Raw genomic sequence first — 57,671 nt, 5'->3', positions numbered from 1 at the left:
TCATGCTTGGGCTATATGGGTTTCCCGAAGTCTTTGTGCACGTCGATCAACGAGGTCATCTGCCACGGCATTCCCGACGATCATCCGTTGGAAGAAGGCGACATCGTGAACGTTGATATCACCGCCTATGTTGATGGTGTTCACGGTGATACTTGCGCGATGTTCGAGGTTGGCAAGGTCGACGAGGAATCGCATCTTCTGATTGAACGCACGCATGAAGCGATGATGCGTGGCATTAAGGCTGTTGGTCCGGGTCGTGAAATCAACGTGATCGGTCGTGTCATTGAACGTTATGCGAAGCGTTTCGACTACGGCGTGATCCGCGATTACACGGGGCACGGTGTGGGCGAGGCTTTCCACTCAGGTCTGATTGTTCCTCACTACGATGCTGCACCCGCGTATTCGACGATGATGGAGCCCGGTATGGTCTTCACGATTGAGCCGATGTTGACCCTTGGTGGCATTGATTGGGAGCAGTGGGACGATGACTGGACCATTGTGACCGCTGACCGTTCACGTACTGCTCAGTTTGAGCACACCATCGTTGTCACCGAAGACGGTGCGGAGATTTTGACGCTTCCGTAAGTCTGAGGCTGGCACATTTTTGCTGATCGACGAGGCCGCGCGGACGTAACTGTTCGCGTAGCCTTGTTGCTCGGCGCTACGATACGATATCGACTGAGTCGAACAATGATGTTTCGGAAGGGATCATTCGCACAATGACGACCGTTGGATGTGGAATCGATATTGGTGGATCTGGCGTGAAAGCAGCGCTGGTCGACCTAGAAACTGGTGAGTTCATCGGCGAACGTATTCGCATTGAAACGCCCAAGCCTGCAACCCCTGATGCAGTTGCTGATGTTTGCCGTCAGCTTCTTGAAGGTCTTGAGGTTGCCTCCGATATTCCTGTCGGAATTACCTTCCCAGCTCCAGTGATTCACGGCGTTATTCCTTTTATGGCGAATCTGGATGAGTCGTGGGTTGGTGTGAATGTCATTGAGCTGATGGAAAAGCACCTTGGTCGCACGGTTGTTCCACTCAACGACGCTGATGCTGCTGGTCTGGCAGAGGTCGTATACGGTGCTGCGAAGAATGTCCCGGGTCTGGTCATTGTAACGACGCTCGGTACAGGCATCGGTTCGGCTCTGATTATGGACGGCAAGCTCGTCCCCAACTCTGAGCTCGGCCACCTTGAGATCGACGGCCACGACGCCGAGACCCGCGCCTCGTCCGGTCAGAAGACGCTTCAGGATCTGTCGTGGAAGAAGTGGGCGAAGCGCCTTCAGAAGTACTACAGTCACGTTGAAATGTTGTTCAGCCCCGACCTGTTCGTGGTCGGCGGTGGCGTGTCGAAGAACCACGCGAAGTTCATGCCGCTGCTTGATCTGAAGACAAAGATGGTCCCGGCTGAGCTTCGTAATACCGCCGGCATCGTCGGTGCAGCGTGGTATGCGGCCTCCAGGCCTCGTGAATAATTCACTCGCACAACCTTGAAGGCAACTACCAACTCGGTAGCGCACAGTAACGTAGGGTGGCGTGCCATCAATCAGGCATTCTTTATCCGCAGTATTAGCCGTTGAAAGAAAACGAAGTAGTAAGCGCTTCCGGCGCGGAATGTATAGCGGGGGCGTCACTTATCGTCCTCGCCACGAGCAGGCTGGACACGCACTCCATAGCTCCACGCACGATTCATTCGTCAGTGCAATGGAATTCTTCCTTCTGCCTCCCCACCCGTCTTACCGCGCGTGTTCTTTATTAGTCACGCTGAGCGAGGCCCCGCAGAACGTACTGCAGGATGCCACCATGTCGATAGTAGTCAGCCTCACCGGGCGTATCGATACGTAGGCGCGCATCGAAGGTAACGGAGGTACCGTCTTCGCGCAGGGCTTCGACCGTCAGAACCTGCGGGGTTATGCCCTGATTCAATGCGGTGACACCGTGGATTGAGAAGACCTCATCACCGGTCAATCCCAAAGAGTCACGCGTCTGCCCTTCGAGGAACTGCAAGGGCAAGACGCCCATGCCGATCAGGTTCGAGCGGTGAATACGTTCAAAGGATTCAGCGATCACGGCCTTCACGCCGAGCAACGAGGTTCCCTTTGCTGCCCAGTCACGCGACGAGCCAGAACCGTATTCCTTGCCACCGAGGACAACGAGGGGTGTGCCCATGGCGCGATAGTCGACGCTGGCGTCATACACGGTTGAAACCGGTGCACCCGGGCGAGCAAAGTTCTTCGTGAAACCGCCTTCAACACCGGGAAGCATCTCGTTACGAATACGGATATTTGCGAACGTACCGCGGATCATGACCTCATGGTTGCCTCGGCGAGAACCGTAGGAGTTGAAGTCCTTGCGCTCGACTCCGTGACTCATCAGGTACTGCCCTGCGGGGGTTTCCGGCTTGAAAGCGCCAGCCGGCGAAATGTGATCGGTTGTCACCGAGTCGCCGAGCTTCAGCAGAACGCGAGCACCTTCGATATCCGAGACTGGAGCAGGCTCCAAGCCCATGCCCTCGAAATACGGGGGCTTACGCACGTAGGTGGATTCTTCCTCCCATGCGAAAACATCGCCTTCGGGGGTGTTCAGAGAGCGCCAGCGTTCATCGCCAGCGAAGACATCCGCGTAGTCGTTTTCGAACATGGAGCGGTTGATCGACGCGTCAATTGTCTTCTGCACTTCGTCGGCGTCCGGCCAGATATCACGCAGATACACTTCTAAACCATCTGCGGGGTCGATTCCCAGCGGATCATTCTCGAAGTCGAAGTCCATCGTGCCAGCTAACGCGTAGGCGATGACAAGTGGCGGGGACGCCAGGTAATTCATCTTCACGTCGGGGTTGATGCGACCTTCGAAGTTACGGTTGCCCGACAGAACCGACACGACAGCGAGGTCGTTGTCGTTCACCGCAGCAGAAACCTCGGGAGCTAGCGGGCCAGAGTTACCGATACAGGTAGCGCACCCATAGCCAACCAGGTTGAAGCCCAGAGCATTGAGGTCGTCCCAGAGGCCTGCCTTCTCATAGTAGTCGGTGACAACCTTGGAACCGGGTGCCAGAGAAGTCTTCACCCACGGCTTCGACGTCAGACCACGCTTCACAGCGTTACGTGCCAGCAGACCGGCAGCCAACATGACCGATGGGTTCGACGTATTCGTGCACGAAGTGATCGACGCGATCGCCACATCACCGTGGTTCAGGCGAGTCTTCGTCCCATCGGCTAGCATCAACTCAACATCCTCACGCGGACCATCCGGCGCGTAGGTGCCGATTGTCTTGCCGAACATATCTTTCGAGTCCGACAGCTCGATACGGTCCTGCGGGCGCTTCGGGCCTGCAATCGAAGGAACAACCGTCGACAGATCGAGTTCAAGGTATTCGGAATAGCGGGCTTCGCGTGAAGGATCGTGCCAGAGACCCTGCTTCTTCGCGTATGTCTCAACTAGGGCAATCGATTCTTCGCTCCGACCCGTCAGGCGCAGATAGTCAAGCGTGACCTCGTCGATTGGGAAGATGGCGGCAGTGGAGCCAAACTCCGGCGACATATTGCCAATCGTTGCGCGGTTCGCGAGCGGAACTGCGCCCACGCCGCCGCCGTAGAACTCGATGAACTTGCCGACGACTCCGTGTGCGCGCAGCATCTGCGTAATCGTGAGCACGACATCGGTGGCGGTTGCGCCAGCGGGGATTTCACCCTTCAGCTTGAAGCCAACAACACGCGGGATCAGCATCGAAACAGGCTGGCCAAGCATGGCTGCTTCGGCTTCAATACCACCGACGCCCCAGCCAAGCACGCCGAGACCGTTGACCATTGTGGTGTGCGAGTCAGTGCCGACGCAGGTGTCGGGGTAGGCCATCTTCGAGCCGTCGGCTTCATCCTTGACGAAAACCGTGCGGGCGAGGTGCTCAATGTTGACCTGGTGAACGATGCCGGTTGACGGCGGGACAACGCGGAAGTTGTCGAATGCGCCCTGCCCCCAGCGGAGGAACTGGTAGCGTTCCTGGTTGCGTTCGTATTCGCGTTCAACATTGCGTTCGAATGCGATTGAGGTGCCGGCAACGTCAATCTGAACGGAGTGGTCGATGACCATTTCAGCGGGGGCCAGTGGGTTAATCAGAGTCGGGTCGCCACCGAGGTCAGCTACTGCTTCACGCATCGTTGCGAGGTCCACGATGCAGGGAACGCCGGTGAAATCCTGCATGATGACGCGCGCAGGGGTGAACTGGATTTCGGTGTCAGGCTCACCGTCCGGATCCCACGATGCGAGCGCTTTGATGTGCTCGGCGGTGATGTTTGTTCCGTCTTCGGTGCGCAACAGGTTTTCCGCAAGAACCTTCAGTGAGTACGGAAGCTTGTCGAGGCCATCGACCGCGTCAAGCGAGTAAATCGTGTAGTCCTGAGAATCAACGCTCAGGGTGGTTTGTGCTCCGAATGAGTTCACGGATGTCATGACCCCTCCTCCACTGTTGCGCACATACTTAATTATCTTGATATCAAGATTACTTGCTGACGCGGTGTCCGCAAGTAGAAATGGGACAGATTCGTTGAATTCAGACTTTTCGGCGAATTCTCGGCTTCCCTCAGGTGGCGCACGAGGCCCGCACACAACACCCGCCTCAGAAATCAACAACATCGGTGTACTGAAAAACCCGCGGATGTTGATTCAGAGTTAACGAAAGGCACAAAAGATGCCAGCAATTCATGCGAGCCAATCATATTGTCCATCCACACCATGTCTACCACCGGCCAAACGTGAAACCGCATTGATGGGAGGGTGAGACCAACTCATAGTCCATGCGCTCATGGAAACGAATCGATGACTCGTTCAGATGGGAATCAGCGCTAAGCAGTGCCCTCGTCCGTATTCGTAGCGCTGATCCGCAATAGCAGGCGGTGGCTGGCGGCCATCGCGAACAGCAAAAGCATGAGATAGTACGGGAATAGCGCGACAGAAACACGGTTCGCAATCAACCCAAAAAACGGTGGCATGGCGAGGGTGCCCACATAGGCGGTTGCCATCTGGACGCCGATAATCGCCTGCGATTTGTCCGCTCCGAAGCGCTCAGGTATTGCGTGGATGATGCTCGGATACACCGGAGCACACCCCAAACCAATCACCACAAGCCCCATCAACGCGATGACGTTATGGCCTGGGATCACCATGGTGGCGATACCGATGACAATCAAGGCTTCACCACCAATAATCATCTGATCGTCGCTAAATCGAATGGTCAGGAAACCACTGAGCGCCCGCCCCACCGTAATACCAACGAAGAACAGCGCTGCGTACGAAGCGGCGTCTTCAGCCGATACTCCGCGGTGGAGGTTCAGGTAGCTGGCAGCCCAGAGTCCAGCTGTAGCTTCGATCGCGCAGTAGCAGAAGAAAGCGAGCATCACTGCTTTTGCGCCACGGATGCGAAGAATCTGCGCCGGGGTCACAGGGGTACGAGGCCGCGCTTGACGATCATCAGCATTCGCCTGGTGTGTGGGCGCGGAGTTGGCGTCACCCGCACCGATATTGACAGGTGTTTTCTTCCATAGGGGAAGACTGATGAAGAGCAACGCCGCCAAGGCGATCTGCAACAGGCCAATGATTCGATACCCACCAGCCCAACCAGCATGCCCGGTAAGCGCGTACCCCATGATGTACGGGCCAAGGCTGGCGCCTACGCCCCACATGCAGTGCAACCAGCTCATATGTCGCGACTTGTAATGAAGAGCGACGAAGTTGTTCAGCGACGCATCAACGCTACCCGCGCCCAAACCGTAAGGAATCGCCCAAAGACAAAGCTCAAGGAATGACGTTGAGAAGGAGAAACCGAGAAGGGCAACAGCGGTCATCACGACGCTCGTTGCTGTCACCTTGCCGGTGCCAAAACGCAGGGTCAGGCGATCGGAGTTCAGGGAGGAGGCGATGGTGCCCGCTGCAATCAGCATCGAAATGATGCCCGCGTACGAAACAGGGACTTCAATCTGCGGATAGATCGACGGCCACGCCGCACCTAACAGCGAGTCTGGCAGGCCCAAGCTGATGAAGGCGACGTAAATGACGGCAAGCAAGAGTTGCATGAAGCTCCATATCGATTGACAGGCGCGTGAAGCTCTAGTGTATGCTCCCGACGCCTAGACGAGTGACTGGTTGCAGTTCAAAAACTGGGGTTCGTCAGCGACATGCAGAAGATAACTCTTCATTCAACGAGCCCTCACAATGAGTTCCATCTGCTCCACACTTTCACGGGTATTTCTCCCCCATTCCCACACCGCTACAGTAGCGCCAAAACGCGAAGTGAGCCGATTCAGCTACCAGAAGAGACAAGGCCAAACCGCGACAAGGATCAGCGAAACGATGCCAACGCCTAAGAAACGAAAGTCAATCTGAGGGGGAGAGAACCGACAGAGTCAATTCACGCGTTGAAGCAAAGCAACTGTCTCTAGGTGATGCGTATGCGGGAATAAATCCCACGCATTGAGGCTAACCAATTCATACCCCGATTCGGTGAGCAGGCGCATGTCACGGGCACCGGCAGCAGGATCACATGACACCAGGACAATCTTCGATGCACCACACTGAGCAATAACCTCAGTCACCTCACGACCTGCACCCGCGCGCGGAGGATCAAGAACAATGACGTCCGGGCGTCCTTCTAGCTCCGCTGCAAGTTCACGGACACCTTCAGTGTCGACATTCCCAACATAGGGTTCAACCCAGTCAAAGGGCGCGCAGTTCTCCCCTGCGTCCTCGACCGCGCCCGCAGAACCTTCCAAGGTGACAACGTGACCGCGTGCACCAACAGCCTTTGCCATCGGAACACTGAACAGGCCAGCACCCGAATACAGCTCCATCACCCGGTCGCCTTCAGACAGACAAGCAACACCCATGACTGCGTTTGCAAGAACTTCAGCGCCCATGACATGCGTCTGCCAGAAGCCCCCAGCACGAACGCGGTATTCCAGTTGCTCACCGTTCACCCAGACATGCCAAGGCAATCGCGTTTCCGTGATCTTTTCACCCAGTGAGTTGAATGTTCCGCGAGGAGTCACGACGACTGGAGAGTGACCGTCAGGCGCGACGACGCGCACACGGTCAGCAGGCTCAAAGAAGGGAGCCCATTCAGAGTTCGCACCCCACAGGCCCAATCGTTCAATCGACTCTGAAGCCAATGGCATCGAATCTAGAGCAATGACATCTTTACCACGATAGGTGTACATACCGGCCAAGCCAGCGCGATCAATGACGACCTCGATGCGCGTTCGACGGTGCAATAAAGTCTGGTCGGCCTCGTCCCCAGGAGCTGGGCGCACTGTAACACCGCCGAGATCCTCAACGCGGGCAGACAGAGCCTCGCCACCAACGCGACGAAGCTGGCCACGCAGAACCGTCTCTTTCCACGCGCGCTGACCCGCGGGCACCACATGAGCGAGCTCACCACCGCCAACACCACCAGGGCCAGCCTGTGGCCACACGGACGGCACACGATCAGCAGATGCCTCAAGAACCTCTACAGCGTCAGCCCACGCAAGGTTCTTCTGCACCGACGTCACGCGTGTCTTCACCTTTTCGCCGGGCAATGTGTGACGGACAAAGACCACGCGCCCGGAAGCATCGCGGGCAACACACGCGCCACCGTGAGCCGGCTCGCCAACACGCAACTCAATAATCTCTTCGTTGCGTGGAGTGGCAGTGCGGTGATGATAACGGCGCTTGTTCATATGAAGCCTTTTCTAATCCCCGATGGCCGCAAAGCCTCACAGGAGAGTTGGATGTGAAGAAACGATTCTATTTCGTCGCCAACGAAGGCGGTCGCCTGTTTTCGTGGGCACTCGAATAGTGCTCATCGGACTTGAAGGGGTCGTTAATCAACTGACGACCTTCCACTTCGTCATCTTCGCCTAGCTTCCAGGGCACGGTCGTAATCACTACGCCGGGGACAGACAGGAGGGCACGACGAAGACGCACCGCAGTCTGATTGTGCATTGCATTTTCCCACCAATGACGGACAAGGAACTGGGGCATATACACGACCAGCATTTCGCCCGGAGTGCGACGGCGACGCCCGCGCACGTACTGCAACACAACCTGGTTGAGGTCGCGGTACGGACTCGACAGCAGGGTCAACGGGATCGGTAGACCAGATTCTTCCCATTCCTTGCGGATGTGGGCTTCCTCGTCATCGTCGGCAACGACGCTCACCAGTTCCAGAGCGGAGGGTTGCGAGGCGCGGGCCGCAGCAATAGCTCGCATAGACGGGCGAGAAAGGTTAGAGACCAGTACCAGGGCACGAACGCGGGTCGGAAGCGCACGCTTCGCCGACCAATCGTCGACGCGCAACTGAGAACGAATCTGCGTGTAGTGATGCTGAATGCCGAGCTGGACGCAGAAGACGACCGCAATCATGATCAGCGTAATCCACGCACCGTGCGTGAACTTCGTGGCCAAGACGATCAGCAGAACCAAGCCGGTCATCATAAAGCCGATGATGTTCACCGCACGCGAGCGCAACACGGCGCCTCGTTCTGAACCGGTCTGGCGCATACGCAGAGCACGGTTCCAGTGACGAATCATGCCCAGCTGCGAAAGAGTGAAGGAGATAAACACACCGACCACGTACAGCTGGATCAGGCGCGTCGTCTGGGCTTCGAATCCAACGATCAAGGTGATCGCTGCAAGAGCCAGAACAACGATGCCGTTCGAGTATGAAAGGCGATCGCCACGCTTGTAGAGCTGTCGCGGAAGGAAGGAATCACGAGAGAGAACCGACGCAAGAGTCGGGAAACCGTTAAACGCAGTGTTTGCTGCCAAAACCAGAATCAAACCGGTCACGGTCGTCACCAAGAGGAACAGGATTGATCCCTGGCCGAAAACAGCCGAAGCAATCTGACCAATTGCGGGAGACACAACCGTCTCTTCACCCACGGGCTGGCCGTTAAGTGTCAGTTGTTCGACGGCGTCATCGACAATCTTCACACCGGTTGCACGCGCCAAGATCAGGATCGACAGCATCATTGTTGCGGCAATCGAGCCGAGCAGTGCAAGCGTCGAAGCAGCATTCTTTGACTTGGGACGCTTAAACATGGGCACGCCGTTCGAGATTGCTTCAACGCCCGTCAACGCAGCGCAGCCGGAAGAGAACGCGCGCATCAGCAGGAACGCTCCCGCGAGGCTCGCCAGACCAGAGGAGAATTGATCGGAAGCAACCAGTTCGTATTGCGCTGTCGGCGCGTTCCCCAGGTGTCCTGTCGCCATCTGCACGAAGCCGACGATCACCATCAGCGCGATCGCACCCATGTAAATGTATGTCGGGATCGCAAATGCTCCACCTGCTTCTTTCGTGCCACGCAGGTTCAACAGGGACAAGATGATGACAAGCGAAACTGCGATCAGAACCTCGTGCCCAGCAAGCGACGGCAGAGCAGTCGTGATGTAGGCAGCACCCGACGAAATCGATACGGCGACCGTCAGGATGTAGTCGACCAGCAGAGCTGATGCGACAACCAGACCCCACGTGCGACCAAGGTTCGTTGTGACAACCTCGTAGTCACCGCCACCCGACGGGTAAGCATGCACGGTCTGGCGGTATGACAACACAACAACTGCAAGAACCGCAGCGACGACGACACCAACCCAAATCGACTGCATGGCAGCCAAACCGCCCGCCAATGCTAAGGTCAGCAGGATTTCATCGGGGGCATAGGCGACCGATGACAGCGCGTCTGAGGCGAAGATCGGTAGCGCAATGCGCTTAGGCAGAAGCTGGTGTCCCATCGCGTCCGAACGCATCGGACGACCGATCAAAACACGTTTTGCTCTGGCGAAAACGTTATACAGCACGGGCTAAAGCGTAGCCCTATTAGCGTCAAAACAGCACTCCTTGGGGCAAATCTTCAGGTGATATCGAGAACATACGCTCTAGGCCACCTCTTCAGACGTGACGAAAGCACGCTGATACGGGTATTTTAGGAGCGTGCATTTCGTCATTATGGGATGCGGTCGCGTTGGTTCTTTCCTCGCCACCGCTTTGGATGCTGATGGGCATTCAGTTGCAGTCATCGACGTTGATCCGAAAGCTTTCTCGCGTCTGCCGTCAGATTTTTCCGGCAAGCGCGTCACCGGCGTGGGTATGGATCGCGAAGCCCTGAAGAAAGCTGACATTAAAGACGCCTATGCTTTCGCAGCTGTCTCCAGTGGTGATAACTCGAACATCATTTCGACGCGTATCGCCCAAGAGACCTTCCACGTGCCACACGTTGTCGCACGAATTTATGATCCTGAACGCGCCTACGTGTACGAGCGTCTCGGCATCCCAACGGTTGCGACCGTGAAGCGCACGGCAGAATCAGTTCTGCGCCGTATGCTTCCCCCGGATGCGGCCGTCACATGGACGCACCCCACGGGCGAGGTTTCCTTGGTTACGGCGACGCCCGAGACATCATGGTACGGCGTTTCTTTCCCGACAGTTGAAGAACTTACCGGCGAGCGCATTGCCTTCGTATCCCGTTTGGGGACTATCGTGCCAGCACGCCAAGACTTCGTGGTGCAAGAACACGACCAGCTGTACTTTGCGATCGGTGGAGCAGAGTCGACGCGCTTGCGTTCTATTCTGACGGCCACCCCGAACTTTGAGGACTGATACGCATGAAGATCGTTATCGCAGGTGCAGGCTCGGTTGGTCGCTCCGTCGCCCTTGAACTTCTCGAACACGGTCACGAGTGCACTCTGATCGATAACCAGCCCGATAAGTTACGCGTTGCATCGGTTGCTGACGCAGACTGGGTTCTCGCTGACGCCTGTTCTCCCGACGCTTTGCGTGAAGCAGGTCTTGCGGAAGCTGACGTGATGGTTGCCGCGACGGGCGATGACAAGGCTAATCTGGTTATTTCTTTGCTAGCGAAGACCGAGTTCGCGGTGTCGCGAGTGGTTGCTCGTCTGAACAATCCTCACAATGAGTGGCTGTTCAATGGCTCGTGGGGCGTTGATGTTTCGGTGTCGACCCCGCGCATTATGACGGCTCTCGTGGAAGAAGCCGTGTCCGAGGGTATTCCGGTTCGTTTGTTCTCGTTCAACTCTGCTGAGGTATCGATGTACGCGATCGTTTTGCCCGAGGGCTCCCCGATCGTTGGCAAGCGCATTTCTGACACGGATCTGCCTCCACGCACCGTATTGACATCGTTGCTCCGTGATGGTCGCCCGCTCACGCCATCGAATGACGATCTTTTTGAGTCCGGTGACGAGTTGTTGCTGTTGATTTCCGATACGGAGAAGAATGCTCTGTCGACTCTCCAAGCGTTGGTGGAAGTTCCGCCAGCGGCCGACGAAGAGGAAGCCGAGTCGGAAGAATAATTCCGCCTTCACCCGATTCGCGATTCGTCGCTACGAGGCCTGGGCTGGGTGCTCATCCGCCTTTGTTGGGGAGAACGGTTTTAAGCCCATCCAGGTGAGCCAGGTGACGAGGGCAAACAGTGGCAGCCCTAGGACAAGCTTCGCGATGCCTAATGGGCCAACCATGTGAGCAAGCCATAGGGGAAGCTCAATGCCAAGACGTAGTGCGAAGAGCCCTGTCCAAAGCCAAGTAAGAAGAAGACCTCGGCGGTTAAGGCCGGCCCACTCTTCTTTGCGATACCAGCCAGCTTCCAGTTCCCAGAACATCCCAGCGCCCCGGGAGATAAGTGGCTTTCTTACGACGATCGACGCAAGGAAGCCAACAAGGAAAGCTGCCGAGGTAATCAGACCCCACGTGTAGAAGTTCTCTCCTCTGCCCGATGCAAGAGCCCAAACCACGCCGATTCCTACACCGATAACGCCTGAAAGCGATTGTGTCAGTGGCTGACGCTGAACACAACGGATGCCAACGGCGAGTAGTGCAACGACACCCGCGACGACCGATGCGCCGACGACCGAGTGGAAAATGATGAAAACGACAACGAAGAGAAGGGCTGGCAATACGGATTCAGTGAGTCCGCGCCACCCTCCGACCGCCTGGCTGAAAGAAAACGATTCTTCGTTGAGTTGACGCATCCAGGTCGGACCAGACTCGGTCACGCCAGCAGATTCATCGTGTTCGACTAAGGCGCTCACATACTCTCCGAAGCGATGATGCGGTAGAGCGGATTGATGATTGTCAGCGCGTCTCCTTGTATTCCTGCGGTGCCTTCAACCTCAATGTGTTCGCCGACTTTCAGCCCCGGAATTGACATGCGTCCCGGCCATCTCAGTTCAATGGAGGCCGTCCCGTCATACAGGGTTCCAACCAGCATGAAATGTGATCCTTCAGGCGGGTAGGTCATTGACATGAGCGTGCCAAAAAGCGTGACGTGTTGACGATTGTGAACGTCACGAATTGGAGTGGTTCCACGGCGCGCTCGCGTCCGTTCCTCATCCAGAGCCTCGTCTTTTTGACGACTGTCCGTCGAGAAATGTTGTGCGAGTGCGCTCCAGAAGCCTGACGCACGCGAACTGTGTTTAGACACGAGGAATCTCGACTTCTTCGTTCGGAAGGTGAAGAGGAAGCAACCCAAGGCGAGCGCGTGGCTGATCGTCGCGAACGACAACGATTCGGTCAATGATCGACTCGAAGTTTTTGCCTGCCTCATCGCTCAGAGCCGCAGGGCCAAGAATGTCAATGCGCGCAAACCAACGGTCGCCTTCACGCCCGATGATCCTCATCCGCGAGGTCCCCTGCCGGCCATCCGGAAGGGAGACTGGAATATCAGCTTGGAGCTCAGTCCCGTAACGCGTATCGCGATCAATGACTGTTGCAGAATCCTTCAGCAATCCGGCACGGATCTCTTCGCGGATTTCATCCCACACGCCACCGCTTCGAGGTGCTGCAGCAACAGAAATCTGCAGACCGGAGTCTCCGATAACGATCAAAACCTTGAGAACGGAGTGACCGTCATCGCCGACCTGGGTACGCAACTGGGCGCCGGGGACGGTTGGAAGAAGCAAGGAGCCCATATCGATGTAGCCGTTGGACGTATCGCACTCGCCAACCGAGCGAGGACCCGGCAAATCAAGCGGGTCAACGGTTTCTTCAGGTGCTACCTGCGCTCCAAGCTCGGGAGTGTCGGTTGCTTCAGCCTTTTTCTTTCGAGAGAAAAACAAGATAGCGCCTCAGCCCGCACACTCGGTGCACACCGGCAGACCAGCGTCGTCAGCGTAGGCGAGCTGAGAAGCGTGGTGGACGAGGAAGCAAGACGAGCAGGTGAATTCGTCATCCTGACGGGGAATAACGTGAACGGTCAGTTCTTCCTTCGACAGGTCAGCACCGGGGAGCTCAAAATTCTCAGCTGCTTCGGTCTCGTCTTCTTCGATTTCAGCGGAACCAGCGTCACCTCGACGCGACTTCAGTTCCTCGATTGAATCTTCGGCAACATCATCGTCATTCTTACGAGGTGCGTCGTAATCGGTAGCCATGAGTTTCGTCCCTTCGGGCGGGTTATTTCATGATTATTACAGCCTGATCATGAACTGTATCGGCGGAGGGAATATAACACTGTTGGGAGACGAATGCCACCACTTAGGACTTTGCGGCGCGTTCAATCACGATTAGTGCCTACAGTTTGAGAACATTTCGCTGATGAACTGTAGGAGGTGCTCATGATCGAGCTCGATTTTCTCGGTATCGGCGCAGACGGCGAAACGCTGGTCTTTACCGATCCAAACGGGGAACGCTACCAAGTCCCTATTACTGACGAGCTTCGCGGGTCAATCCGTCGTCATCGTATGCACCTCGAGCCAGCACCCAGCCCGGCGCGTCAGCAAATCTCTCCCCGCGAGATTCAGAGCCTGCTCCGCGCTGGCGCTACTCCTGAAGAAATCGCCACATCCCACGCATGCGATATCGAGATGGTGCGTTCCTTCGAAAGCCCCATCCAGGCTGAAAAAGAATACGCACTCCAGCGCGCGCAGAATAAGCGCATTGGCTCGGTAGCGGACGGCCCGAAGATGGGTGAGCTTGTCATTGATCGATTGGCCGCACGCGGTGTCGATCCCTCGACTTTGGAATGGAGTGCAAGTCGCGAAGGTATTGGCCCCTGGCAGATTTGCTTGACGTTCATACAGTCGGCGTCAGAACACGCCGCCAATTGGCTGTTGCCGAAGACCGGTCCTCTTGAAGCTATCGACCAGGAAGCCCAGTGGCTGACTGAAACCCAGTCGTCGACTCCTGCGGCTTCAATCTTCACTCCCCTGCAGCCAAACGCCCCCGAGGCGTTGGATCCTGCAGACCTTGAAGAAGTTCGCGCACGTGAAGCGATCATTGATCAGTTGAATGCGAGTCGCGGAAAGCCTCAGGACATCGAGTATGACCTCGATGACGAGGATTTTGACCCCGAAGAGTTCGAACAGGCCACGCTGACCGATTCTTCAATTTCGGCTCGCATCTACTCCTTGGCACATGCTCGCACGAAGGAAGAGGAAGAGAAAGAGGACCTTTCACAGAGCTTAGAATTCCCTGTTCTCGATACACTGTCCGCATCGACGCCGATTCCGAGCGCGCGTACTTCTTCACCAAACGACAAGGAAACTCCCAACTCGAAGACCCAGGAGACGAAGGTTCCTTCTGCAAAGAAGACCGCGCCCACAACGAAGGCATCCACCGATTCGGATGCTGATTATGATGATCAGTCGTTGCCAGGTCTTGAAAACCTTGTTGAAGAGCCTCACTCTTCAGCGCCAGCTAGCGCGAAGAAGTCGAAGTCTCGTCGTCGTTCTGTTCCCAGTTGGGACGAGATCGTATTCGGTTCAAAGTCGAAGTAGTCGTTTTCAAACGAGAAACCCACGACGCATGATGCTCGTGGGTTTTCGTTTTTTTTGCTGACGTCTCGGACTCAGGAAAGCCTGATCAGCGGAATTCGCATTTCAGCTTCGGTCAGGGAACCGTGGACTCCGGGCATCGCGATCATTTCCGGCTTTTGTGATCTGGAATCAACGAGGCCTGCGCGTCCATTAAAGAACGCGATACCCGCGCCAATTTCGCGATTACCTGGGCCTTCACCCAAGAGGGGCGCAGATTCATCGCAACCGAGTACCCACGCGACATCACTCAGTTCATTCTTCCAACGGTCAATCACTTCGGATTCACGGCCAGCTTCGGTATGAATGTGAACAGCGCGCGTTTCTCCGGCAAGGATCCGTACACCGTCGGCAAGATCTGGACGATCCGCAAGATCAATCAACGCACTATGGTCAATATCGATCATGCCGTGATCAGCAGTCAGTACCGTACGCACATTGCGGGGCAAGCGTAGAAGCAGGCGCCCCAATCCGGCGTCGAAGGCTTCAAGAGCATCGGACCATTCCCAGGAGCTCACTGCATGCCCATGGCCCGTATGGTCGATTTCTGACCAGTAGAGGTAGACGACCTGCGTACCTTTCTTGAGCTCTCGCAGAGCCGCACCGGCACGCTCATCCCAGGTTTTGCCAGCCACGTGGCGCGCACCCCTTAAGGCAGCCTTCGTCAGGCCAGAACCAGCGAACGTCGGCGGAGAAATAACTGCGGACTTCACCCCCTGCTGATTGAGGCGCTCAAAGTAAGTCGGGCATTCTTGCCACGCCAGAGGATCTGGACCATTCTCAAACGCCAGAAGATTCATCACCGAAACCCCCCGGGCAACCGCATAGCCCACCATCCGCGTCTTCCCAGGCTTTTCCCCCGTTCCAAAAGAGGTAATCGCAGCGGCTGTCGTCGACGGCACGATCGTGTGAAGGCTCACAATGTCATCGCGCACCGACCGCAAGGTCGACGCGTGCCCAAGGTGAGACATCAAGGGAACATAGCCCAAGCCATCGACCAAGATGATCAGGAGCTGCCCCTCTTCACGGTCAAGCGATAAACGAGCCCGGGCGGTCTCGTCCCCCAGTGGCAGACCGGCACACGCCAAAGCGGCACCAAAAACATCAGCCAAACACGGGTCAGCCTGCGAAGGCACATCTGCCCATGCGGGAGGCAAAACGGGTGAAGTGGCCATGGCGATCAGTGGTGAGCTCGAGTAGCAGATGAAAGCAGGTCCACGAACTGCCTGGCTTCAGTCATTGCATCCACGCCATCAGCGTCGACGCTGATACGAAAATTCAAATCATCGGGGAAAGATGCGACTGTGTAACCGTGATCCGCTGTGCACGAGGGATCGCCACATTGAGCGGGCTCAACTTCGCTACGACGCATTGCCCCCAGATCAACCGAGATGGTCAGCTCCGCAGGAAACATCGATGTCATCGCCTCACGATAGACCTCAATCGACGACACCGTCCCCAAACGCGAAAGAGGGAAGATCCCCGTGCCAACGGAGGCTCCGCCATCTTCGAGTTCATCAACATGCATATGAATCAGCACGCTGTCAGTCAGAGTCGCCAATGACAGGTGGCGGAAAACCGACCCCTGATCAAAAGCAGCATCCACCTGGCAAAGAGTGGCGCGTGGCGTCTGACCACCCAACGCGCGCTTCAAAGATGCGGTAACAAGCTGGGGGAAAAAGCCCGTTCGATTGATTCGATCCCATGTGTTCACCCTCTAATTGTGCCCGCGTTCGGCGTGGGAGTCGAACAGAGGTTCTTTCGCCCGTGATAATCGCGAATATGGCTAAGAAGGACCTCGTAGAACCACTGCCCGTTGCGGACGAAGACATCAGTGAAATCAATGTCTCCGAAGAGATGCGAACCTCCTTCTTGGAATACGCCGTCTCTGTCATCTACGCTCGCGCACTCCCAGACGCACGCGATGGCCTCAAGCCCGTGCAACGACGCATCCTGTTCCAGATGGATCAGATGGGACTTCGCCCCGACAAGGGCCACGTGAAATCCCAGCGTGTTGTCGGCGAGGTTATGGGTAAGCTTCACCCGCACGGTGACTCAGCAATTTACGAGGCTCTCGTGCGCCTCGCTCAGCCGTTCAACCTGCGTCTTCCCCTAGTCGACGGACACGGCAACTTTGGCTCTCTTGATGACGGCCCCGCAGCCGCGCGTTACACCGAAGCCCGTATGGCTCCCTCCGCGTTGGATCTTGTCACCGGTTTGGATGAAGACACGGTTGAATTCGTGCCGAACTACGACAACCAGTTCATGCAACCCGAGGTACTCCCAGCGGCATTCCCCCAGCTTCTGGTCAACGGCGCTTCCGGTATTGCTGTTGGTATGGCAACGAATATTGCCCCGCACAATCTTGCTGAAACAATCGCAGCGTCCATTCATCTGATTGAGCATCCGGATGCCACCGTCGCCGACCTGATGCGTTTCGTGCCCGGGCCTGACCTGCCTGAAGGTGGCGTCATCGTCGGACTCGATGGAATCAAAGATGCCTACGAAACTGGTCGCGGTGCTTTCAAGACTCGCGCAAAGGTCGGAGTCGAACGCGTCAGCGCACGCAAGATGGGTTTGATCGTCACCGAACTGCCCTACATGGTCGGCCCCGAAAAGGTCATCGAAAAGATTAAGGAAAACGTTAATGCCGGGCGTCTGAAGGGTATTTCGTCGGTTCAGAACCTGACCGACCGTATCCACGGCCTGCGTTTGGTCATCGAAATCAAGAACGGTTTCAACCCCGAAGCGGTCCTGCAACAGCTGTACAAGCGCACGCCTCTTGAGGATTCCTTCTCGATCAACGCCGTTGCCCTAGTCAATGGTCAGCCTCGTACCCTCGGTTTGAAAGACATGCTGAGCGTATTCGTCGACCACCGTCTTGACGTGACAACGCGACGCACGAAGTTCCGTCTGGGTAAGGCTCAGGATCGCCTTCACCTGGTTGAAGGTTTGTTGATCGCAGTCCTCGATATTGATGACGTCATTGCGATTATTCGTTCATCTTTCGACGTGGAAACCGCTCGCGAGCGACTGAAGATTGCCTTCGACCTGACCGATATTCAGGCGAACTACATTCTGGAGCTCCGCCTGCGTCGCTTGACCAAGTTCTCGCGCATCGAGCTAGAGAACGAACGCGATGAACTCCAAGCAACGATCGCACACCTTGAAGAGATTCTTTCCGATCCGATGATGTTGCGAGGCCTGGTCATCTCTGAGTTGCGCGATGTTGCTCAGCGTCTGGCTACTCCCCGACGGACTCTGTTGCTGTCGTCTGCCGGAGCCGAATCGGGGAACGAGGCGATAAGGGGCGCCGCCTTGGCTGCTACGTTGCCGGCAACATCGAAATCCGGCAAGGGAATGGACCTGCAGATCCCTGATGACCCGTGCGTCGTTGTACTGTCATCGAACGGTGGTCTGGCGCGGGTTGAAGGCTCAGACCCGCTAGAACCGGGGCCTCGTGCCAGCCACGACGGGTGGATAGCACAATTGTCGTCGACCGCACGTTCTCAGATCGCGGTTGTTACAGCAGACGGTGTTGCTCACCGCATGGAGGTCGTGGACCTACCCGCACTCCCCCGCTTCGATACAGGATTGTCGCTGGCCGCAGCCACGCCCGCATCTCTGCTCTTGCACACGGATTCTCCCGCGATCGGTTTGCTTGATCCCGCATCAGACCAGGTATATGCGATGGGTACTGCTCACGGCACCGTGAAGCGCTTGAAGCCGGATGTACTTGCCCGTGACGAATGGGAAGTCATCGCACTGGATGACGGTGATCGTCTGGTTGGTTTCGGACCGTGTGCCGACGACTACGATCTTGTCTTTATTTCAACCGACGCGCAGCTTCTTCGTACGCCGGCGTCGAAGGTACGACCGCAGGGTCGCACCGCCGGTGGTATGGCTGGTATGAAGCTTAACGATGATGCCCACGCACTCGGATTCTGGGCTCTGCCAGTATCATCAGACTCCTTCGTCGTCACCGTCGCTGCGGCTGAAGGAGCACTGCCGGGAACGGGTCAGACGACCGCTAAGGTAACTCCGCTGGAGCTCTACCCGGTCAAGGGTCGCGGTGGTCAAGGCGTCCGCGCCCAGCGTTTCCTGCGCGGTGAGGATCGCATTGACTTGGCGTGGGTGGGTGACCGTCAACCTCGAGGCGCCTCAGCTGATGGCTCCCCCGTTGATTTGCCCGACGTTGACGAACGTCGCGATGGGTCAGGTACTCCCGTCGTTCTTCCGATCACCCTCATCGGCTAAGGCGCTACAACGGTTCGCGCCGGTGCGAAAGTGCCGGCGTGGCCTCGTCACACATCGATCGCGTACAAGCGCGTCTGGCCCACCGTCGCAAAACCCAAATAATCGTAGACGGCAAGCGCTCTGGAATGATTCGCGCTTCCGAGCCCAGCGCCTATACGATCCATCCCATCGGCTGCCATCGCGCGCATCGACGAAGTAATCAGGGCATCGACGGCGTGATCCGAACGCGCCTCTTCCAAGACACCCATCTGGTCGATATAGCCTTCGCGCCAACCAAGAGCAGCCCAGTCCTGGACGTACTTCGAGGCAAGAAGGAAACCAACCACGCACGGACGGTCACCCCTGCGGTCCACGGCAACGAACGACCACTGCGGGACGAAAGAAGTACGTCCCTTCAGCCACTGTTCGCGAGTGAGGGCAGGACTACCCCACTCAATCTCGGAGAGCCGATTCGCGGCGTGACGCGCCGGCTCATCCCACTCATCCGACCAAGGTTCAATCGTCAAATAGCGGCCAAGATCCGGAGTCGAAGGAATCTGGGACAGATCAGCGCGAAGTTCATAGTACGAACGGGTCCAGTGGAAGCCACGCAACTGAAGTTGCTCTTCCAGCTCATTTTCACCCGCCTCGACAAGCATGGTGATCTGAGCCGGCGCATCCGTATCCGCTGTAGCAAGCATCTGACGCGAAACTGCTTCCTGCCATTCAACCAGCGAACTGCCCAAGCCAATGCGACGGAACGACGGGTCAACGCCTCCTTCGCACAGGCACTCCACACGACCACTCTGGCGCATTGCAACGCGACCGTAAGCGACCATGCGTCCCTTCGCGATACCACGAGTCGTCATACCGGCCAGCCCACGCCAGCCTTCAGCCGACAGCATCTCTTCGACTTCGTCGACACTGGTGCGATACGGAGGATTATCCTGCGCTTCCATGCGCGCAATCAGCGTCGCCAATTCATGCAGACGATTCATGCTGAGTTCTTCCCAGACAATCCCATGATGGGACGGCGGGAATGGCACGTCGTCGGGCGCGCCTGCACGACGAGCCAGCGGGATTTCACCCGTCAACGCATTGTCAGACATGCGCGTCCTTTCTTGTCAACACCAGATTGTGGGACATTCACGTCCCCGTATTTCCCCACGAGCACGCTTAGACGCAGGACAACTTATTGGTCAATCGTATAGAAAACCTGCGCGGGCCCGTCAAGGAAACCGAGGTGCTCGTAGATGGAATGCGCGTTCGACGCATTCTTCGTATCCACATCCAATCCGATCCTGGACATTCCCGATTCAGCGGCCGCCGCCACCGCTGCACCAATCAACGCGGTTGAAAGCCCGTGCCCACGATGCGAGTGATCGACGGCCAGAAGTTCTGCGTATGCCTCTGTCTTACCGGTCGCGGCCCACCGTTCAACGGGGCGTCCCACGACGAAACAGCCAGCCAGTTCACCCTGCTCAGATACTGCTCCGAACGACCAGCGAGGATCCAAATGCGAGGTAGATTCTTCCCACCAGGCCTCGTGCAAGTAGGGCAGGGTGTGCTCAGTGAAAGAACGCAGGTACAGTGCCTTCGCGCTACCCATATCAACATCGGACCACGGAATGATCGAATAGCCGTGGCGAGGCTTCCGAGCCTTTTCAGACCCCAGAAGCTCGCGGTACATTACTTGGAACGTAGCCTTCGCGTAGAAGCCCGCCGCAATATACAAACGACGACGATCCGTCATGTGGGCGTCAACGAAGTTGAAAATTGATGCGGGGACCTTCGAGTCCGCTCCGAATGTTTCGACCAGCATTTGACGGGCACGACCATCTTGCCAATAGAGGAGAGCTCGGCCCAATCCACGTCCGCGCCAATGCGGATGAATGTAGGCGTTGACCTCGGCGGCAGCATGATCTGAGAGCGAAGTGAGGACTCGAACGGCTGCGACTGCGCAAATACGATTGTCTGAATCGATACCGACAAGCGCATCGATCCAGAAATCTTTCGTGCGACCTTCCACCATGTCGGCGACGTCGGATGCACTCATACGATGATGCATCTCATCAGCAGCCTCAACCTGGCGAATCACGTCATAAACACCCGGAGCGTCGGAGGCGATCATCGAACGCCACCTCAATCCAATGTGGGTGCCCGGATACGAAACTGAGGCTGGTGGCTTCAAACGTTGCGCAAGTCCAGTCATGGATCCTAGTGTACGTGCGCATCGGGCCTTTGGTCACATACGCGGGAAGGTTCCGTGCTAGGTCTCAGCGGCCAGGTGCTCAATACACACGGTGCGAAAAGACGAGGCCCGACGCGTCGGTGCGACAGGGAGTTTTCAGGCGTCGATGCGCATGCGGTCGATGCCAGAGGATCCTTCAACAATGAAATCCTTACGCGGTCCCACCGTGGAACCCATCAGCAGTTCGAACACATCTTCTGCTTCGCGCAAAGCGTCTTCATCATCAAGGGTGATGCGTCGCAAGGAACGATGCGCGCGATCCATGGTGGTTTCAGCCAACTGGTCCGCGTCCATCTCACCCAGGCCCTTGTAGCGCTGGATCGGTTCTTTCCATGTCCGCCCCGCCTTACGCAGTTGAGCAAGCTTCTTGTGGAGTTCATCTTCGGAATACGTGTAAATCAGTTCGCGAGGCTTGCGTCCCTTAGCGCTCACTTCGATGCGGTGCAACGGTGGAACAGCAGCGTAAATTCGGCCAGCTTCGACCATGGGGCGCATATAGCGGAAGAACAGGGTGAGCAACAACGTGCGAATATGCGCGCCATCGACGTCAGCATCGGTCATCAAAATAACCTTGCCGTAGCGGGCGGAATCAAGATCGAAAGTTCGACCTGATCCTGCACCAATGACCTGGATAATGTTCGCGCATTCCGCGTTCGCCAGCATATCCGCTGTCGATGCCTTTTGGACGTTCAGGATCTTGCCTCGAATCGGGAAGAGCGCCTGATACTGGCTGTTGCGTGCCGCCTTTGCCGTGCCCAGTGCCGAGTCACCCTCGACGATGAACAGTTCGGTTTCTAAGACATCTTCCATTCGGCAGTCTGCGAGCTTCGCGGGCAGAGAGGATGTTTCAAGCGCATTCTTCTTACGCGAAATTTCCTTGTGAATACGCGCTGAAACACGCGCTTTCATTTCACCGACAACCTTTTCCATCAGCGAAGACGTCTGCTGTTTGTCGTCGCGCTTTGAGGAATTAAACTTCGCATTCAGCCAGTCGGTGACAACACGAGACACGACCGTACGGACTTGTGGTGTACCCAGGATTTCCTTGGTCTGCCCCTCAAACTGCGGTTCGGGGAAACGGACGGTGACAACGGCAGTCAGACCCGCTTGGACATCATCCTTTTCGGGACGCCCATCTTTGGTACCCACCTTCAACTTGCGCGCGTTCTTATCAATCTGCGCGCGCAACACCTTCAAGACAGCCTGCTCGAAACCGGCAACGTGTGTGCCACCCTTCGGGGTCGCAATAATGTTGACGAATGACTGCAGTGAAGTATCGTAGCCAATCCCCCATCGCAAGGCGCAATCCACCTGGCACGTGCGTTCCACTTCGGTCGCAGCGAGGTGTCCCGTTGACGGATCGAGTGCCTGAACGGTTTCGGTGAAGGTTCCTTCACCTTGAATATGCCACGTGTCAGTCACAGGACCATCGCTGGCCAGCCAGTTCGTAAAGTCAACGACGCCACCGTCGTAGCGGAATGACTCGTGAAGCTCTTCTTCTGCGCGCTCATCCCAGCAGTTGATGGTCAGGCCGGGAACAAGGAATGCGGTCTGGCGTGCACGCGCACACAAAGCTTCCCATGAGAATCCTTCGGTTGACGGGAAGATCTGAAAGTCAGCCCAGAAACGCACGCGTGTACCGGTGACATTCTTCTTTACCTTGCCAACGGTTTTCAGCTGTGAGGATTCTTCAAACGGAGTGAACGGTGAATTCGGGGTGCGTTGCTTCGAATCGTCGAATTCGCCCGGCTCACCGCGACGGAAACACATTTCCCATGTCTTTGAGCCACGGTCAACCTGCACGTCAAGACGCGCGGACAGCGCGTTCACAACGGACGCACCCACGCCGTGCAGACCACCCGATGACGCATAGGAACCGCCACCGAACTTACCGCCAGCGTGAAGCTTCGTGTACACGACCTCGACGCCTGACAAACCGACACCGGGGACCTCGTCAACCGGAATACCTCGACCGTTGTCAGCCACCGACGCAGAATAATCAGGGTGCAAGCGCACATTGATCGTGTCGCAGTGACCTTCAAGAGCCTCGTCAACGGCATTGTCGATAATTTCCCAGAGACAGTGCATCAAACCGCGGTGGTCCGTGGAACCGATGTACATGCCGGGGCGCTTACGAACAGCTTCCAGTCCTTCAAGGACGCTGAGGTGCCGTGCCGAATAGTCAGATGAAGAAGTCACCCGCTTATCTTAAAGAATCATCGAATGAGCGCCATTTCACCTCGCCGTATTCTTCCAGATGACGCGTGTTCCACTGGCTCACATGATGAGTACACTCGCGTACGGATTGCGCCGAGGGTGAACAATCGCTTGTGAACGCGACATTACCGACTCTTTAGTGTGTGATTGAAACATGACAACGCTTTCACTTCAGCCAGAAACCTCAACGGCCCCGGTTCTCAACGCCGCCGATCGTTGCGACAAGTGTGGCGCGAAGGCGTGGCTGCGTGCCACGATGCCATCCGGCTTCCAACTGTTCTTCTGCGCCCACCACGCGACGCAAAACCTTGACGCCCTTATGCTGTCGGGCGCCTCGATCCTCGACGAACGTCACTTCCTGAACAAGGACAACTGATCATCTGCTGTCTCGGTTCCATTTGACCAGGCCGCGGCTACTGAATAGACAATGGGTACGCCATCTGGCGTACCCATTGTCTTTGTTATCGCGCGGGCAGAAAACATAAAGATGCGGACACGGCTCTCTCAAACTAACAAGGCATTATGAGCGCGCAAGACGTTGGGAAACAACTCCTGTCACACCATCACGCATCGAGACGCCATAGAGCGCATCAGCGATCTCCATAGTGCGTTTCTGGTGCGTGATCACGATCAGCTGAGATTCTTCACGTAGCTCTTTAAAGATTGCCAGAAGACGCGACAAGTTCACGTCGTCGAGTGCGGCTTCAACTTCGTCCATCACGTAGAACGGAGATGGGCGAGCTTTAAAGATCGCGACGAGGAAAGCGATAGCTGCGAGTGAGCGTTCACCACCCGACAGCAAACTCATTCGCTTAACCTTCTTGCCTGCGGGGCGAGCTTCAATTTCAATGCCCGTGGTCAGAGGCGAATCTGGGTCGGTCAAAATCAGGTCACCTGTACCGCCGGGGAACAAAACGTCAAAGGTGTGCGCGAACTGTTTCTTCGTGTCTTCAAATGCGGAAACGAATGCTTCTTCAACCAGTCGATCCACATCGGTAATGATACTCATCAGATCGGCTTTCGATTCTTTGAGGTCTTTTACCTGTTCCATCAAGAATGCATGACGAGCAGCCAGAGCATCGTGTTCTTCCAAAGCCAAGGGGTTCACGCGCCCCAGGCGCACCAGCTCGTTTGAAGCTTTCTCAAAAGCCTTTTCTTGTTCGCTTCGAACAAAAGGCTGGCCTTCTTCGTTGACTTCTTCATCCGGGTCCGATGGGAAAACGGGTACCAGGGTATGGGGTCCGTATTCTTCAATCAAAGTGTCAGCATCGAGCGCAAGGGCTTCCATTGCTCGACGCTCAACATCACTCGCTTGCAATTCCAGTTGAGTGCGCGCAATTTCGTCACGTTGAACCTCGCCAGTAACGTCGGCTAGGCGCTTCATTTCTTCATCCAAGGCCAAGCGCAGGGCGCCAACGCGCTCATTTGCCTGCCGAGTTTCTTCACCAACCGCCGTCTGGCGGGCCGAGGCGATAGCAAGCAGCTGGGCAGCCTCATTCACCGCCCGACGCGCGTCGGCCTCAATCTCCGTTGCAGCACGCAACGCAACCTGGCGTTGAGCTTCGCGCTTCGCATAACGGCCCCGCTCTTCGCGCTCTTTTGCTGCTGCCTGGCGAAGGTTTCGGGCACGCGCAGCAACTTGCCTGGATTGTTCTTCCAATGCTCGCAATGCCAGCCGCGCTGAGGTTTCCGCTTCACGGGCTTCTTTCGCCGTTCTGGCAGCAACCTCAGCTTTATCACGCGCTGCGTCGACGTCTTCAGAGGGACTCTCCGACACCGTTTCGACTTTCGATCGCGCTTCTTCAACACGTTCTTTAGCCCATTCGACATGATCCTCGGCGCGTTTGAGCGCTTCACGACCACGGCCTACCTCAGCTTCACTGGCCGCGAGCGCGGACTGGAGTCGTGCAGTCTTTTGAGCGCGTTCAGCCTGCAGGGCGTCGTGGGCACGCAGAGCTTTCAGGGCTTCGTTCGCTGCGCGTATTGCCACGTCCAGCGCAGTATTCGCTGCCGTGAGTTCATCAGAGAGAACTTCGCACGTGTGTTGTGCTGCCTCGGCCTTCGTAGCGGCTGCTTCGTGTTGGGCTTTGATGGCAAGCAATGAGTCGGCTGTCTGTCCGGCTGCTATAACACCTGAACGAGTCACCATTGTTCCGCTCAATGTAACGGCAACGTCCACTGTGTCGACCGCAATGCCACGTTGAGCAGCATCAAGATCGTTGGCAACTACTGCGCCACAAAGCAAGGCTGAAACGCTCGCTGCAACTTTCGGGTCTGGTGTCACGCACTCTCGCGCCCACGTCAGGCCCTCGGGTAGTTTCTGCTTGGTAGGCCAGGCCTCGTCCCCATTCGCGATCATCATCCGTAACTGGCCGCTATTGGACTCCTGGGCGTCGCGCGCTTGAGTGAGCGCAGAATCCAGGGAATCCATGACGACGGCGTCCGCAAATGGGCCAAGTAGCGTCGCGATTGCGTTCTCGGTTCCTTGGCGGGCGTTCACGAAATCCTGGACGGCACCCAGCACGTGTTCATGATCGAGCAGGTGAGCTGTGTCATCGTCACGCGCAAGAAGCTGGGTCAGGGCATCACGGCGCGCTTCCCAGTGAGCACGATCGGCGCGAGCTTCGCGTTCAGAGGCAAGGAGGGCATCAACTTTTGCTCGTGCCTGATCTCGATGGATGCCCGCCTGCGTATGCGCGCGACTCACATCGAAATCGCCACCCGATTCTTCGGGCGCGTCCTCAACGGCTTTCTTCGCTTCTTCAGCTCGCGCGAGTGCAGCTTCGAGCGCGCTACGAGCACGACCGGCTTCTGCTTCACCGGCTTCCAATCGGGCGTGAGCACTCCCAACATCACCCGTCAGGCGCGCCACTTTCTCACGATGGTCAGCGACGAGCGCGTTGACCCTGGCGAGTTCTTTGGCTGCGCGTTGATCTTCGTCTTCCGCTTGTTCCTTGGCGCGTACGAGGCTACTCAATTCACGTTGGGCTTGCTGAACACGCTGGAGAAGGTCCCCGTCCTCATTCGAAGCAGCTAATGCCTTCTGGTCCAAGACATCCGGGTCTTCACCCGTCGGGTTAGCTTCGGGGCGCGAATACTGTTTGACGCGCTCGGCAGAGATTGCGAGCGTTGTCTTCGCACGCTCATGGACGCTGGTCGCTTCCTGCCAGACTCGCGTCACATCATTCGCATTGCGAGCGCGAGCTTCTTGATTGCATTCGCTTTCCTCAATCGATGCCCGCAGATCCGCAATCTTGGTTTCATGCACATGCTTCAGCTCTTCGAGACGGGTATCCATATGCGACTGACGTTCAAGCTTCTCGCGCACGTTCACAAGATCGTCGGCGAGCAAGCGAGCTTTCGCGTCTCGCACTCGTGCTTGGATCAACGAGGCCTTGCGCGCCTGCTTCGCTTGGCGCGCAAGAGGACCCAGCTGGCGTCGGATCTCTTCAGTCAGGTCCAGAACACGCACGAGATTCTGATCCATGTCAGCGAGCTTCTTCAGCGCACGCTCTTTACGTCGGCGATGCTTCAGTACACCGGCCGCCTCTTCAATGAACCCGCGACGATCTTCCGGGGTTGCTTGAAGGATCGAGTCTAAGCGCCCCTGCCCCACGATGACGTGCATCTGACGTCCCATGCCCGTATCGGACAGCAATTCTTGAATATCAAGCAGTCGAGCAGGTGAACCGTTAATTGCGTATTCGGAGCCCCCGCCACGGAACAGCGTCCTGGTGATTGTTACTTCCGTGTATTCGATGGGAAGCACGCCATCTGAGTTATCGATCGTCAGATCAATCTGCGCACGCCCTAAAGCCGGGCGTCCCGATGTGCCGGCAAAAATGACGTCCGACATGTTAGAGCCACGCAGGCTCTTCGCGCCCTGCTCGCCCATCACCCAAGCAAGTGCATCCACAACGTTCGACTTACCCGAACCGTTCGGACCCACGACACAGGTGATCCCGGGTTCAAGCTTCAACGTCGTCGTAGACGCGAAAGACTTAAACCCGCGTAGCGTCAGGGTCTTTAAGTGCACGGGTCAAGGATACGTGGAAACTGTGCGAAGAATAAGAAAAGTGGCGCCTGCAGATGCAAACGCCACTTTTTCATGCGCTGATGCGTGCTCCTCGGACAGGTTCACACTCATACACGATAGTCTCAGCAACACAGTTCAGGGAACCACAGTGCGATCTCACGCTCAGCAGAAGTCGGGGAATCGGAACCGTGAACAACGTTCTCCACGTGGTTCGAGCCCCAGTCGCGTCCAAGATCGCCTCGAATAGTTCCAGGAGCAGCCAAGGTCGGGTTTGTTGTGCCCATGAGGATACGCATGCCCTCAATCACGCGGTCACCTTCAACCACGATGGCAACGAGCGGGCCTGAGCTCATGAAATCAACCATTCCGTTAAAGAAGTGTTGCTCACGGTGCTCCGCGTAGTGCTCTTCAAGGAGTTCCCTGGAGGCCTTCTTAATCTTCAGGCCCTTTAAGACATAGCCCTTCGCTTCAATGCGACGCAGGACCTCTCCGGTCAGACCGCGAGCAAACCCATCGGGCTTGACCAAGATCAGAGTGTGTTCCTTATTCGGGTCGAGCAGATCAGGAGTTGGCATTCGTCCTCCTTTCATTACAAGTTGTTCAAGGAATCAATATCGTAACCGATGATCGCATCATCGCTCACACGACATGGCTGTGGTGGTACTCGGATGAATATCCACCACAGCCACACCGCATCACGACGCGTTTTCGATCATCTCTTTGAGAGCAACAATGCTCTCAGCTGCCTGCGGACCAGTAGCCCGCAATTCAACCGTTTCGCCCTGCTTCACACCGAGAGCCATGATTTCAAGAACGGAAGCAGCATCTGTTCCATTCACAAGAATCTCGGCATCGAATGTGGCTGCAAGACGAGCCAGAAGAGCTGCCGGACGAGCATGCAGACCAACCGGATCAGCAACAACCGCCGTGTCCGTGACACCATCGGTTGGAGCTGAAGGAGCCTGCTGATCCTGCTGCATGGAGTGAAGCTCGATCATTGGTCTGATCGCATTACGCGCAGCATCGGCAACGGCATTCAGGCAATCACCCAATTGAGCGCGCACCGCAGCCGCGACAGCACCCTCAACAAGCGGAGCCTCAATGAACTTCAGGTGATCGGGATCGTCAGCAAAATCCAGAACCGATTCAACCGTCATCGTGGCTGAACCAAGATCTGTCAGGATCACAACACCCGCGCCATCGCCATCGCCAACCTCATCGAGGCAGGCGCTGACAGCGGCGTCAATCTTGTCGAAGGATGTACCGATCCCGCCCTCATCAGTGCCACCCGCGGCTTGGAAGAAAACCTCGGGAGCCATCTGCTGGGCAAGTTCGACCACGCCACGAGCCAGAAGATCCGAATGGCTTGCGATGACAAATGCAACGCGCGCCATCATTCCTCCTCAGCTGCTTCAAGCGCCTTCGCAAGGATGATCGCAGACGACACAGCACCCGGATCAAGGTGTCCCTTGGAACGCTCTCCCAGATAAGAAGCACGACCCTTGGTTGCCTGAAGAGGTTCAGTGGCGAGAGCACCCTTATGAGCGGCCTGGGAAGCAACCGCCAGAACCTGTTCAGGTGTGGCGCCAGATTCTGCGGCAGCCTTAGCTGCGTCATACGCCGGACCCCACGCATCGACCATGGTCTTCTCGCCACGCTCTGCCTTGCCGCGAGCCTGAATGCCACCGAGAGCACCGCCGATCAGGGCAGCAACAGCTTCACCGGTCAGAGGTTCGTCGACAGCCACCTTTGCTGCGCGCAGGAAGGCCGTTCCGTACAGAGGACCAGCAGCCCCACCGACCGTCGACATCAGAGTCTTCGCAACGATCTTCAGGCAGTCCTGAACGCTAGTTGGAGGCGTTGCTTCGAAGGCTTCCATGACCTTGCCGAACCCACGATCGAGGTTCTCGCCATGATCACCGTCGCCGATCTGGCGGTCCAGATCGATCAAGTATTCACGCTGAGCACCAATCTCTACGCGAGTAAGCGCAATCCAGCGCATTGCCCATGCAGTATCTAGCGCCATCTAGTCCCTCACTTCCATGCCGGTGTTGCCACCGGCGCATCGAACAGTTCAAGCATTTCGTCATCCACGCGGAGCAGGGAGACAGAAACGCCAGGCATTTCAAGGCTGGTCACGTAGTTGCCCACCATCGTGCGAGCAATCTTAATGCCGTCTTCTTCCAGCAGTTGAGCCAGTCGACGATGGCAAATGTAGAGCTCGGACGAAGGTGTGCCCCCCATTCCGTTGACCAGGGTAATCACACGCTGCCCCTTTTCAAGCTTCAGGTCATCACGAACCTTGGTATAGAGCTCTTCTACCAGTGCGTCAGCGGTTTCCATCTTGCCTCGACGATAGCCGGGTTCACCGTGGATACCGATGCCGAGCTCGATCTCGTCTTCGCCAAGATCGAAGGAAGGCTTGCCTGCGTGAGGAACCGTGCACGGGCCAAGTGCAAGGCCCATGGAACGCATCTCATCGTTCACACGCTGAGCGATTTCGGTGACCTTGTCAAGGTCGTCGCCACGTTCTGCTGCTGCACCGGCAAGCTTCTCAACAAAGACGGTTCCGGCAACACCACGACGGCCTGCGGTGTACAGCGAGTCTTCGACCGCGACGTCATCATTGACGACAACGGAACGGACCTCGATGTCTTCCATTTCAGCCATTTCGGCGGCAGTCTCGAAGTTAAGGACGTCGCCGGTGTAGTTCTTCACGATGTGCAGGACGCCTGCACCGTGATCGGCAGCCTTTGTGGCTTCGAGGATCGGATCCGGGGTCGGGGACGTGAAAACGGCGCCGGGAACGGCGGCGTCCAGCATGCCCAGGCCGACAAAGCCTGCATGCAACGGTTCGTGGCCAGAGCCACCACCGGAAACCAGACCGACCTTGCCGTCCGCCTTCGGGGTTGCGCGGGTAACGAAATCGGGATCGAGATGGACCTTCACCATATCCGCATGTGCCAGAGCAAATCCTTCGAGGGTTTCCTTGACGACGTTGTGGACGTCATTGACCAGCTTCTTCATCGTGCCTCCTTGCATCAAAACAGAGCGGTCATGCTCTGGGACTATGGTGCCACGACTTTTGCTACTCGACTAGCACAAAGAAGGCTCGCTGACCCCTATGGACGAATGCCGGCAAGATCAAGCATGTGACCTGCAAGAACGACCGAGCCAAAGACGACCACGCCGCATTTGTCTGCGGGGTCAGTGGTGGCTTCAGCAAGGGTCGCCGCACGATCAACTGCTTCGCCAAGACTGTCGCGTACTTCCACCCTGTCTTCACCAAAGACATCGATTGCAATTTCGCGCAATTGCTCGATATTCGCAGCACGTTCGCCGGGCATTTCGGTGATGACAATCGAGTCCAGATGCGGTTCCATTTCGGCAAGAACGGACTCGATGTCCTTGTCTCCCATCGCCGAGTACACGCCGACAACGTGAGCGAACGCGAAGGAATCGTCAAGCGCATCGGCGAGGACGCGAGCACCTGCGGGATTATGTGCAGCGTCGACAAGAATTGTCGGGGATGTGCGCACAACCTGCAGGCGTCCCGGTGAAGTCGCCGTCATCATGCCATTTTCAACGATCTTTGCATCCAAGGCGCGACCGCCCATGAACGCTTCGACGCCAACCAGAGCAGCCGCCGCATTGTGGGCCTGGTGTTCGCCAAAGAGCGGAACGAAAACGTCAGTGTAGGTGGCGGAAGGAGTGCGGACAGTAACCAGCTGACCGCCAACACCCATCTGGCGATCAATAACCTCGAAGTCTCGGCCTTCAAGGCGGACGATCGCATCGACTTCGCGGGCGCGGTCCAACAGGACCTCTAGTGCTTCTTCGGGTTGCTCGGCGATCACGACAATCTGACCGGGCTTGATAATCCCGGCCTTTTCTTCTGCGATTTCACGGATCGTGGAGCCCAGCCACTTCGTATGATCCAGATCGATCGGCATTATCACAGAAACGCCGGCCTCAACGAGGTTCGTGGCATCCCATGTTCCACCCATGCCGACCTCGATGACGCCAGCATCGACCGGGTGGTCCGCAAACGCTACTAACGCTAGAGCGGTAAAGACCTCGAAAAACGACAGGCGCACTCCTCCGTTAGCAACCGACTTCGTGTCGACCATCTCGACGTAGGGCGCGATATCGTTCCAGGCTGCAATAAAGGCTTCGCGGGAAATTGGTGCGCCTTCGATACTCATTCGCTCGCGCACATCAATCAAATGCGGAGACGTAAATCGTCCGACGCGCACGCCGAAGGCAGTCAGCACCGCATCGATCATGCGCGCGGTCGATGTCTTGCCGTTCGTACCCGTAATGTGCACGGTCGGGAATGTATTCTGCGGATCGCCCAGGATATCGAGCAGCATCCGGATGCGATCCAAGCTTGGCTCAATGTCGTGTTCGGGGGCGCGCTCGACGATTGATTCGTAGATTTTAGCCACCGTAGCATCCAGCTCAACCGAATCTGCAGCCTTCGCGAGAGCCTCTTCGTGTTCTGCGCGCGCTGCCTCGGCGTCGTCGGCGAAGTCTTCGTCGATATCGCCTTCCAGTTCGGCGAGAATCGAAGGATCCGGGCCAAGGAGCAAGGAGGATTCGACGAGGTTCCGCAGAGCAGTTTGCAGTTCAGTCTCTTCGGCATCGTGCCCGTGATCCGTTACGTCAGTCAGTGCTAACTCATCGGGCTCGTCAGCCGCTTCAAGGTAGGGAATCAAATCCGCAGGGATTGAGCCTGCAACCGCTTCTTCCTCGCTATCGCCAAAGAATGCGGGGTGATCGTTCGACATGAGGGCCTCCAGAGCGCATGTTGCCCGGCGCATCGAAAGTGAGCGCAGTTAAAAGCAACCCGCCTATTTTATACGGTTCGGGGCTGGGAGCACTTCGTAGTGATGTGATCCCAGCCCCGAGTCACGCGGTCACTTGATCAGTGCTTTGCGACGCTCACCGTGAGCTTCTCGCCGGCTTCCACGTTCACATGAAGGGCGAGCGTTTCGTGGGCGATCATTTCAGTGTGCGCGTTCACGGCGTCCACGCGATCAGTAGGAACAACAAGGTTCAGCGTGATGCGGTCAGCAATGTGCAGGCCGGCGTTCTTACGCTCATCCTGCACGGCGCGGATCACGTCACGCGCGTAGCCTTCAGCTTCCAGCTCCGCGGTCAGCTCTGTATCAAGCAGGACCACCGTGCCATTGCTCATGACGTCCGCCGCCTGGCCTTCTTCAGCGTCCACGGTGGTGGTCACTAAGAACTGCTCGCCGGTCAGAACAACCGGCTGGCCATCAAGCTGGACGGTCGCAAAAACACAGCTACCGTCTTCGTTCACGGTCCACTCGCCCGACTTCTGCGCCTTGAACAGTAAAGACGTCAGCTTACGGAGCTCGGGAGCAAAGGCGCGCGGATTCAGCGACAGTTCGATGTTCGCGCGCAAACCGGATTCTTCCGGCGTTTGGAAGTGAACGTCCTTAACGTTGACCTCGAAGGCAACAAGCTCAGCGAACTGGCCGAGCGCACCCGCCTGCTCAGAGACAATCGTCATGCCGGCAAGTGGCTGACGAACGCGCAGGTGATGGTTCTTACGCAGGGCGTGTGCCGTTGAGACAACGTCGCGGACTTCGTCCATTGCGGACACCAGTGCGTCGTCAGCAACCAGATCCGAGATCACCGGGAAGCAGGCCAGGTGGACAGACTCGCCACCGGTCAGACCGCGCCAGATTTCCTCGCTGAGCAACGGGAGCAACGGAGCTGCGATCTCAGACAGACGGACAAGAGCGGTGTACAGCGTGTTGAACGCAGCCGAATCCTCGTCCCAGAAACGCTGGCGCTGAGTACGCACGTACCAGTTCGTCAGAACATCCAGGTAATCGCGAACATGCTCGCACGCCTTCGCGATGTCATAGCAAGCCAGATCATCCTTGACATCCGCTGCAAGCGAGCGCGTGTGTGCCAGCAGGTAGCGGTCCATCTTCGACAAGCCGGAAACCACCGCTTCATCGTTGAGGTCCCAGGCCTTGGCCTCGTACCCCTTGCCCCCATTCGCCGCCCCCGCGTACAGAGTGAAGAAGTAGTAGGTATTCCAGATCGGCAGTAGCACCTGGCGAACCGTGTCGCGGATGCCCGTATCGGTCACCATGAGATTGCCACCGCGGACGACGGGCGAGCTCATGAGGAACCAACGCATCGCATCCGAACCGTAGGTGTCGAACACACCGTTGACGTCCGGGTAGTTGCGCAGGGATTTGCTCATCTTGCGACCGTCATCGCCCAGAACGATGCCGTGCGAGACAACGTTCGTGAACGCCGGGCGGTCGAACAGAGCGGTCGCCAGGACGTGCAGGGTGTAGAACCAGCCACGCGTCTGGCCGATGTACTCGACAATGAAGTCGCCCGGGTAGTGCGACTCGAACCATTCCTGGTTCTCGAACGGGTAGTGAACCTGCGCGTACGGCATGGAACCAGACTCGAACCAGCAGTCGAGAACATCCGGGATACGGCGCATCATCGATTTGCCCGTCGGATCATCCGGGTTCGGGCGAACCAGCTGATCGATGAACGGACGATGCAGGTTGTCTACCTTCACGCCGAAGTCGCGCTCAAGTTCCTTAAAGGAACCGTAGACGTCTTCGCGCGGGTAGTTCGGGTCATCCGAACGCCAGACCGGGATCGGTGCACCCCAGAAGCGGTTACGCGAGATCGACCAATCGCGAGCGCCGGCAAGCCAGTTTCCGAAGATGCCGTCCTTGGTGTGCTCAGGAACCCAGGTGATCTCCTGGTTGAGTTCGACCATGCGATCACGGATAGCGCTGACGCGCACGAACCACGAGGACACAGCCTTGTAGATCAACGGCTTACGGCAACGCCAACAGTGCGGGTAGGAGTGAACATACGACTTCTGCTGAACCAGAACGGCGCGCTTGCCTTCGGGAACACGGGCCAGCGGACCAATAGCATCGCGCAGATCAACGATGATCGGCTTATTCGCATCGAACACCTGCATGCCCTGGTAGTCGGGAACCTCAGACGTGAAGCAACCACCTTCATCCACCGGAATGACCGGTAGGATTCCGCGTTCCTGGCATACGAACATGTCGTCTTCACCGAATGCGGGTGCGATGTGGACCAGGCCGGTGCCGTCTTCCGTCGATACGTAATCGCCGGGGATGATCGTCCAGCCGTCCGGGCCGGGAGCCGCACCCTTGGCACGGTGATCGGCGTTGTCGAAATAGTCGAAGATCGGGAAGTAACGCTTGCCCGCAAGCTCGCTACCCTTGAAAGTCTTCACGATCTGCGGTTCTTCGCCCAGTTCCTTCGCGTATGCGCCAAGACGCCCCTCAGCGACAATGACATCCTGGCCGGCAACCGGGGACTCAAGGTCAGCCGGAACGCGCACGACCACGTAGTCGATGGTCGGGCCAACGGCGACAGCTTCGTTCGAGGGCAAGGTCCACGGGGTCGTAGTCCAGATCAGGACCAGTTCGCCCTTGTCAGAGCCCTCAATAAGAGGCTCTTCGAGGCGCATACCAACGGTGACCGTGTTGTCCTGACGATCCTGGTAGACATCGTCATCCATCTTGAGCTCATGGTTGGACAGCGGGGTGCGGTCGTGCCAGCAGTACGGCAGAACGCGGTGGCCCTGGTAGGCAAGATCCTTGTCATAGAGGGTCTTGAATGCCCAGATGACCGACTCCATGTAGTTCGGGTCGAGCGTCTTGTAGTCGTTGGAGAAGTCAACCCAGCGAGCCTGGCGGGTGACGTAGTCTTCCCACTCGTTCGTGTAACGAAGAACAGACGAACGGCAGGCCTCGTTGAACTTCTCGATGCCGAGGCCACCTTCGCGGGTGATCTCAGTGACGTCTTCGATGCCGAGGATACGCTGCGCCTCGAGCTCAGCGGGCAGACCGTGCGTGTCCCAGCCGAAACGACGTTCAACGCGGTGGCCGAGCATCGTCTGGTAGCGACCAACAACGTCCTTGACGTAGCCGGTCAGAAGATGACCGTAGTGCGGAAGGCCGTTAGCAAAGGGCGGGCCGTCGTAGAACACGAACTCGTTCTGACCGCCTTCGCCAGCAGGGCGCGCCTCAATGGACTTACGGAAGGTATCGTTATCGGCCCAAAAGGCCAAGGTTTCGCCTTCCATCTGCGGGAAGGACGGGCTTGCGTCCACCTCGTTGTCGCGGTGACGCGGGTAAAAGCCGTGCTTCGTCATTGTTGTCCTCGTCTGTTCGAATCACAGGGACGAGGACCAGCTTCACTGGGACCCGCGGTACCACCCCGCTTGCTCTACCACCCCGATGCGTGCGCACCGCAGGAGCAAAGCCGCTTCTTTTATTCGCTGTAACGGGCTCACCCGTTCGGTTCTACTGTGGGCGCACTGCGAGCGCGCCCGGTTCTTCCGAAAACTCCCCGGTGATACCCCGCGCCGTGTGGCGCCGGCCGGATCAACGTTGGTGTTTATCGTAGCTGAAATGACGACTGAGAGCCGAGCCAGTCCACGTGGCTTATCCCTCACATCCCTCCGGCGAGGGATCAACGTCAACGGTGAGTCTTCCCGGTCACTTGTTGCGGGCGACCAGCGTATTCGTTGCCTGAGCAACGGGATCGACCTGAGCCTCGGGCTCAGTTTCCGTAGACATGGTAGGCGGTGCCTCCGCTCGCGCGCGCCGGCGGACCACTCTACGACGATGAAGCCACACGAAAAATAGTGTGATCGGAATAATCACGATAAGCCATGGGACAAACATGATCAGTCCATACACAAGTCCTGCGATTCCCCTGGAGAAGGCCTGCCAGGATTCTTCCCATGCCGACCTTGAGGGGACCGGAGTGATCGCTGTCGAATGAAAAGAAACCTCAAGAGTTGAATACGACACCTGGTCGGAATACCAGGAGCGCTGTGCTTTCAGACTGTCGAGTTCTTCCTGACGATTTGTGAGTTCGCGTTCGGCTTCCAAGAGATCCGATGTCGTCTCTGCCTGATCGATCAAAGTGGTAAGACGTGCGATAGACGCTTCCAACACTGTGATGCGAGCGTCAAGGTCAGTGACTTCAGCCCCCACATCGGCAGTATCAGTCGATTGATCAGTGACCTTCCCCAATTCTGCAAGCTTCTGACGAGTTTCTTCGAAGCTATTGGCTGGGATCTTGAATGTTGCGTTGCCCCACGGTGAATCCGATTCTCCTTGCAGGGAAGAATGAGCAACTGAGCCACCCGCTTCAGTGACGATAGTGGAGGCCTGAGCTAACGCTTCGCCGGGATCAGCAACATCGAGGAGCAAATGACCGGTGACGATAACGTGAGCTTCAACCGTTGTTCCTTGCGATTCGCTGTTCGAGTCATACGAAGAGTCAAAGTCTGAGTTACTCGCCTCGCTCGTAGAGGAGCCATAGTCGTAGTTCTGACCCACGTACGCCTCACTGGAGTCAGAACTCGTTGTTGAGCTTGCACAACCGGCTAAAAGCAGACTCGTTATCGCTACAAGGGCAGTTGCGACCAGTGGCTTTCGCGCTGTCTGCGAGGACCGGACACAACGGGGGTTCATGACTCCTCCTTAAAGTCGCGCGGTCTTTCATCGTATCGCCACTACGAAGAAACAGTGTCGTATCTGAAGGAAATAAAGCCCTGCCTGCAACGAGGCGGTGCGAACCACGTGGGTTCACACCGCCTCACTCGCCTGTATGCAACGTTCAACTATGCAAGCCGTACGCCTTGTGGATCAGCCAGATCGGGTGAACAACGTTCGCACCCGTTGCGGTGCGCAACTGCCAACGGCACGTTTCCGTGTCGCACGCGGCCAGTTCAACGTTGACCTGCTTGATGAAGTCGAAGACAGGTTTTCCGACTGCCTGGGCAATGTCGTACTTTTCCTTCTTCATGCCGTAGGTACCAGCAATACCGCAGCAGGGCTGGTTCGATTCCTTGACCTTCACGCCAGGGATCAGTTCCATCAGTTCGACAGCCGGAAGACCGAGGCCCTGAGACTTCAACTGGCACGGTGCGTGGTAAGGGATGGTGATATCCATCGGCTGGAAGTTCAGATCCAACTCGCCCTTTTCGTGCAGGTGCATGAGGAATTCGCAAATGTCCCACATACGCGAGCCCACGTCCTTCAGCTCCGGAGTATCCATCTGAAGGATCTCGTTTGCCTCATGGCGGAGCATACCCGCGCACGAACCGGAAGCGGAGATAATTGGCGCGTTGCGGTTGGCCTTGCGCAGATCATTTGTCAGCTTCGAGACATACTTGCGGGACTCGTCGTACAGGCCGTTCGATTGCAATGCCAGACCACAGCAACCGTGTGGCGGAACCAGAACCTCGTACCCGAGGTACTCGAGAACCTGGACCGAGTGGATCGACGTTTCGACCTCGAAGTACTGGCCTGCGCAACCGTGGAAGAAGATGACCTGGCCCTTGCGACCAGAACCTTCTAGCGGCGTGTGCTTATTGAACCAGCCTTCGAAAGTGCGACCGGCCGCCTTCGGCATCGGTGCGCTACGGTGAACGCCGATGACTTTTTCCATAGCAACACGGATCGGCTTAACATCGAGCGCCCAGTTCGCGATAGGAGCAACCGGGGTCATGACGGTACCGATGAAGCCGGTACGACCAATCAGGTGATCGCGAAGCGGAATGCCCTTTTCCTTCTTCATGTCGGTGCGAGCGTGGTGGATCATCTCGGTGACCTTCACGCCCTGCGGGCAGACCAGCGTGCAGGTGCCACATGACGAGCAGTAATCGATCGACGAATCGACGATCTGTCCTGCCTTGCGGTAGCGTTCTGCCTGCGGGCCGGAGTATTTCGGGCCCGGGAACAGATCGGTCACGCGCATGACCGGGCACTGGGTTTCGCAGATCGTGCATTTGACGCAGGCGTCGAGGGTGGAGCGCAGACCGAAGTCTTCGTCGGTCAGGGACAGTACGTTCATTTCTTCGATGGTCACTTCAGGCTCCCAAGGATCGAATCGGCTGCGCGGAGTGCGGAGGCAAGGGCAATGCCTTCACCTGACTTTTCGCGCCAACGGGTTGCTCCGGCGAGGTTTCCGCCGGCTGCGTAAACGTTGGTGTAGACGGGCTTCTTGGCTGCGTCCAACGGGTGCATCTCATCGTCAACGTCAAGGCCGGCGAGGAAGATCGGCTGGTCGGCCCCCCAGAAGTCACCGTGGAGAAGCTGGCCCTCAGCGCCGAGAACCGGCAGGCCGAGGATCGTTTCGGTGACCTTCCCGTAGGAATCCATATCGAGTGCGCCGGATTCGAAACCGCCACCAGCGAGGATGACGTTCTTCGTTTCGATGCGCGTCGAGTGACCGGCGGTCCCGATCATCACGGCGGTGACATTCTGGCCGTCAGTTTCGATGCCCTTCACGGCAGACCCGAGGATGAAGCGCGCTTCAGCCTTCACTAAAGCGGTCAGGACCTGGTTCATACGCATACCGGGGATTGATGGCGGTTGCATCGGGATCTCGAAGACTTTGTGTCCAAGCTGGTCAGCAATGTCCTTCCAAGCGTTCAGGTCATCGAGACCAAGCACGGCGGGAAGGCCGATGATTTCGCCTTCGCGAACGTGAGGCTTGATGGCCTCAACCAGCTTGGTGCGCATCTTGGCTCGATCCAATGTGCGCGCATGGTTCGTACCGGTCGTATCGACCTCGTCTGCACGCATCTCGACGTCGACGATCAACGAACGTGCCTTGATCGGTTCGCCATTCGGTGTGGTCTGGCGCGAGAGATTTTCGGCAGCGAGGGTCGGGTAGAAATCCTTCAGTCGGCGCAGACCGACGATCAGGTACGAGGCTCCGTCTGCAGGAATACCCGCTTCCATCGAGGGCTGGTACAGGCTCGTCGGACGGAGCGCACCGATTGCGGTCGGAAGCACAACGTTCTTTTCGGGATCGCCAATCAAAAGGTCAGAGCCTAGGACATCCTTCAACCAGTTCGCGCTTTGGGCAACGAACTCGGGAGTGAAGTGCGTGTACGGGTGCGTCGGACGCGAGGAAATGTGCTCGGAGATCTGAGCGATCGGAGCATTCACGCGAGACTCGGAGTATCCGAGAATATCGACGGTGCCCTGGCCAAGCTGCAAACCGCCAAGACCTTTCGTTACGACCGTCACCGAAGCGCCACCGCGAGCAAGATAAAGAGCTGCGGTAAGACCGGCAAGGCCAGCGCCAATAACAACGGCGTCTCTCATCGTGCGTCCTCCTTATTCTCGGAAGCTGATGCAGGAAAGACGAACTCCTCGCCCGGCTCGCCTTGCGCCATCGGCAGGTGCTCGACATCGAGCATGCCTTCATGAATCCAGTTATCAAGCGCTGCCTGACGCAGCTGCTTGCCGTAGGTGATCGGCCATAGACCAATCCAACGGTTCTTCAAGAAGGTCTTGAACAGTTCGTTTGCCTTCTCGGAATCGATATCGCCACGTTCGTGAGCGATACCGGTTGCACGCTGGGAGCAGAAGCCGCCCTGGCAGGGCCCCATGCCGAGGCGAACCTGACGACGAACGTCATCAAGCTGACCGCCCGGCAAAGCATCCATTGTGTCTTCGAGCATCTTGCGGGTGACCAGTTCGCATTCACAGATGATCTGATCGTGGCTGGGGGCCGCATTTTTGTGCTCGATGTCGTGCAGGCGGTGACCGATGGTATAGAGCTTCGGCGATGCGGTCGGGACCGCTTCACCGGCGGTCTTGCACTCGCGCTTCTCGCCCATTTCTTCACACATGATGTCGACGATGCGCTCTGCCATCAGACGGTAGGTCGTGAGCTTGCCACCGGCGATGGTGAGCATGCCGTAGACGCCGTCGCGCGAGTTGTGGTCGATGACCGACATGCCACGAGCCATGTGACGCGTGTCGGTTGCTGCAACACGCGAATCCTTGACCAGCGGTCGGGCACCTGCCCACGCGTGAACCGCGCGAGCCTTGCGGAAGCCGGGAACCATTGCTTCGCCAGCGTCGAACATCTGCTGAACCTGATCGGCGGGGATCGTCAGCTTGTCCGGGTCATCTGCCTTGAGGTCCGTCGTGCCGATGATGCACACCGGGTGGTCAGGAACGATGATGTCGCCGTCGGCTGGCCAGATGCAGCGGTTGAGCACCGTCTGGGTCAGGCGGAAGTTCATTGCGATCATGATTCCGGCTCCGGGGACGACGTCAACGCCGTGGCAGTCAGCCATCGCGGCAATCTGACCAGCCCAAGGACCACCACAGTTCAAAACAAACTGACATTCGATGCGAGTATCTTCGCCGGTGCGAACGTTGTGGACGATGACTGCGCTGATGCGGTCACCTTCGCGTTCGATCTTTGTGACCTTGTTGTAGGTCATCACCTGTGCGCCGTAAGCCTGAGCGGAACGAATTGCACCCCAGACCATCTGCCAGCCGTCGACGGAGCCGTCGAGGACCTCGAATGCACGCTTGAGCTTGGGGTCAAGACGAGGCTCACGCTTCAGTGCCTCGGCGACGCTGATTTCCTGTGCCGGCACCTTTGCCGCGGCAGCGCGCTCGAGGAACTTATCTGCGTATTCTTCGTCGTCTTGCGAGGTGACCACGAACAGGCCACCGGTTGCTTCAACTGCGTTTGAGTTGATGCGCTTAACGATTTCGTTTTCTTCTGCACACTCGGTTGCTGACTCAGGGTCGGACGCGATGTAGCGTCCACCGGAGTGGAGCAGGCCGTGGAAGCGGCCAGAGGTACCTTGTGCGATGTCGAATCGTTCAACGAGGACGGTTCTAAACCCTCGCATTGCAACGTCACGGACGACACCGGCTCCGGTGGAACCACCGCCAATGACGACAACGTCAGTGTTGATCGTCTTCACCATTCGTTCCCTTCACATTTTCGCTTCGGGCTTGCGCACAGCTAGCCCCTTCGCCCCTTCAATAGTGCCTTGCCACCCCTCATTTGATTGCATTGTTCAGCCCCCGTGCACATACGTGCACAACTTAGGCGTACCTCACTTTTCATTCGTAGAGAAATGCCGGAAACCTACGCTTTTCAGGTTTGAAATGACAGATTTTCACATAACGAATGATTCGGAATTCATGCTCAAATCGGCCAGGCAAGAGCTGAGGAGCGCATGACCCCTCCGACCGCTCCCCTGTTTTTGCACAGCGATACCTACAGGGGCTGCCATAAAGTTGGCGTATGAGCAAAAAGATTCTGGCGCGAGTCCTAGAGACCGCGAACATCGATCCAAACGTCCGCGCACAAGACGATTTTTATCGTCACGTCAATGGACGCTGGATTGCAACGCATGAAATCCCCGCTGACCGACCAATCGACGGCGCTTTCCACGCGTTGCGTGATCTTTCCGAAGAACGTGGTCGGGATATTTGTAACGATGCTGTTGCCGGCACTCTTGATGACACAGACGCCACTCTTATCGCGACCCTCTGGGGTGCATTTATGGATGAAAACGCGATCGAGGAAGCAGGCATTACTCCCCTGTTCCCCTTCTTCGAAGCCATCGATCACGTAACTACTCGCGAAGAACTTGACGAATTGACTGGCACGTTGATGTCCGGCGGCGCCGATTCCTTCTTTGGAGCCTACAGCGGTACGCATCCGCATGATTCCGATGCACGCATTATGACCTTTGTCCAAGGCGGAATAGGTCTTCCAGACGAGGCCTACTATCGCGAAGATTCATATGCACCAATCCGCGATGCCTACGTTTCTCACCTCGAGAAACTCGCATCGTTGGCCAGTATTGGTGAAAGCTCTGCCCGAGTTGCGCGCATGATTATGGATCTCGAAACGCGTTTTGCTTCGCATCACCGCAGTGCCGTGGATAACCGCAATCCCCTCCTATCTGATAACCAGATGGCGTGGCACGAATTTGTTGCCAGTGCGCCTGGGTTCAATTGGGATGCCTGGGCGCGCGGTCTGGGGTGGCAGATCGGGGACGAGGCTCAGATCAGCGTGTCCCAACCCGATTTCTTTGCCGGATCGGCGCAGATTTGGGGCCAGACTCCGATCGAGGATCTGAAGATCTGGTCAAAGCTCTCCGTACTGGATGCGCGGATTGGTCTGCTCTCTTCGGAGTTTGTCGAAGAAAACTTTGATTTCTATGGCCGTACCTTGTCAGGTACGCAGGAGCTGCGGCCGCGTTGGAAGCGCGCACTCGGCCTCGTTGAATCTGTTGCCGGCGAATCACTGGGGCGCATCTGGGTGTCACGACACTTCCCGCCGCAGTCCAAGGAGCGCATGGATCAGTTGGTCGAAGGGCTATTGAATGCCTACGGCGAAGCAATCACTGCATGTGACTGGATGGGTGAAGAGACAAAGAAGCGGGCTCTTGAAAAGCTCGCAACCTTCCGCCCGAAGATTGGGTATCCGCCGAAGTGGCGCGACATGTCGGGGCTCGTCATTGAACAGAGTGATTCTCTGGTTGATGCCGTGACAAAGGCCTACCAGTTCGAGACCGCGCGAGAACTACGTAAGCTCGATGAGCCAGTCGACCGCGACGAGTGGCTGATGACTCCGCAGACGGTAAACGCTTATTACCACCCCGCGATGAATGAAATCGTCTTCCCTGCTGCGATCCTGCAACCACCGTTCTTCGATCCCGAAGCTGACGACGCAGTGAACTTTGGTGCAATCGGCGCAGTTATCGGACACGAGATCGGGCACGGCTTCGATGATCAGGGCTCACGGTATGACGCTCAGGGCAACCTTGAAAACTGGTGGAGTGACATCGACCGCGAGCTCTTCGAGCAGATCACGGGCAAACTGGTCGAACAGTACGACGAGCTCACTCCCCTAGATTTGGCTCAACCTGCGGTCTATGACCTGGATGCCGGCGAAGATGCGCAGGTGGAGGAAGAGTCTTCACCTGTTCCGACGGTAAATGGTGCACTAACCCTGGGCGAGAATATTGGTGACCTTGCCGGTCTGACGATTGCATGGAATGCGTGGGTTGCCACGTTGAGTAAGCAAGGCTTGAGTATTGATTCTGCCCCGGTGATTGATGGTCTGAGCGGAGCCCAACGATTCTTCTACGCGTGGGCACGGGCGTGGCGAACCGCATCACGCCCAGAGTTTGCTCTGCAGATGCTGGCGATCGATCCTCACTCGCCCGCAGAGTTTAGATGCAATCAGATTGCACGCAATATGGATCAGTTCCACGAGGCCTTCAATGTATGTCAGGGCGATCACATGTGGCTTGATCCCTCACAGCGTGTTCACATCTGGTAAAACTCCGCTTCATTTCTACCGTGGCGAACAGCCATCGGCCTGGGACTATTCCCCGTTCACGACCGATCACTCTGGCAGGTCATGCTTGCTTGTTTCATTGCCAAATGTGCGTCAAAGGTCGTTCAGTGAAAAGATAGGCCCAAGCATTACTTTGTTTACGTTCCTCTGAATTGAAAGGGCATCATGCCGGGATTGAACCTCACCCGCGAAGAAGCAGCTGCACGCGCGGAGATCCTGTCCGTTCACCACTACGACATCACGCTGGATCTGACACGTGGCGCCACTGATTTTGGTTCCACGACGCGCATCGAGTTCGATGCGACCGCTGGCGCCTCAACCTTCGCTGACTTGGTTTCAAACAACGTCCGTTCGATTCGCCTGAATGGTCAGGAAATCCCCACCAAGGCTCACACTGACCACCGCATCGCGCTGGACGGTTTGGCTCAGCACAACGTTCTGGAAGTTGAAGCCGACTGCCAGTACATGCACACCGGCGAAGGCTTGCACCGTTTCACCGATCCGGCTGACGGCGAAGACTACTGCTACTCCCAATTTGAGGTTCCGGATGCCCGCCGCGTCTACACAACCTTCGAGCAGCCTGATCTGAAGGCAACCTTCACTCTGACCGTCAGCGCTCCCGCTGGCTGGCTGGTGTTCTCGAATGCTCCGACTCCTCAGCCCGAGGTTGATGGCACGACGTGGATCTACCGTTTCGCTGAGACTGAAAAGATGTCAACGTACATCACCGCGATTATTGCTGGCCCCTACAAAGGCGTTACCGATTCACTGGTGTCCTCTGACGGTCGCACGATTGATCTGGGTGTGTACTCTCGCGCGTCGCTGGTCGAGCACCTCGACGCTGATCGCATCATTGACACGACCCGCAAGGGCTTCGCTTTCTTCGAGAAGCAGTACGGCATCGCCTACCCTTTCACGAAGTACGATCAGATCTTCGTTCCTGAATACAACGCTGGCGCAATGGAGAACGCGGGCTGCGTAACCTTCCGCGATTCCTACGTGTTCCGTACTCGCCCGACTGCTGCTCAGCTTGAAACCCGAGCCAACACGATTCTTCACGAGCTCGCCCACATGTGGTTCGGCGACCTGGTGACGATGAAATGGTGGAATGACCTCTGGCTGAACGAATCCTTCGCTGAGTTCATGAGCCACCTGGCTCTCGCTGAGGGCACCGAGTTCACCGATGCATGGACAGGCTTCATGCTCCGCAAGGACTGGGGCTTGAAGCAGGATCAGCTGCCCACGACTCACCCGATTAAAGCTGAAATCCGTGACCTCGCAGACGTTGAGGTGAACTTCGATGGTATTACCTACGCAAAGGGTGCATCCGTTCTGCGTCAGCTGGTGTCCTACGTTGGCCGCGAAGGATTCTTCACCGGCCTGCACGAATACCTGACCGCTCATTCCTACGCGAACGCGACGCTCACCGACCTTCTGGGTGAACTCGAGAAGGCTTCAGGCCGCGACCTCAAGGCATGGTCGAAGGTCTGGCTGGAAGAAGCAGGCGTGACCCTGCTCCGCCCCGAAATCAACGTCGACGACAACGGCGTAATCTCTGAGCTCGCTGTTCTGCAGGAATCCTTCTCTGAAGGTTCCTCGTTACGCCCGCACCGCATGGCCGTCGCCGGCTACTCGGCCAGTGAAGATGGTTCTTTGAAACAGGTCTTCCGGCAAGAGCTCGATGTTGACGGCGCACGCACCGTTGTTCCTGCTGCCTCTGGCCTTGCTCGTCCCCAGCTGATTCTGCTGAACGACGGCGATCTGGCATACGCGAAGATCCGCATGGACACTGAGTCTCTCGAGTTCGCAACAAAGAACATTGCGTCGATCACCGATTCGCTGACCCGTGGCGTCATCATGGCATCTGCATGGGATATGACCCGCGATGGTGAGATGTCGGCACGCTCCTACTTGGATCTTGCTCTTGCGGCGATCCCGGGTGAGACGAATATGTCGATGCTCCAGCTGACAATCCGTCACATCGAAGAAGCAGTTCGTACCTTTGTTGCTCCGACCGAGCGTCAGGTTGCCCTCGAAAAAGTTGGTGGCGCGCTTCTGGATCTCGCTGTTGCAGCTGCTCCGGCATCGGACGAACAGAACATACTGATCCGCGCAGCCGCTCACGGTGCTACCACCGCCGAGCAAGGCGAGCAGCTCCGAGCAATCTTCGCAGGTGAAAAGGTTCTTGAAGGCCTCGATCTTGACCTTGATTGCCGTTGGGAACTGCTGATCGCGCTGGTTCGCCTGGGTCTTGCCGGCGAAGCAGAAATCGCGGCTCTCGAAGCTGAAGATGGCACGATGACCGGCCACCAGAACGCAGCATGTGCTCGCGCAGCCGTGGAAGACGCAACCGTCAAGCGCAACGTCTTCGACGCGGTCATGACGGATCTGTCGATCCCGAATGACACTCGCTGGGCTATGGTTTCCGGCTTCTGGACGCAGGCTCGCACGAACCCGGCTCTGTACACTCAGTTCGTTGCCGACTACTTCAACCTGATCGAACGCGTGTGGGCAGAGAACACATTCCACACCGCTGAGGACATCGCGATCCTCATGTTCCCGACCGACATTGCTGGCTACGCTGAAGGCGTGGACATCGTTGCTGCCGGTCAAGAGTGGATCGCTTCGCACACCGAGGTCTCCGCTGCTCTGGTTCGTATCATCCGCGAACGCGTTGACGTTGCCCGTCGCCAGATTGAAGCTCAGAAGGCTGACGCCTGATTCAGTTCTCTCAGCTGAAGGAAGGGGCCTCGAACCGTTACGGTTCGGGGCCCCTTCCACTCAGCACCTCGTGACGACTAGCGCAGAATACGTCGCCTCAGCTTCGTAGCATCGTCACTTAGCCGGAGTCGGCATCGACAAGCGTGCAAGATGAAGTGTCAGGTACGCGATCTCATCGGCCGACAAAGAAGAACCGAGTCTCAGCTCGACCAATTCTGCGATTGTCTTCGCACACGCGTTTTCTTTCGGATATGAGTCAACGATTGATTGAACGACTGCAAACATGTGGTGCTCGAGTTGCTCATCTTTGTTGATGCGCACGAAGAGATACCGCAGGTGGGTGATAAATCTGCCGACGCTGATCGAAGACGGATCGAGTTGCACGTCGAGCCCCTTGGCCGCGACATCGAGAATCTGTTGGATGACACCGGTCATCGTGTAGGTCCACGACAGGTCACCCGAAGCAAAACCGGCATTCACCAAATGGAGGCTGAATGCAGTGACCTCGACCTGAGGAAGAGTCACATCGGAAAGGGCATTGAGAGCCTCGACGAAGCGCTGTGCCTTTGCATACTCATCCGGGTAAAGGCTGACAACTTCGGCGGTAAGCGGATACTCAATGACTTGACCAATCCGTGCTCGTGCCAAAGCAAAACCAAGGTGGTCAGCGAGTGAAAGAACCAGGATGACGCTCGCAGTATCTTCGATTCGGGCTTCCCGCATGGCTGAAAGAACCATCTGGATGTGCTCCGGTGGGATTTCAGCGAGGAGTTGGCCAATATGGTCCGGATCTCGGCCGTCGGATGGAACGAAGATCTTCACGATCTTGGATTCGTCGACCGTTTGTCCTGGTTTTGTTTGAAAACCGAGACCGCGCCCAGTGAGAATCACTTCAACGCCATCGTGACGGCGTGCGAGCACAACATTATTGTTGAACACGCGGAGTAGTTCCACGGGTGATCCTCCTTTCTGGGCGCGACTTCGGTGTTCAGTGCTGGACGTCGATGACGGGTGTACCGGCTGTAACGGTTTCTCCCACGATCGGGGTCACTGCCGTCATGATCTTTGTATTCGTTACAGTCATCAGCGTAGTGGTCGAGTATCCAGCTTGTTCAACCTTTGCAAAGTCCACGATCGCAAGGACATCCCCGATCTCAACTCGTTGCTTCTTTTCGACTTTAACGTCGAAACCATTGCCATCCATCGCAACGGTGTCGATTCCAATATGAACGAGGATTTCTACACCGTCATCAGTTTTGATTCCGAAGGCGTGCCCAGTCTTGGCGACCGTAGCAAGTGTGCCTGCGACTGGCGCGTAGATAGTGTCTGAAGTGGGAAGGATTGCGACTCCTGCACCAAGCGCACCCGAAGCAAAGACCTTGTCGCCAGATTCGTCGAGCGGGATAACTCGCCCTGAAACGGGTGCATACACCGCGGTGGCGGCTTCTGCGTCTGCAACGGGAACAGGTGTCGTGTCTTCCTCTTCGATCGAGGGGGCAACGCTCGTGGCAGGTGCGACAAGCGCGGCCTTTTGCTCGGCGGTGCGATAGTCGAAAACTGAAACCAGAGCAAAAGCGGTGGAGAAGGCAATCGCAACTGCGATGGCGTAAATCCACATAGGTGAGAACACTGGGATTGTGAGTAGCGAGGTGAAGGCGAAGGCGCCCGTGGTCACGCCTCCCGAAGTGAGGCCAAGGATTGCGATAGTCAGACCACCGGAAAAACATCCGATGAGCATGAGCGGGTAGATCCTCTTGAAACGCAGGTGGATACCGTAGAGCGAAGGCTCAGAGATGCCACCGAGAAGGCCGGCCGCCAGTGCACCGGTTGCGGTCTGGCGCATCTGAACGTCCTTGTCACGGATGGAAAGGAAGAGCACACCGGCGGTTGCACCGAAGCAGGCAAAGTTCCATGCCCCCATCGGCCCCTGGATGAAGTCGTAGCCGAGAGTCTGGATGTTGACCAGCATAAGTGCGTTGAGTGGCCAGTGAAGACCGAGCGGAACGAGGAACGGGTAGACCATCGGGATAATGAGCGCGAAGACGAAGGGGGCGTGCGTGTTCATCCAAGCGAGGCCGACGCCGAGGCCGTTACCGAGCCAGACGCCCATCGGGCCAATGAGGAACGCGGTAACGGGAATCATGACGGCCATCGAGATAAACGGGACGAAGACCATCTGAAGGTTCGTCGGAATCGCTTTCTTAAGCCCGCGGTAGAGGAGTGCGAGAACGGCGACCATGATGAGCGGGACGAAGACGTTGCCGCCGTAGTCGTTGAGCTGGAGCGGCAGGCCGAAGATGTGGGCCGTGCAATTCTGCGTCTCGAGGAGCTGGTTCGTCGTGCAGGTAAGGTCGGGGAACCGGTCCTTGTTCGACAGGGAAAGAAACTCCGGGGTGAGGAGAGCACCCATAACGGTCGCACCGAGCCACGGGTCAATGTCGAGCTTCTTCGCCGCGTTGTAGGCGACCATAATGGGAAGGAAGTAGAAGACCGCGCGCCACAGGGCGTCGACGAAGACCCAGGAGGCGGGCTTGTCGGCGGCACGGAAGTCGACGATGCCGAGGGCGTCGAGGACGGCGGCGAACGCAATGATGAGCGAGGCGCCGAGCAAGACGCCAAGGATCGGACGGAACGAGTCGGAGAGGTACTCGAAGAAGGAGTCGAGCCAGGCGACCTTGCCGCGCGCCTTCGAGCGGGCGGCAGCCTTGACCTCAGCGTCGGTCATGACGGCTCCGGCGCCCATTCCGGGCAGAGATTGCATGGCCGCGAAAACGCCAGCGACGGCGCCTCCAATAACGACCTGATAGCGGTCCCCACTCTGGGGGACAACTCCAAGAACGCCCTCGGTCGCGTCGAGCGCATTGGCATCAACCTTGGATGCGTCAACGAGTTCAAAACGTAGGCGCGTGGCACAGTGCGTGAGGCTGGTGATGTTGCCTGCGCCTCCGACCCCTTGAAGTACTGCCTCGGCGATCTGCTTGTCGGTGGACATCTCCATCCGTCCCCTTTCCCGGTTCTTCAATGAACCGCTTTGGTTGTGAGTCTTTCTCAGGGCAACAAAAAAGACCTGGGCGCACGAATAAACGCGTTCCCAGGTCTTGCCTCTGACGAGTAACAACCCTGCGATGCCGACCAGATGATCGGCGCTCATGGTCAGTGTAGGCGTTCAACGAGAAAACAAACAATGGCACAACCTATGTCGCCTGTCACACTTCTGCTGTTCTTCAACCGCGCACAACGTGGGCAACCTGCCACGTCTCGACCTGTTCAGCTGGTGAGCGCAGTAGCAATCTGAGGTAGTACCTCAGACGTGCCTCCCTCAATTCGGACGTCGGCGAAGCGATCCACGGCTGTTCCTCCCCTGTTCACCACGATCAGGGAAGCGCCTGCGCGCATGGCCTCGTGAACCACCCACAAACCGGTGGAGACGGCGAGTGACGTGCCCGCGACCAACACAACATTGCACGACGCGGCCATGTCGAGGGATGGGCCGAACGCGGACTCGGGAAGGCCTTCGCCGAACATGACGATGGACGGCTTCAGCATTCCGCCACAGCGTTCGCAGTACGCGGGAGTGAACGTGCAGACTTCGGCTAAGTCGCGACGGGCATCGGGGGTGATGTCGACGTGTGCGGGATCGGTTTCTTCGACGAGGTCCGGATTCAACGCACGCAACCGCACGGACAATGCTGCGCGGGACGTAACGGAGCCACAGCTCAGGCATTCAACCGTGTCGTAGCGTCCGTGGAGCTCCCAGACGTTACGCGTTCCAGCGCGCGCGTCCAGCCGGTCGACATTCTGCGTGGAGACACCCAGCAGATGCCCGGATGCTTCCATCGTGGCAAGTGCCCGGTGCCCATCGTTGGGCTGGCAGTTTTCGAGGATTTTCCACGTCGCTTCATTGCGATACCAGAGCCAGCGATACCACACCGGGTCGGACGTAAACATGTCGACATCAACCGGGGTTGTGGGGGTTGAGCCGGTGCCTCGATAATCCGGCAAGGACGAGTCGGTGGACATTCCCGCACCAGTCACCGCCAGAATTCGACCACCGCGCGCAATGTCGATTGCTTCTTCGACGCTTCCTTGCATCGTAATTCCTCCCCGCGAACACTTTTCTCCGTTGTACCACCATCAGGACTGGCGCGTTGGTGCGTTATAAGCTTGGGCGGATGCGAATGCCAGCCACTTTTGCGTCTTTCGGCCACCGTTCAAGTACGAGGCCGCCTGCTCTTACACTTCATCGTCGACGAATACGGGGGCGGAGGCTCGCATGCCAATGATGCCCATCAAGAGAGCCATGATCATCAGGAAGATCAGAACAGGAGTAGTCGAAGCGGTTGCTTGAAGCACCATGCCGACAATGATCGGGCCGAATGCTGCAACGATATATGCACCAGGCTGAGCCATACCCGACAGGCGCGCACTCATCGATGCAGTGCGAGCGCGCGCAGGGATCAGAGTGACGCAGAGCGGGAACATGAAGCCACCGATCGACAGCAGCGTCACCCACAGCCAGGGAGAGAAAGTTGGAGCAAGCAAAAGGCCGAGATAACCGGAAGCGGTCAGCACCCCGAAGAGCAGAGAGACAAGCGGCAGGTTCTTCACCGAGTCAACGATCTTCGGCATAATCAAGCCACCGACAAGTGCCCACAGGTTGATGGCTGCAACCATCGCGGCTGCGCTTGTTCGGTCGACTCCCAGCATTGCGAGAATCGTTGGAAGCTGCCCAAATTGAACGTAGGCATTCAAAGATTGAAGTCCGAATGCAACCATCAACGCCACGGCGGTTGGTGATCTCATCAGGCTCCGTCCCTTGGTAGCCAAGGGCGATGACAACTGGGCGGCCTCGTCCCCTGTCAGTGGCGTAGAAGACTCAGGTACTGGCGCTAAAGACTGGGCGACCGGCGGAGTATCTCGACCGACGCTCTTCCAGGCGAGAAGCCAGACGAGCACTGCCAACAGTGCCCACGGCGCCCAGATGAACAGCGCGGTTCGCCAGCCGGATGAATCAGGCCCCCCAATCGGCGCGCCGAGGAACGAACCCATCGCTCCACCCAGCGGGAGAACGCCACCGTAGACCGTCAGAAGCAGAACCGTGCGACCAGCTTTATGCAGTTTGATCCACGCTGGCACGATGACATTACCGACGGCGGGGCCAGCAAGTCCAGCAACACTGAGCAGGAGGAACGCCCAGAAGTTCGACACGAATGGACGCACACCCAAGCCGAAGGTTGTCACGGCCATTGCGACGGTTACGATGCACGTCAGTCCGAAGCGCTTTGACAGTGGAACTGCCAGTACACCAACGAGAGCAAAAACAATACACGGCAACGCTGAGAGCAGACCGACCGCCATCGCTCCCACTCCAAAAGTGGATTGGACACCAGTCAGGACAGGCCCGAGCGATGTTGCTCCGGCGCGCATCGAGGGTGAGATCGCGAGGACCGTAACCAGCGCCATCACGGTCGACAGTGTGGAAACGCGTCGGGGCTTCACATCAGTCGACGAAGCTACACCTTCGGGGCTGGCGGTCATGTCGCGCTCAGGAGAACTCATACATCCACGGTCGCATCGTGCGTCGTGGACGCGCAAACTGATCCGCGATTGCTTGGTCACAGTCGCACCCTTGAAGTTCAGCGTGCGCACAATCAAGTCACGCCTGCACCCGCACTGTCCGTTTGCGCTCCACCTTGTGTTCCACCTCGATTCGCCTGTGTCACGGGCTAAAGTTTGCCTATGACTCAAAGCGTTTCACCCTCTGATCGCACGCCCGGCGCAGATTCCATTTGGTGGCACGTGTACCCGCTGGGAGCGTGTGGCGCGCCGATTCGCGACGGCGATCGGACACAGGTTCCGCGCCTGCGAATGTTGATCAACTGGTTGGATTATGCCGCTGAGCTTGGTACGACGGGACTGCTACTCGGCCCGATCTTTGATTCGGCGACGCACGGATACGACACGCTCGACTATTTGTGCATCGATCCGCGTCTGGGCAGTGTCGAAGACTTCGACGCACTGGTTGAGGCATGCCATGCTCACGGAATGAACATCATGCTCGACGGCGTATTTTCGCACGTCAGTGACCAGTATCAGCCTCTGCGTGCGGTTCTTGAAGCTGGCAAGGATCCCGTTTCCGGAACGCTCAATTCTCCCGATGCTCCCCTATTCCACATCGATTGGGAGTCCGACGGTGGCCCCTACCCCTGGTTCTTCGAAGGGAACCCAGACCTCGTGCGCTTCGACCACACGAACGCGCGCGTCAAGGATTTCGTTCAGCAGGTAATGGAGTATTGGTGTGCCCGCGGCATCGATGGGTGGCGACTTGATGCTGCATATTCCGTTCCAACTGAGTTCTGGGCAGACGTGTGCGACCGAGTCCGGGCCTCGTACCCCGATACTTTCTTCCTCGGCGAAGTCATTCACGGTGACTACCCCGCGTTCGTTAGGGATTCCCACGTTGATACGGTCACGCAATACGAATTGTGGAAGGCAATTTGGTCGTCGATCACGGATAAGAATTTCTTTGAGCTCGATTGGACGCTGAAACGCCACGGTGAATTCTTGGAGACGATCATTGCGCAAACGTTCGTGGGCAATCACGACACGACGCGCATCTCGTCTCTGCTTGGCGCCGATGGCGGACTAGTGGCGCAGGCGATCATCATGACGCTGGGTGGCACCCCGTCGATCTACTACGGCGATGAGCAGGGATTCACGGGGGTGAAGGAAGACCGCCAGTTCGGCGATGACGCGGTGCGTCCTCCCCTGCCCGCTTCTCCCGGCGAATTGCTGGGGTTTGGGCACGCGACCTACGAGGCATTGAGTTCGCTGGTCTGGCTACGTAGAAAGCGTCCGTGGCTGACCCGCGCGCTAACAACAACCGTCGCTGTCGCCAACACGAGCTACTCCTACCGCTCATGCGCCCCAGACGATGATTCCACCTTCGTGGATGTCCAGTTGTCGATTGACGAGGCCGGAACCGCTCACGCCCTCATCCTGGACGAGGCCGGGCACACACTCTGGCAGAAGTAACTGTTCTTAATCCCAAGGATTGACGAGCTCCACACCGCACCCCTGAAAATCCTTGGCGTTCGAAGTTGCAAGAACTGCCCACGCGTCACGCAAATAGACACAATCTGGGCGTCAAGAACAGTGATCGGCTGCCCCAGCGCGTTCCGACGGGTGACAACATGGGAGTACTCGATCGCAGCTGCCGAATCGAAATTAAAGATCAGAAGCGATCTGCTGCCGAGACAATCAAGAGCACTCACAGTGCGGGATGTGGCCAAAGAATGACATCGCTAGCAACGCTGGATGTTGTCACAACGGTGACCAGCAGAAAGATTCCGGAGAAGAGCGAGACCAATCGTTGGATCATGATGTCTCTTCGCAACAACGTTGAGAAGAGGATAGGTGGTTCGCGTAAGTATCTCGGGCGGTAGCCTTATGAGGGAAGTCCCGTCCAATTCGTGAGGTGATCCGATGCAACGCTCGCAGGCTCGTGACCTGTCCGTGCGTTTCGCTGATCTACTGCCACTTTTACTTCGAGATTATGCGACTTCCACTGACGCGGATACACCTGCTGGCGCCGACGGTAGCAATACTGGTGTCTTCTCGCGCAATGATACTGGCGTCTTCTCGCGCAATATTGTGTGGGCGACTCAAGACTATGAGGATCTGGGAATCCATGCTGATCAGCAGATCACGCTTGATGTTTTGAACGCGAATCCTAGCTTGATTGCTCAGCGCACAACGAAAGCGCGTGACGCTCAGGCTGTTCGGACGAAAGAACGCGCTGAGATTTTCACTCCAGCGTGGCTGGTGAACTTTCAAAATGATGTCGTAGATCATGCGTGGTCTGCCGGCCACGAGCCTTATGATGATGCGATCCCTGATGCGTCGGCCGGTATAGTGCGTCCGCTTCGACCAACGCTTCCCGCCTTCGATGACGTGTCTGGCAAAGCGTGGGAAAACTACGTGGATCGCCGTGTACTTGAAGTCGCGTGTGGCGAGGCTCCGTATTTGACCAGCCGGTACGATGCTACGACAGGTGAACTGCTTGCTCTTGGCGGGCGCGTTGGGTTTTTTGACCGCAAGTTGGCCGCTATTCCGATTTCTTTGGGTGACGAGGCCGCAACGCTTAATTGGGCGTTGCGCGCATTGAGGGCGACCTTCGGATTCGAGCTTCAGGGTGATTCTTTGTTGCTTGCGCGCCTGAATCTTCTGGCTTCGTTTGATGAAGCAACATCGGCTCTACTTGGGCGGTCTCTTATCGCAGACGAACTGACCGAAGCAGCTCATGTCATTGCCCGAAACGTCTGGCAGATGGATGGGCTGACGTTGAAGTCTCCGTCTGGGGTGGATGTTGTTCTTCCTGTTGACTTCTTTGATGTTACGGTCGCCAATCCGCCGTATCAGAAGGCGATGGCTGGCACTAGCGATCGTCAGATTTACCCGGACTTCATGGATTTTGCATTTAGAGTGTCTCCTCTAGCGTGTTTCGTGACGCCGGCTCGCTTCTTATTTAATGCTGGAAAAACTTCGAAGAAGTGGAATCGTCAGGTTCTTTCAGATCCGCATGTGAGCGTGTCTTTGTTTGAGGCGGATAGTCGACGCGTTTTTCCCGTTGTTGAGGTGAAGGGCGGGATCGCTGTCACTCTGCGGGATACGAACGTTTCTTTGGCCCCGATCGGCTCCTTCATTCCTGACCATGAGTTGCGTTCGATTGTTGCTCGAGTTCATGCGATCACTGACAATTTTCTTGATCAGATTGTGTTTGCTCCCGAGAGCTACCGGTTCACTTCGGTGTTGCATGTCGAGTATCCGCAGGCGATTGAACGTGTTTCTGCGGGGCATTCGTTTGATGTGACGACGAATTGTTTTGATGTGTTGCCTGAGGTTTTTCACGATGTTGCCCACAGGGGAATGATCGGAGTGCTTGGCCGGCAGAATAATCGTCGGCTTGTGAAGTTTATTGATCGTCGTTACGTGCACGATCATCCGAATTTGAATGCGTGGAAGGTTGCGCTGGCGAAGTCGAATGGCGCGGGCAAGTTGGGTGAGGTTCTTGCTCCTCCTGTTCTGTTGTCCCCTGGTTTCGCTCATACGCAGTCATTCATTTCTATCGGTGCGTTTGGGACACGTAAGGAAGCTGAAGAACTAGCGACGTTTTTGCATACGAAGTTCGCGAGGCTTCTTCTTGGGTCTTTGAAGGTGACGCAGGATAACAAGCGCGCGGTGTGGGCGAATGTGCCGAACTTGGTGAGCAAGGCCCCGGCTGATTTGAGCATCGATTGGGAGTCTTTAGTTCCAGTGATTGATTCGCAGTTGGCTGATTTCTTTGGTCTGTCTAAAGCCGAAAAAGCTTTCGTGAACGAGCGGGCTCAGGAGATGCCTGTTCGTACTTTGGTATATGAGGGCTTACTCGAATGAATATCTGAATTTTGCGCTGCTTCTCACACAACTCACAATCTATCGACGCTAGGCGCCGACCTTCTTAGGCTAACGACAACCATGTAGAAACCGATTGGCAAGACGTTATTAAGAGGTGTGGCAACAACCTACAGAAATACGCACGCGATAACCCAGGCGACTGACTACACCATCGTTGAACGCGTAATGCCTATACACTTATTCCTCCAAGGACGCGCAGTCGCATAAAGATCTGCTTTGGCGAAGCGTAAGGCTTCAAAACATCTGATCAAGAACGCAGATGCGCGGTTGAAGCCGCGTAGTCACACACTGAAATGTAGCGATCGCGGACTTCATCCCAAGACAGGTGCCCCTGAGGATTCACCGTTGCCAAAACTGACGGCTGTTGATCACGCGCCACGATGACCACGTCACCCGTCGTAATCGCAGACAACGCTTGAATACAGGCCCCTCGTGCTGTCGCTTCAGGCTCACGAATCACATCGATAGGCCGCCCCAGCAGATCAGCGATGATCTGCGTATAGGCAGCCGATCGTGCACCACCGCCTACAGCAATCGCGCGCCGCTTCTACTTTGACGATGTCAGTAAAATGCAGATCGGAAATGAGTTTGGCATTTCGCGTTTTCGCGTTGCCCGCCTGCTCGAAAAAGCCCGCGCCATTGGCATGGTCAGAATCGAAATCTCAAACGTTGGCGTCAACATTGATGATCTAGCTCAGCTTCTTGCTCGCCATCTCCATCTTGACCATGTCTGTCTTGTTGAAGCTAACCGAAATGTTGTAACCGAAAGAGATACTCTGGCGCGTCAAGCAGCCAAGTATCTCTCCACAAATATTCGACCGAACGACCGCATCGGTTTTTCTTGGGGTCGTACTTTGATGCCTATCGCCCGTTATCTTGGGCCTCTTCCCCCATCAGAGTTTGTTCAAATTACAGGAGTAATTGGTGACGATCCTTCAAAGTCTCCAATCACTTTGATCGGACAGATCAGTCAGCAATCTGGCGTTGAAGGGCGAATGCTTATCGCTCCCCTGTTCAGTTCTTCAGCTGAAACGGCGAAGGTTCAGAGGAAAGAACCAGCTGTTGCTCGCATCCTTGAGCTCTTCGATGACATTGACATCGCAGTCTTATCTGTCGGCGCTTGGGATTCGCGCGTTACCCAGCTTGAGCAATTGCTTCCTCAGAGCGACATTGAAGTCTTGGATCAGCGTGGTGCGGTGGCCGATTCCAGTGGCGTTTTCTTTGATGCCGACGGCAACTACCTCAATCTCCCCCTGAACGATCGCCGTATTTCCATAACCGTCGAGCAAATCTTGAAGGTCCCTAACGTCCTGATGGTTGCTGGCGGAACACAAAAGACAGAAGCAATCCACGCCGTGTGTCGTTCAGGGATCCCAACTGCTCTTGTTACTACCGCGGAAGTTGCGCAAGAACTCCTTACTCTCCCCGCGATTTCGAAGGGCAAGTATCGCTGACTCCCAGCCAAAACAAAACCCGGACTGCGAAGCAGTCCGGGTGGTTGTTACGGGATTGCTGGTATTGATACAAAGGTGAGGGTTATGGAGACTAAGCAAATATGCCTGTTTTCCCTTGTTATCAAGCCAAAGTGGGGATTCTATACTTGCTCTAACGCGCCTTGTGTCAGCGCCGAATTTAACGCCTGAAAACACTTACCCGAAAAAGCCGAAAACCTTGCGCGCATCTATGCGCGCAAACCCCACTTTTGCGAAATGGTTAGGCTTTTGCGAAAATGTCGTTTCCAAAATGGCAAGCGTGCTG

41 protein-coding genes (1 of these 41 running past the window's edge) are annotated in these 57,671 nt (G+C 56.9%); 12 read left to right on the top strand and 29 right to left on the bottom strand.

The features are described 5' to 3' along the window. Together map and ppgK are read left to right on the top strand one after the other, a co-directional pair. On the top strand, positions 1 to 585 hold the 3' portion of the coding sequence (map, locus tag PG731_RS07185) for a type I methionyl aminopeptidase (protein WP_270773046.1). Its footprint begins 303 nt before the window's first position; the window shows 585 of its 888 coding nt (coding positions 304-888); the start codon falls outside the window, past its left edge; its stop codon occupies positions 583 to 585. A 134-nt stretch (positions 586 to 719) separates the two neighbouring features. Continuing rightward, on the top strand, positions 720 to 1,475 hold the full coding sequence (gene ppgK / locus PG731_RS07180) for a polyphosphate--glucose phosphotransferase (protein WP_270773045.1): 756 nt from the start codon (positions 720 to 722) through the stop codon (positions 1,473 to 1,475). A 280-nt stretch (positions 1,476 to 1,755) separates the two neighbouring features. Here the strand turns inward: ppgK and acnA are convergent, their stop codons facing one another. The 4 genes from acnA to PG731_RS07160 form a co-directional block, all read right to left on the bottom strand. Then, positions 1,756 to 4,446: an aconitate hydratase AcnA gene (gene acnA, locus PG731_RS07175; protein WP_270773044.1), complete on the bottom strand. Its 2,691-nt coding sequence runs from the start codon at positions 4,444 to 4,446 to the stop codon at positions 1,756 to 1,758. 392 nt (positions 4,447 to 4,838) lie between these two features. Further along, positions 4,839 to 6,065 (bottom strand): MFS transporter, encoded by a 1,227-nt coding sequence (locus PG731_RS07170; protein WP_270773043.1) that lies wholly within the window; start codon positions 6,063 to 6,065, stop codon positions 4,839 to 4,841. Positions 6,066 to 6,395: 330 nt separating this feature from the next. Then, on the bottom strand, positions 6,396 to 7,706 hold the full coding sequence (locus PG731_RS07165; RefSeq protein ID WP_270773042.1) for a class I SAM-dependent RNA methyltransferase: 1,311 nt from the start codon (positions 7,704 to 7,706) through the stop codon (positions 6,396 to 6,398). A 67-nt stretch (positions 7,707 to 7,773) separates the two neighbouring features. Then, a complete protein-coding gene (locus PG731_RS07160; RefSeq protein ID WP_442952668.1) occupies positions 7,774 to 9,774 on the bottom strand; it encodes an APC family permease in 2,001 nt (666 codons plus the stop codon). 199 nt (positions 9,775 to 9,973) lie between these two features. Here PG731_RS07160 and PG731_RS07155 point away from each other — a divergent pair, with 199 nt between their 5' ends. Both PG731_RS07155 and PG731_RS07150 read left to right on the top strand, forming a co-directional pair. Next, complete coding sequence (locus tag PG731_RS07155; RefSeq protein WP_270773065.1) at positions 9,974 to 10,624, top strand: potassium channel family protein; 651 nt, start codon at positions 9,974 to 9,976, stop codon at positions 10,622 to 10,624. Between the two features lie 5 nt (positions 10,625 to 10,629). Next, positions 10,630 to 11,334, top strand: coding sequence for a potassium channel family protein (locus tag PG731_RS07150; protein ID WP_270773040.1), 705 nt, complete (start codon positions 10,630 to 10,632; stop codon positions 11,332 to 11,334). A gap of 30 nt (positions 11,335 to 11,364) precedes the next feature. On the opposite strand, the gene PG731_RS07145 is transcribed toward PG731_RS07150, so the two are convergent. The 4 genes from PG731_RS07145 to PG731_RS07130 form a co-directional block, all read right to left on the bottom strand. Beyond that, the gene (locus PG731_RS07145) at positions 11,365 to 12,069 is read right to left on the bottom strand and encodes a DUF3159 domain-containing protein (protein ID WP_270773038.1); all 705 of its coding nucleotides are present in this window, start codon (positions 12,067 to 12,069) and stop codon (positions 11,365 to 11,367) included. Continuing rightward, positions 12,066 to 12,374 carry a DNA-binding protein gene (locus tag PG731_RS07140; protein ID WP_243381107.1) on the bottom strand — a complete coding sequence of 103 codons (309 nt, stop codon included), beginning with the start codon at positions 12,372 to 12,374 and terminating at the stop codon, positions 12,066 to 12,068. Before PG731_RS07140 ends, PG731_RS07145 begins: the two co-directional genes overlap by 4 nt. Positions 12,375 to 12,453: 79 nt before the next feature. Next, positions 12,454 to 13,095, bottom strand: coding sequence for a DUF3710 domain-containing protein (locus PG731_RS07135; protein ID WP_270773036.1), 642 nt, complete (start codon positions 13,093 to 13,095; stop codon positions 12,454 to 12,456). Positions 13,096 to 13,104: 9 nt separating this feature from the next. After that, positions 13,105 to 13,407: a DUF4193 domain-containing protein gene (locus PG731_RS07130; RefSeq protein WP_101627224.1), complete on the bottom strand. Its 303-nt coding sequence runs from the start codon at positions 13,405 to 13,407 to the stop codon at positions 13,105 to 13,107. A gap of 183 nt (positions 13,408 to 13,590) precedes the next feature. Between PG731_RS07130 and sepH the strand changes: the two genes are divergently transcribed. Further along, positions 13,591 to 14,751 (top strand): septation protein SepH, encoded by a 1,161-nt coding sequence (gene sepH, locus PG731_RS07125; protein ID WP_270773035.1) that lies wholly within the window; start codon positions 13,591 to 13,593, stop codon positions 14,749 to 14,751. Between the two features lie 71 nt (positions 14,752 to 14,822). On the opposite strand, the gene PG731_RS07120 is transcribed toward sepH, so the two are convergent. Both PG731_RS07120 and PG731_RS07115 read right to left on the bottom strand, forming a co-directional pair. Continuing rightward, entirely contained in the window at positions 14,823 to 15,962 is a 1,140-nt protein-coding gene (locus PG731_RS07120; RefSeq protein WP_270773034.1) for an alkaline phosphatase family protein, read from the bottom strand. A gap of 5 nt (positions 15,963 to 15,967) precedes the next feature. Then, on the bottom strand, positions 15,968 to 16,501 hold the full coding sequence (locus PG731_RS07115) for a DUF5998 family protein (protein WP_270773033.1): 534 nt from the start codon (positions 16,499 to 16,501) through the stop codon (positions 15,968 to 15,970). A gap of 68 nt (positions 16,502 to 16,569) precedes the next feature. Here PG731_RS07115 and PG731_RS07110 point away from each other — a divergent pair, with 68 nt between their 5' ends. Then, positions 16,570 to 19,044 carry a DNA gyrase/topoisomerase IV subunit A gene (locus PG731_RS07110; protein ID WP_270773032.1) on the top strand — a complete coding sequence of 825 codons (2,475 nt, stop codon included), beginning with the start codon at positions 16,570 to 16,572 and terminating at the stop codon, positions 19,042 to 19,044. A 47-nt stretch (positions 19,045 to 19,091) separates the two neighbouring features. Here the strand turns inward: PG731_RS07110 and PG731_RS07105 are convergent, their stop codons facing one another. From PG731_RS07105 to PG731_RS07095, 3 genes are all read right to left on the bottom strand, one after another. After that, positions 19,092 to 20,132, bottom strand: a complete 1,041-nt coding sequence (locus PG731_RS07105; protein ID WP_270773031.1) for a GNAT family N-acetyltransferase — start codon at positions 20,130 to 20,132, stop codon at positions 19,092 to 19,094. An 83-nt stretch (positions 20,133 to 20,215) separates the two neighbouring features. Continuing rightward, positions 20,216 to 21,154, bottom strand: a complete 939-nt coding sequence (locus PG731_RS07100; RefSeq protein ID WP_270773063.1) for a GNAT family N-acetyltransferase — start codon at positions 21,152 to 21,154, stop codon at positions 20,216 to 20,218. 216 nt (positions 21,155 to 21,370) lie between these two features. Next, the gene (locus PG731_RS07095) at positions 21,371 to 23,473 is read right to left on the bottom strand and encodes a DNA gyrase/topoisomerase IV subunit B (protein ID WP_006681583.1); all 2,103 of its coding nucleotides are present in this window, start codon (positions 23,471 to 23,473) and stop codon (positions 21,371 to 21,373) included. A 172-nt stretch (positions 23,474 to 23,645) separates the two neighbouring features. Between PG731_RS07095 and PG731_RS07090 the strand changes: the two genes are divergently transcribed. Further along, a complete protein-coding gene (locus tag PG731_RS07090; protein ID WP_006681584.1) occupies positions 23,646 to 23,867 on the top strand; it encodes a DUF7455 domain-containing protein in 222 nt (73 codons plus the stop codon). Between the two features lie 144 nt (positions 23,868 to 24,011). On the opposite strand, the gene smc is transcribed toward PG731_RS07090, so the two are convergent. The 11 genes from smc to glpA form a co-directional block, all read right to left on the bottom strand. Next, positions 24,012 to 27,527, bottom strand: a complete 3,516-nt coding sequence (gene smc / locus PG731_RS07085; RefSeq protein WP_270773030.1) for a chromosome segregation protein SMC — start codon at positions 27,525 to 27,527, stop codon at positions 24,012 to 24,014. Positions 27,528 to 27,649: 122 nt separating this feature from the next. Beyond that, on the bottom strand, positions 27,650 to 28,102 hold the full coding sequence (gene ndk, locus PG731_RS07080; protein WP_101627233.1) for a nucleoside-diphosphate kinase: 453 nt from the start codon (positions 28,100 to 28,102) through the stop codon (positions 27,650 to 27,652). A 120-nt stretch (positions 28,103 to 28,222) separates the two neighbouring features. Next, positions 28,223 to 28,924 carry a dihydroxyacetone kinase phosphoryl donor subunit DhaM gene (gene dhaM / locus PG731_RS07075; RefSeq protein WP_270773028.1) on the bottom strand — a complete coding sequence of 234 codons (702 nt, stop codon included), beginning with the start codon at positions 28,922 to 28,924 and terminating at the stop codon, positions 28,223 to 28,225. After that, positions 28,921 to 29,553, bottom strand: coding sequence for a dihydroxyacetone kinase subunit DhaL (gene dhaL, locus PG731_RS07070; protein ID WP_101627235.1), 633 nt, complete (start codon positions 29,551 to 29,553; stop codon positions 28,921 to 28,923). Before dhaL ends, dhaM begins: the two co-directional genes overlap by 4 nt. An 8-nt stretch (positions 29,554 to 29,561) precedes the next feature. Continuing rightward, positions 29,562 to 30,554 (bottom strand): dihydroxyacetone kinase subunit DhaK, encoded by a 993-nt coding sequence (gene dhaK, locus PG731_RS07065; RefSeq protein ID WP_270773025.1) that lies wholly within the window; start codon positions 30,552 to 30,554, stop codon positions 29,562 to 29,564. 95 nt (positions 30,555 to 30,649) lie between these two features. Beyond that, entirely contained in the window at positions 30,650 to 32,317 is a 1,668-nt protein-coding gene (locus PG731_RS07060; RefSeq protein WP_270773023.1) for a bifunctional folylpolyglutamate synthase/dihydrofolate synthase, read from the bottom strand. A gap of 137 nt (positions 32,318 to 32,454) precedes the next feature. Beyond that, positions 32,455 to 35,733, bottom strand: coding sequence for an isoleucine--tRNA ligase (ileS, locus tag PG731_RS07055; protein ID WP_270773022.1), 3,279 nt, complete (start codon positions 35,731 to 35,733; stop codon positions 32,455 to 32,457). A 346-nt stretch (positions 35,734 to 36,079) separates the two neighbouring features. After that, positions 36,080 to 36,931 carry a DUF4349 domain-containing protein gene (locus PG731_RS07050; RefSeq protein ID WP_270773019.1) on the bottom strand — a complete coding sequence of 284 codons (852 nt, stop codon included), beginning with the start codon at positions 36,929 to 36,931 and terminating at the stop codon, positions 36,080 to 36,082. 280 nt (positions 36,932 to 37,211) lie between these two features. Continuing rightward, complete coding sequence (locus PG731_RS07045; RefSeq protein WP_101627686.1) at positions 37,212 to 38,450, bottom strand: anaerobic glycerol-3-phosphate dehydrogenase subunit C; 1,239 nt, start codon at positions 38,448 to 38,450, stop codon at positions 37,212 to 37,214. An 11-nt stretch (positions 38,451 to 38,461) separates the two neighbouring features. Further along, positions 38,462 to 39,712, bottom strand: coding sequence for a glycerol-3-phosphate dehydrogenase subunit GlpB (gene glpB, locus PG731_RS07040; RefSeq protein ID WP_270773018.1), 1,251 nt, complete (start codon positions 39,710 to 39,712; stop codon positions 38,462 to 38,464). Continuing rightward, on the bottom strand, positions 39,709 to 41,340 hold the full coding sequence (glpA, locus tag PG731_RS07035; RefSeq protein WP_270773060.1) for an anaerobic glycerol-3-phosphate dehydrogenase subunit GlpA: 1,632 nt from the start codon (positions 41,338 to 41,340) through the stop codon (positions 39,709 to 39,711). Before glpA ends, glpB begins: the two co-directional genes overlap by 4 nt. 326 nt (positions 41,341 to 41,666) lie before the next feature. Here glpA and PG731_RS07030 point away from each other — a divergent pair, with 326 nt between their 5' ends. Then, positions 41,667 to 43,718 (top strand): M13 family metallopeptidase, encoded by a 2,052-nt coding sequence (locus PG731_RS07030; protein WP_270773016.1) that lies wholly within the window; start codon positions 41,667 to 41,669, stop codon positions 43,716 to 43,718. A gap of 183 nt (positions 43,719 to 43,901) precedes the next feature. After that, a complete protein-coding gene (gene pepN, locus PG731_RS07025; protein WP_270773015.1) occupies positions 43,902 to 46,457 on the top strand; it encodes an aminopeptidase N in 2,556 nt (851 codons plus the stop codon). Positions 46,458 to 46,571: 114 nt separating this feature from the next. Here the strand turns inward: pepN and PG731_RS07020 are convergent, their stop codons facing one another. The 4 genes from PG731_RS07020 to PG731_RS07005 form a co-directional block, all read right to left on the bottom strand. Then, a complete protein-coding gene (locus PG731_RS07020; protein ID WP_270773014.1) occupies positions 46,572 to 47,411 on the bottom strand; it encodes a PRD domain-containing protein in 840 nt (279 codons plus the stop codon). Between the two features lie 34 nt (positions 47,412 to 47,445). Continuing rightward, positions 47,446 to 49,449, bottom strand: a complete 2,004-nt coding sequence (locus PG731_RS07015) for a glucose PTS transporter subunit IIA (protein WP_270773058.1) — start codon at positions 49,447 to 49,449, stop codon at positions 47,446 to 47,448. Positions 49,450 to 49,724: 275 nt separating this feature from the next. Next, positions 49,725 to 50,549: a Sir2 family NAD-dependent protein deacetylase gene (locus tag PG731_RS07010; protein WP_270773013.1), complete on the bottom strand. Its 825-nt coding sequence runs from the start codon at positions 50,547 to 50,549 to the stop codon at positions 49,725 to 49,727. A 141-nt stretch (positions 50,550 to 50,690) separates the two neighbouring features. Beyond that, the gene (locus tag PG731_RS07005; protein WP_270773012.1) at positions 50,691 to 52,016 is read right to left on the bottom strand and encodes an MFS transporter; all 1,326 of its coding nucleotides are present in this window, start codon (positions 52,014 to 52,016) and stop codon (positions 50,691 to 50,693) included. A 180-nt stretch (positions 52,017 to 52,196) separates the two neighbouring features. Between PG731_RS07005 and PG731_RS07000 the strand changes: the two genes are divergently transcribed. Then, entirely contained in the window at positions 52,197 to 53,492 is a 1,296-nt protein-coding gene (locus PG731_RS07000; RefSeq protein ID WP_270773011.1) for an alpha-amylase family protein, read from the top strand. Between the two features lie 450 nt (positions 53,493 to 53,942). After that, positions 53,943 to 55,892 carry an Eco57I restriction-modification methylase domain-containing protein gene (locus PG731_RS06995; RefSeq protein WP_270773010.1) on the top strand — a complete coding sequence of 650 codons (1,950 nt, stop codon included), beginning with the start codon at positions 53,943 to 53,945 and terminating at the stop codon, positions 55,890 to 55,892. A 268-nt stretch (positions 55,893 to 56,160) separates the two neighbouring features. Here the strand turns inward: PG731_RS06995 and PG731_RS06990 are convergent, their stop codons facing one another. Continuing rightward, positions 56,161 to 56,448 (bottom strand): FGGY-family carbohydrate kinase, encoded by a 288-nt coding sequence (locus PG731_RS06990; RefSeq protein ID WP_270773056.1) that lies wholly within the window; start codon positions 56,446 to 56,448, stop codon positions 56,161 to 56,163. Positions 56,449 to 56,482: 34 nt separating this feature from the next. Here PG731_RS06990 and PG731_RS06985 point away from each other — a divergent pair, with 34 nt between their 5' ends. Beyond that, a complete protein-coding gene (locus PG731_RS06985; RefSeq protein ID WP_270773009.1) occupies positions 56,483 to 57,367 on the top strand; it encodes a sugar-binding transcriptional regulator in 885 nt (294 codons plus the stop codon). Positions 57,368 to 57,671 lie beyond the last annotated feature (304 nt).

This window comes from Pauljensenia sp. OF14-1SRA, from assembly GCF_027694595.1.
Taxonomy (GTDB): Bacteria; Actinomycetota; Actinomycetes; order Actinomycetales; family Actinomycetaceae; genus Pauljensenia; species Pauljensenia turicensis_B.
This window is presented reverse-complemented; position numbering and strand designations above follow the sequence as displayed.

Bases quoted from the DNA above. Each gene is read 5' to 3' on its own strand.
- ppgK (WP_270773045.1), top strand. From the start codon at position 720: ATGACGACCGTTGGATGTGGAATCGATATTGGTGGATCTGGCGTGAAA.
- acnA (WP_270773044.1), bottom strand. From the start codon at position 4,446: ATGACATCCGTGAACTCATTCGGAGCACAAACCACCCTGAGCGTTGAT.
- PG731_RS07170 (WP_270773043.1), bottom strand. From the start codon at position 6,065: ATGCAACTCTTGCTTGCCGTCATTTACGTCGCCTTCATCAGCTTGGGC.
- PG731_RS07165 (WP_270773042.1), bottom strand. From the start codon at position 7,706: ATGAACAAGCGCCGTTATCATCACCGCACTGCCACTCCACGCAACGAA.
- PG731_RS07160 (WP_442952668.1), bottom strand. From the start codon at position 9,774: ATGCGTTCGGACGCGATGGGACACCAGCTTCTGCCTAAGCGCATTGCG.
- PG731_RS07155 (WP_270773065.1), top strand. From the start codon at position 9,974: ATGGGATGCGGTCGCGTTGGTTCTTTCCTCGCCACCGCTTTGGATGCT.
- PG731_RS07150 (WP_270773040.1), top strand. From the start codon at position 10,630: ATGAAGATCGTTATCGCAGGTGCAGGCTCGGTTGGTCGCTCCGTCGCC.
- PG731_RS07130 (WP_101627224.1), bottom strand. From the start codon at position 13,407: ATGGCTACCGATTACGACGCACCTCGTAAGAATGACGATGATGTTGCC.
- sepH (WP_270773035.1), top strand. From the start codon at position 13,591: ATGATCGAGCTCGATTTTCTCGGTATCGGCGCAGACGGCGAAACGCTG.
- PG731_RS07120 (WP_270773034.1), bottom strand. From the start codon at position 15,962: ATGGCCACTTCACCCGTTTTGCCTCCCGCATGGGCAGATGTGCCTTCG.
- PG731_RS07110 (WP_270773032.1), top strand. From the start codon at position 16,570: ATGGCTAAGAAGGACCTCGTAGAACCACTGCCCGTTGCGGACGAAGAC.
- PG731_RS07105 (WP_270773031.1), bottom strand. From the start codon at position 20,132: ATGTCTGACAATGCGTTGACGGGTGAAATCCCGCTGGCTCGTCGTGCA.
- PG731_RS07100 (WP_270773063.1), bottom strand. From the start codon at position 21,154: ATGATCGCCTCCGACGCTCCGGGTGTTTATGACGTGATTCGCCAGGTT.
- PG731_RS07090 (WP_006681584.1), top strand. From the start codon at position 23,646: ATGACAACGCTTTCACTTCAGCCAGAAACCTCAACGGCCCCGGTTCTC.
- ndk (WP_101627233.1), bottom strand. From the start codon at position 28,102: ATGCCAACTCCTGATCTGCTCGACCCGAATAAGGAACACACTCTGATC.
- dhaM (WP_270773028.1), bottom strand. From the start codon at position 28,924: ATGATGGCGCGCGTTGCATTTGTCATCGCAAGCCATTCGGATCTTCTG.
- dhaL (WP_101627235.1), bottom strand. From the start codon at position 29,553: ATGGCGCTAGATACTGCATGGGCAATGCGCTGGATTGCGCTTACTCGC.
- dhaK (WP_270773025.1), bottom strand. From the start codon at position 30,554: ATGAAGAAGCTGGTCAATGACGTCCACAACGTCGTCAAGGAAACCCTC.
- PG731_RS07060 (WP_270773023.1), bottom strand. From the start codon at position 32,317: ATGTCGAACGATCACCCCGCATTCTTTGGCGATAGCGAGGAAGAAGCG.
- ileS (WP_270773022.1), bottom strand. From the start codon at position 35,733: ATGACGAAGCACGGCTTTTACCCGCGTCACCGCGACAACGAGGTGGAC.
- PG731_RS07045 (WP_101627686.1), bottom strand. From the start codon at position 38,450: ATGAACGTACTGTCCCTGACCGACGAAGACTTCGGTCTGCGCTCCACC.
- glpB (WP_270773018.1), bottom strand. From the start codon at position 39,712: ATGAGAGACGCCGTTGTTATTGGCGCTGGCCTTGCCGGTCTTACCGCA.
- PG731_RS07030 (WP_270773016.1), top strand. From the start codon at position 41,667: ATGAGCAAAAAGATTCTGGCGCGAGTCCTAGAGACCGCGAACATCGAT.
- pepN (WP_270773015.1), top strand. From the start codon at position 43,902: ATGCCGGGATTGAACCTCACCCGCGAAGAAGCAGCTGCACGCGCGGAG.
- PG731_RS07015 (WP_270773058.1), bottom strand. From the start codon at position 49,449: ATGTCCACCGACAAGCAGATCGCCGAGGCAGTACTTCAAGGGGTCGGA.
- PG731_RS07010 (WP_270773013.1), bottom strand. From the start codon at position 50,549: ATGCAAGGAAGCGTCGAAGAAGCAATCGACATTGCGCGCGGTGGTCGA.
- PG731_RS07005 (WP_270773012.1), bottom strand. From the start codon at position 52,016: ATGAGTTCTCCTGAGCGCGACATGACCGCCAGCCCCGAAGGTGTAGCT.
- PG731_RS07000 (WP_270773011.1), top strand. From the start codon at position 52,197: ATGACTCAAAGCGTTTCACCCTCTGATCGCACGCCCGGCGCAGATTCC.
- PG731_RS06995 (WP_270773010.1), top strand. From the start codon at position 53,943: ATGCAACGCTCGCAGGCTCGTGACCTGTCCGTGCGTTTCGCTGATCTA.
- PG731_RS06985 (WP_270773009.1), top strand. From the start codon at position 56,483: ATGCAGATCGGAAATGAGTTTGGCATTTCGCGTTTTCGCGTTGCCCGC.